The following is a 55,887-nucleotide window of genomic DNA, read 5'->3' on the forward strand; positions in this document are numbered from 1 at the left end:
CAGAGCGCCGTCATCACACGCAGCTCAGGGAGGGGTTCTGCCTAATCTGCGGAACCTTCGGCCCTCTCAGTTGGGATCACGTTCCGCCCCAAGGTAGCATTACGCTCTCCAAAGTTGAGCAGGCTCATCTGACTGAGGTTATGGGAATCAACCCCGACCCTGTCATCGGTGTGAAGTCTTCTAACGGAAGTAAGTTCAGAACTATCTGCAAGCATTGCAACAGCTCACATCTAGGTACTAACGACCAAGAGGTGGCGAGGGTCTACAAAGGCTTATCAGAGAAGATCAAACATTATTTTTTGAGCCTAGACAGTCCCGTGAATCACGTGCATATCCCGTATGACGGGATGAGATTTTGCCGAGCAATGGTTGGACACGTACTATCAGCAACCACCGTAAAGGAATGTCTGCGAGAGCCTGTGCCTGTTCCTTACTATGCTCCGTTACAAAAATTTGTCATGGGAGACGATACCGCCACTGATGACACCCATGATTTCTATACCTGGTTCTATCCACACCGCAGGCACATGAGCATAAAAATGTTTGCTTGCAGAAACCACGGACACGTTGCCACTTTAAGTCTCTTGTCATTTTTTCCGCTGGCGTTTTTGATCACCGAAAAAGGACAGGGAATTTATCCCTCTGGTGCAACCCTAGTGAAATCCACTGATAAAACACTTCACGTGAAACTAGACTCAGGCCACCTGCCTTACGCTGCGTTTCCCAATGCTGGGCTGAAGGGAGATCAGATGATCCTATTAGATGGTAGCCAGTCGATTGTGAGCTACCCCATTTGAAGGGCTACGCTTCTACATCTGAGAGATTTTTTGCCGTCGCACCGCACAGCTCACCGCTACTTAGTTAATAGCGATTCCCTATGCTACAAATAGTCACTTTGATCTATGCGATTAAAATTCAAACCAAACTCGTTACGACTTCGCCTTGCCTTGAAAACGTCTACATCCAACCCATGAAAACGGAGGGCACTTACAAGTTCCCCCACCAGTTCTGTACCTCCCCTCAAACCTACGTATATTGCCGCAATACTTCGGGCTGGATATGGATTTAAAACTATGCGGCGCCCCCATGGATCATTTCCAACCTCGAAAGACCTAACCACGACATCGTCTAGAAAAAGTCTTTCCTCCTCCTCATAGGCCCAATCTATTGCTTTCTCTAAGGCTATGCGCTTTGTAATCTCATTCGAAGTTTCCCCGTTAATAACAGCTCCGTTAAAGCTACTCCGAAGGCGGCGATAACGAACGCTTAATGCAGGAGCAAAATAAGGGTCTCTCCTTTTAAAACCGATACAAAATCCCTTATGCGATGCGGCATAATGGGACCACATCAACAGGTTGGTGTGATTCCTTGAAAGAGATACAAATTTAATTTCGTCAGTACTCGCATCTTCGTCCAAGGCATACTCATGCTCTCCTATCATAAAGCTATGTTCAAATGGATCATTTAACGACAGCAACTGGGTTAACCTCATCGCCATATTTCGAACAACATCTACTCGCTCAGGCGGGAGATACTTATAAAGCATGACTTCTACTCCTCACAAAAAGAACCGGCCCTCCTTAATAGAGCCGACCACATCTTCACACCTCCGAATACAAAATTATAATTTAGCTGCGTACCGCACATTATTTATGAACGTAACATTGAGATATGCCGGCTCAAGCGAAACGTAAGTCCCGTTATTTTGCGCAAACTCTCTCAGATGACGATTACATCCGATATCCCAGCTCACAACCTCTATTTTCCACTTCTTCTTAACGGCGCGCTCTAACTGCTTTATAAAACCCTTTCCATCCATGAACCCGTTCCCATCGCCAGTTAGTAAAACTATCGTTCCCGGCTCATCTGCGTCTGTAATCCTCTCAAGCATCGCTAGGTGTATAGATTGATCTACCGCTATCTCTGAACCAGTCAGAGCCCCTCGCTGCTGTGTTTCAACCTTCGCGCCCAACTTCTCAAATTTGCCCCATAGTTCGTCATTATTTGGAGGAAGAGAACCGCCCACGAACGCGTACTCAACATCTCGTCCTCCTACAACGTGGGAGAAAAGATTTGCAAAGTGGATGCGAAATGCACTTTCATTCCCCGGTTCTCGCTCCGCACAGACGCGACGACCGACCAACCAGATGTTTGAGTTATCCCAGAAAACATTTATCGCCATGTGAGTTTCCTTTTCAGTAATTGGCGCAAGAGCGATAGCCCGGCTACGTGCCACCATTCTGATACTAGCAACATTTTCAGTTTTCAGCTCGCGTAGAGACGCATCAATTGACAGTCCATAGCTGATCCAATCGCGTAGTGAAGCTTTGACTCATCATCTCTCTACGCATGCCCCAATCAGGGTTGACGGGCACGCTGGCTGATCGAAGTGTCCCCCTCCCCCATCGCCCATTGATCTGGTCCAACACTGACATTAGTTTCGTGGCGTCGGCTGGTTGGGAGGTGGCAAATAGGTCGTCGGTGTACTCCCCTTGCTGACAAAGATTCATCAACAGCACCTCAGCCTTGCTGTACTTGAAGCCAGGCCGAAACACTCGGTCGAGAGCGTCCACCGCAGCCTTGGTCAGCAGCCGCACATCATCAGTGGGGTAAGGCATGTCGATCAGCACGCCGTTGGCGTACTTCGCCTCCTCCGGGTTGAACATGCCGGTGCGGATGCTGACGCGGATCACCTTGCCCTGCTACCCGTCGATAGCATCACCTCGGTGCTGCTGCGCAAAATCGTAGCCAGCACTGAATGGAAATCGCCGGGCGTTAAGCGCTCGGCAATCCAGCGACTCACTACAGTGTTCAGTACCGCCGTCAAAGATGGGCTGATCAATCGCAACCCGGTCGAGTCCATCGAGCTTCCCGTGAAAACGAAAAAGCCCATCGACCCCTTCACGGTGGCGGAAGCCAACGCCATCATCGAACACCTCTATAAGACGCTGACCCATTCGATGCGGATCTACGCGGCTTACTTCGAGTTCGCCTTCTATACCGGTATGCGCCCTAGCGAGATAGCAGCCCTTCGCTGGGGCGAGGTAGACAAGGACAAGCGCCTAGCCAATGTGTGTCGGATCGTCGCGGACTATAAGATCGAGGAGCGCACCAAAACCCGCAATGAACGGCAAGTCATGCTCAACAGCCGTGCCCTGCACGCCATTGAGGTAGCCGGGCAAATCGCCGAGCAACGTGCGAAACAGAGCCGTAGGAAGCACGCCAAATCACCCTATGTGTTCCCGCCAACGAAAAATTTTGAGTTCATCCAGCAGTCCAGCGTCACCGACAAGCACTTCCAGGCCGCACTGACCGAATTAGAGATTCGCGCCCGTCGGCAATACAACTGCCGACACACATACGCTACCATGTGCCTCATGGCGGGGATGAATCCCGCATTTATTGCCACTCAGTTGGGTCACAGCGTTCAGATGTTACTTACAACTTATGCCCGATGGATAAACTCCAATACCGACTGGAATGAGCTTAGTAAATTAGAAAACAATATTAATAGCTTTAATGCTAAGCAATAGAATTACCTAATTCAACCCTTAAACGCCTCAACCGCTTCACACCAAGGTCCGCTTGAAACCGCTGGGACAGTAGCCGCTGGCTGCCTTGAGTTTAGTTTTACCTTCTGGATCAAGAAGGCCGAGGCGGTTAAAACATCCCTTCGCACCTCAACATCACAATTATTATAAACATTTTCTAATATAACAGTGTAGGCATCCGACTCATCTGCTCTAAACGTATACGACGTGCTACAGCTTCGGGGACGAAAATTCGCTCCATCAAAGGTGCTACCGACGTATTTAATATAAATAGTCTGATACGGCTTTTTTTCCAATGACACCGTAATATTTCTTTGGGAAGAATTAACCACAATAGATTTAATGCCAAAGCAATCATAACTTTCTTCAAAATAGACAGCTGTAAGCTTATCCTGAGAGGAGCGATTTATTATGTCTAAGGTAATACTATCTTGAGGTTTTTTTTCTGTTTTAACATTAACAGCACAACCACCCAAGCAAACAACAGTACACAACGTAAGCGCAGCAATTTTCTTCAACATGGATTCCGTTCCTAAAGGGATTGGCATGGATGGCTATAGGCTATCAGCCTCCCCCCTCTCTGTCTCTATCGATACGAACAGACCGGATGATCGCGCAGACAGAGAAGCCTCTTCACCCGATGAGATTGGATGAATAGCTCCGGTCGGCAATACAACTACAGGCACACATACGCTACCATGTGCCTCATGGCGGGTATGAACCCTGCGTTTATTGCCACTCAGCTGGGTCTCAGCGTTCAGATACTGCTCTCGACCTATGCCCGATGGATCAACTCCAGCACCGACTGGGGCGAACTCGGGAAATTCGAAAACAGCTTGATTGGTACAAAATTGGTACAGACAGAACAAGTACCCTTCTGAAACCCTTATGGAATCAGCCTCTGTGACACTGGAACAGAATTACACCGCGATCCTCGGGCAACTCGGCGAGGACGTTTCCCGCGAGGGCCTGCTCGACACGCCCAAGCGCGCTGCCAAGGCCATGCAGTACCTTTGCCGCGGTTATGAACAGACCCTGGAAGAAGTCACCAACGGTGCCTTGTTCAGCTCCGACAACAGCGAAATGGTGCTGGTCAAGGACATCGAGTTGTACTCGCTGTGCGAGCACCACCTGTTGCCTTTCATCGGCAAGGCCCATGTGGCCTACATCCCGAGTGGCAAGGTGCTGGGCCTGTCGAAAGTCGCGCGTATCGTCGATATGTATGCGCGTCGCCTGCAGATCCAGGAAAACCTCAGCCGCCAGATCGCCGATGCGGTCCAGCAGGTGACGGGGGCCATGGGCGTGGCGGTGGTGATCGAGGCCAAGCACATGTGCATGATGATGCGCGGTGTGGAAAAACAGAATTCTTCGATGATCACGTCGGTGATGCTCGGTGAATTCCGTGAAAACGCGGCGACTCGCATGGAATTCCTCAGCCTGATCAAGTAACGCGATGCATCAAGAAAACCGGCATTGATCGCCGGTTTTTTTTTCGCCTGGCAAAAATCAGGTAAGCTGCGCGCCCTCTTCTTCCCTGCTTCGAGGCTTGCACCGTGATCGTCAAAGCGCTTCGAGTTGGTCTGGGCCAGCTCATCATCTTCATCGATTTCATCACTCGCCCCGGCAAGAAAAAGCGCTCGGCCGAAGCCCAGGCGCAAGTCGACCAGGCGGCCCGCAGCCTGACGCTTTATCAGTTCCATGCCTGCCCGTTCTGCGTGAAGACCCGCCGCGCCCTGCACCGCCTCAACGTGCCCGTGGCGCTGCGCGATGCGAAAAACAACGAGCAGGATCGCCAGACTCTGCTGGAACAGGGTGGCCGGATCAAGGTGCCTTGCCTGCGCATTGAAGAGAATGGCGAGACCACCTGGATGTATGAATCCAATGTGATCATTGATTATCTGGATAAGCGGTTTTCGGCGGTCTGAGGGTTTGTGCTGGGATTGATGGCCCTTTCGCGAGCAGGCTCGCTCCCACAGGAGGCCGGTGTTGATTACAAGTTTGCAATCACCCAGAGATCCGTGTGGGAGCGAGCCTGCTCGCGAAGAGGCCGGTCGATCCAACCCAAGCCTCAAGCCGCCTCGGCAGCCAAAGCCCCCCGCACCACCCCCGCCAGTCGCCTGAGCCCTTCATCCAGCCGCGCCGGATCGATATGGCTGAAATTCAACCGCAAGTGCCCGGGATGCTTGTCCGGCTCGGGAAAAAACGGTTCTCCTGGCATGAACGCCACGTCCTCCTCCAGGGCTGCGGCAAGCAAGGTCCGGGTATCCAGCGGTTGCTTGAGGGTCAGCCAGAAAAACAGCCCGCCCTGGGGCACGTTCCAGTCGGCGATGTCGGCGAAATGCTTTTGCAGCGCGGCCTGGAACCTGTCGCGGCGATCCCGGTAGAAATCCCTCAATTCACTCAAATGGCTGCGGTACTGCTCGGTGCCGATCCATTGCAACGCCTGCCACTGGCCGATGCGATTGGTGTGCAGGTCCGCTGACTGCTTGAGCCGTAGCAAATGCGGGAACAGGTCCGGGCTGGCAATCAGGTAACCCACACGCAACCCAGGCAGCAGCGTCTTCGACACCGTGCCGGTGTAGATCCAGCTGGCCTTTTTCAAACGGCTGGCAATTGGCGTGGCGCTGCCGCCATCGAAGGTCAGTTCGCGATAGGGCTCGTCCTCCACCAGCGTCACGCCGAACTCGTCCAGCAGTGCCGCGACTGCATCGCGCTTGGCCTCGCTGTAGCGTACCGCCGAAGGGTTCTGGAACGTTGGGATCAGGTAGATGAACGCCGGTCGATGCTGCTGCAGCCGGGCCCGCAATTGCTCAAGGTCCGGGCCATCCGCTTCAAGGGGCACGGTGATGCAATTGGCGCCGAACAACTGGAAAATCTGTAGAGCCGCAAGGTAGGTCGGCGCTTCGAGCAGGATCTCGGTGCCGACGTCAATGTGCAGCTTTGCCGCCAGATCGAGGGTTTGCTGGGAACCGCTCACGACCAATACCTGACCGGCCTCACAAGCCAGGCCCAACGATCGCGCCTGCGCTGCCAGCGCTTCACGCAAGGCCGGCTCACCTTCGCTCATGCCGTATTGGCCCATGGACAGCGGCATGTCCTCCCACTGCACCTTCGGCAGCATGGCTTCGGCCGGCAGGCCGCCGGCAAACGACATCACTTCCGGGCGCTGCGCCGCGGCGAGAATTTCCCGGATCAAAGAACTTTTGAGGCGCGAGACACGTTCGGAAAAAGCCATGGGGTCACCTGTAGCAAGGCGTCGGAAAAATGAGTCAAACTGTTTGACCGAAATTACCGCGCCGCCTCTGGAAACGTCAATATGCTTGACCTTAAAAATCCGACCTCCCAACAAATGGCCATGGAAGCGTTCTTCTTCGGTTATCAGGCGTTCACCGCCAAAGCCGATGAAATGCTTGAGCGCCGGGGCTTGAGCCGCGTGCATCAGCGCATCGTTTTTTTCATTGCCCGTTATCCATCATTGAGTGTGAAGGAGCTGCTGGCGCTGCTTGGCGTGAGCAAACAGGCATTGAACATGCCGCTGCGGCAATTGATGGAAATGCATTTGGTGAACAGCGTTGCCTCCGAGGCCGACAAGCGCAAGCGGCTGCTGGAACTGACCGCCGAGGGCGCGCGCTTTGAACAGGCGTTACGGCGCGAGCAGGTGAAATTGCTTGAACGGGTGTTTGCCGAGGCGGGGGAAGCGGCGGTGGATGGGTGGCTGGCGGTGAATCTGGGGTTGGGGAAATCCAGCGACTAGCGAACTCGTTTAGCCATGCGGCCCCTTCGCGAGCAGGCTCGTTCCTACAGTGATCTCGTTGAACATGGCATTTGTGTTCGACAAGGCTCCTCATGTGGGAGCGAGCCTGCTCGCGAAGGCGTCTTCAAGAACGATATATCCCTATGCACAGATTTTTCGTCAACAAAACAGAAAACATTATTTGCTTTATTTGTATACAAAAGCATAATTCGCTTCGTGCGAGTTCCTGACCAAAAGGTCAACTACTTCGCCAGCCTTACCGCCTCAATGCCTCGCAGCCCTCCTCAGGGAGCACGCGGTGCTGAAATAACAATAAGACTCTTGAGGAGTACTCGCTGTGGAAAGCCGCAAACCCGAAGCCCAGACCCTGGACCTTTCGCCGCCACTACGCAGTGGCTGGCTGGAGCGAATCTTCAAACTCAGCTTGCATGGCACCACGGTGAAGACCGAGCTGATCGCCGGCCTGACGACCTTCATCACCATGGCCTACATCATCTTCGTCAACCCCAACATCATGGCCGACGCGGGCATTGATCACGGCGCTGCGTTCGTCGCTACGTGCATTGCCGCCGCCCTGGGTTGCCTGTTGATGGGCCTGTATGCCAATTGGCCGGTAGGCCTGGCGCCGGGCATGGGCCTGAACGCTTTTTTTACCTACACGGTCGTCGGGACCATGGGCTACAACTGGGAAACCGCGCTGGGCGCGGTGTTCGTTTCCGGGGTGTTGTTCATGTTCCTGACCCTGTCGCGGGTGCGTGAGTGGTTGCTCAACAGCATTCCGGTGAGCCTGCGCTACGCCATGGGCGCGGGGGTCGGACTTTTCCTCGGGCTGATCGGCCTGAAGACCGCCGGTATCATCGTCGACAGCCCGGCGACACTGATCAAGCTGGGTTCCTTGCATGAGCCAGGACCGCTGCTGGCCGCCGTGTGTTTCCTGATGATCGCCGTGCTGAGCTACCACCGTGTGTTCGGCGCGATCCTGATCAGCATCATTGCCGTGACCCTGGCCGGTTGGGGCCTGGGACTGGTGCAATACAACGGCGTGATGTCGACGCCGCCGAGCCTGGCTCCGACCTGGATGGCGATGGACGTCGCTGGCGTGTTCAACGTCAGCATGATCAGTGTGGTACTGGCCTTCCTGTTCGTGCATATGTTCGACACCGCCGGCACCTTGATGGGCGTCGCCCAACGCGCTGGCCTGGTAAAGCCCGACGGCAAGATCGAAAACCTGTCCAAGGCCCTCAAGGCCGACAGCGCCTCCAGCGTATTCGGCGCGATGGTCGGTGTTCCGCCGGTGACCAGCTACGTGGAAAGCGCGGCCGGCGTCGCAGCCGGCGGCCGCACGGGACTTACGGCGGTGACGGTCGGTGTGCTATTTATTGCCGCCATGTTCTTTGCCCCGCTGGCCGGGATGATTCCTGCCTATGCAACGGCCGGCGCCTTGATTTATGTGGCCATGCTGATGATGGGCGGCATGGCCCACATCGAGTGGGACGAAGCGACCGACAGTATTCCAGCCATCGTCACCGCCATCATGATGCCGCTGACCTTCTCGGTCGCCGATGGCATCGCGCTGGGTTTCATCACCTACGTGGTACTCAAGGCCGGCACCGGTAAACACAAGGAAATATCCGTCAGCCTGTGGGTGCTCTGCGCGATCTTTATCGCCAAGTTCATCTTCTTGTAAGCGGGCCCCGTCTGTATCCGCCTCACCCCGTCGGGTGAGGCTTTTGTGCATCAGGAGCAAAGCAATGAATCTGGAAACCTGGTTGTTGTTCAGTGGCGCCGCCTTGGTGGTGATCCTCATCCCCGGCCCGCTGTCGCTGCTGATGATCAGCAACAGCCTCAACTACGGTCTGCGCCGTTCTTATCCGGCGTTCCTCGGTGGGGTGGTCGCCTCGATCTGCCTGTTGAGCGCCTCAGCGCTGGGGCTCGGGGCGCTGTTGCTGGCTTCGGAACAATTGTTCAGCGCCCTGAAAATTGTCGGCGCGCTGTATCTGTTCTACCTCGCCTGGCAGAGCTGGCAGCAATCGCACCAGCCATCCCAGGGCGCCGAAGTGCCCCAGGCTACCGCCACTCCAAGGTTTCGCGCGCTGTTCGGCCGGGCATTCGTGCTGGGCGCGAGCAACCCGAAAGACATCCTCTTCTTCGCGGCGTTCCTGCCGCAATTCCTGAGCGCCGAGCAGCCATTCCTGCCGCAACTGCTGATCATGATCGCCACCTGGACCGTGCTCGACCTGCTGTGCAAGCTGGCCTATGGCCTGGGTGCCCACGGCGCCGCCCGGTATCTGCGTACCGGCAAGGGTCAGAGCTGGTTCAACCGGGTCAGTGCGGGGTTGTTCAGTGGGGCGGGGGCGGCTTCTTTGTTGAGCCGCTGAAAAGCAAAAGCTTCGCGAGCAGGCTCGCTCCCACACTGGATTACTGGTGTTCACGAAACCTTGTGGGAGCGAGCGAAGGCGGCCTCGAAGACAAGCTCTTTTTCAAGGCCAAAAAAAGCCCGCAGTGTGAGCGGGCTAAAAACCAAAGAAGCTCTATGCGCAGTCGCTTCCAGGGCAAGGCAGCTGCTTGGGGGCTCAGCTGCCTCGATAGGTTGAATAGGCGTAAGGCGAAATCAGCAGGGGCACATGGTAATGCTCCTGCTCCTGCGAAATACCGAAGCGCAGCACCACCACATCAAGGAACGCCGGCTCGGCCAATTGCACGCCACGGGCGCGGTAGTAGTCGCCGGCGTGGAATTGAATCTGATAGACCCCGCTGCGGTAGTCATCCCCTTGCAGAAGCGGTGCGTCGCAACGGCCATCGCTGTTGGTCAATGCGCTGGCGACCAGCTGCATTTGCGAACCTTCGACGCGGTACAGCTCGATCCTGATCGAGCTGCCCGGACAACCGTGTGCAGCATCCAAAACGTGTGTAGTCAGACGTCCCATTGATTGTGCGTGCCTTGCCGCAAGGCGACCAGGCACGGCGCCTCCTGAGTCAGTTGAAAGACAGGCCGCACCATTGTGAAGCATTAACGCTGCGGCAATTTTCGAATTAAGACACTTTAAACATAAATTGTACACAATAAAAAATGAATTTTTCTCTTGCACGGCGCCTGACGATGGTTCCGCCCGACTCCCGGTCCGCCCCTGCTTCGACAAAGGCTTGTGAAGGGTAAATTGACCAAGTGGGCAGATTTCTTGCAGTGTAGACAAACCGACGGTCGCGGTGAAAAATGCAAAAAACAGGCTTACAAGTCGAATATAAAGTTGTATACAATCAGTCCATCGTCGTGACGCCAGCCTGTGATCCACCCCCATGGCGCCACCTACATGGTTCGAAGAAGAAGGAAGACTGCAGTGAGCGCTGACTACCCACGCGACCTGATCGGTTACGGCAGTAACCCTCCCCACCCGCAATGGCCGGGCAATGCCCGAATCGCCCTGTCTTTCGTACTCAACTATGAGGAAGGCGGCGAGCGCAACATCCTGCATGGCGATCGTGAGTCCGAAGCGTTCCTCTCGGAAATGGTTTCGGCGCAACCGTTGCTGGGCGAGCGCAACATGAGCATGGAGTCGCTGTACGAGTATGGCAGCCGTGCCGGCGTCTGGCGGATCCTCAAGCTGTTCAAGCAATTCGATATCCCGCTGACTATCTTCGCCGTGGCCATGGCCGCCCAGCGCCATCCGGACGTAATCCGCGCCATGGTCGCCGCCGGCCATGAAATATGCAGCCACGGCTATCGCTGGATCGACTACCAGTACATGGATGAAGCGCAGGAGCGCGAACACATGCTCGAAGCGATCCGCATCCTCACCGAACTTACCGGCGAGCGGCCGTTAGGCTGGTACACCGGCCGCACCGGCCCCAATACCCGGCGATTGGTCATGGAAGAAGGCGGCTTTCTCTATGACAGCGACACCTACGACGACGACCTGCCGTACTGGGAGCCGAACAACCCCACCGGCAAGCCGCACCTGGTAATCCCTTACACACTCGACACCAATGACATGCGCTTCACCCAGGTGCAGGGTTTCAACAAGGGTGACGACTTCTTCCAGTACCTCAAGGATGCCTTCGACGTACTGTATGCCGAAGGCGCCGAAGCACCGAAGATGTTGTCCATCGGCCTGCATTGCCGCCTGATCGGCCGCCCTGCCCGCCTCGCCTCCCTCAAGCGTTTCCTGGAATACGTCAAGGGCCACGAACAGGTGTGGTTCAGCCGCCGGGTCGACATTGCACGCCACTGGCAGCAGACCCACCCGTATCCGGGAGTTTCGAAATGACTGCCTTCCAGACCCTCAAGCCTTCCAGCCTGAGCCGCGAAGCGTTCGTCAAAGCCTTCGCCGACATCTACGAACATTCGCCATGGGTGGCCGAAAAGGCCTTCGACCTGGGCCAGGATCCCTCGATCGACCAGATCGAAACCCTGCACCAGCGCATGAGCGACATCCTGTTGAGTGCCGACCACGCCAGCCAGCTGGCGCTGATCAACGCTCACCCGGACCTGGCCGGCAAAGCCGCCGTCCAGGGCCAACTGACCGAAGCCAGCACCAACGAACAGGCTGGCGCCGGTATTCACCAATGCACGGCCGAAGAGTTCCAGCGCTTCACCGAGCTGAACGAGGCCTACAAGGCCAAGTTCAAGTTTCCCTTCATCATGGCGGTAAAAGGCAGCAACCGGCACCAGATCCTTGCCGCGTTCGAAACGCGCATTCACCACTCGGCGGATGCCGAATTCAAATGCGCATTGGCAGAGATCAACAAGATCGCGTTGTTCCGATTACTGACCCTTTAGCGAGCAGCACCTCAAGACCAGGTCCTGCAAGCATCCCCAGCCAACTTATCAAAGGCAGACAAGAAGAATGAAAGCTTACGCCGTACCGTTCGAGAAATTCGTCAACCTGGCCGACGCCCGCCTGGGCACCAGGATCATTTCGGTGACCGATGACTGGTTCGCCGATGCCAACCGCCTGTTCCAGCCGACCCCGGCCGTGTGGAAGGAGGGTGTGTTCGACGATAACGGCAAATGGATGGACGGCTGGGAGTCGCGCCGCAAGCGTTTCGAAGGCTACGACAGCGCGGTGATCCGCCTGGGCGTGCCGGGCTCGATCAAGGGCGTGGATATCGACACCTCGTTCTTCACCGGTAATTACCCACCGTCGGCCTCCCTGGAAGCCTGTTTCCTGGCTGAAGGCGAGCCGGATGAAAACACCCAGTGGACCGAAGTGCTGTCGGCCGTCGAGCTGAAGGGCGACAGCCACCACTACCACGAAATCAGCAATGACCAGGCGTTCAGCCATCTGCGCTTCAATATCTATCCGGACGGTGGCGTGGCCCGCCTGCGGATCTACGGGGTTCCATACCGCGACTGGTCCGCGGTCGGCGACAACGAACAGATCGACCTGGCCGCCGCCCTCAACGGTGGCCGTGCCCTGGCCTGCTCCGATGAACACTTCGGCCGCATGAGCAACATCCTCAACCCGGGCCGTGGCGTGAACATGGGCGACGGCTGGGAAACCGCCCGTCGGCGCACCCCCGGCAATGACTGGGTGATCGTCGCCCTGGGCCATGCCGGCATTGTTGAGAAAGTCGTCGTCGATACCCTGCACTTCAAGGGCAACTACCCGGACAGCTGCTCGATCCAGGGCGCGTTCGTCAAAGGCGGCACCGACAGCCAGATCGAAACCCAGTCGCTGTTCTGGCGCGAACTGCTGCCGAGCCAGAAGCTGGAAATGCACGCCGAACACACCTTCGCCGAGCAGATCAAGGCGCTGGGGCCGATCACGCACATCCGCCTGAACGTGTTCCCGGACGGTGGCGTGAGCCGCCTGCGGGTATTGGGCAAGGTCGCTAAATAGCAGTGAAGCCAATCGCGAGCAGGCTCGCTCCCACAGGGGTATGCGGTCAAATGTGGGAGCGAGCCTGCTCGCGATAGCAATAGAACAGACAACAACGAATTCAAGGTTAAGAAGACCAGCATGCGCACACTCAAGATCGAGCCATTGACCAAAGAAGCCTTCGCCCCGTTCGGTGACGTGATCGAAACCGACGGCAGCGATCACTTCATGATCAACAACGGTTCGACCATGCGCTTCCACCGCCTGGCGACGGTCGAGACCGCCACGCCGGACGACCACGCGATCATCAGCATCTTCCGCGCCGACGCGCTGCAGATGCCGTTGACCGTGCGCATGCTGGAGCGCCATCCGCTGGGCAGCCAGGCCTTCATTCCGCTGCTCGGCAACCCCTTTCTGATCGTGGTCGCGCCACTTGGCGATGCACCTGTATCAGGCTTGGTCCGCGCCTTCGTCACCAACGGCAGGCAGGGCATCAATTACCATCGCGGCGTCTGGCACCACCCGGTGCTGACGATCGAAAAGCGGGATGACTTCCTGGTGGTTGATCGCAGTGGCACAGGCAACAACTGCGATGAACATTTTTTCCAAGAGGATGAGTATTTGATCCTCGCCCCCCACCAGCGGACGGAGTGAAAACTGCTGCGCTCGGCAATACTGCGTTGAAAACAGACTCGAAATGCTCATTGACTAAAGTCAACTCCGCTTTCTCGCCAGTTTTCGCCTTGTCTTGCCTTCGCTCGCTACGTTTTCACACCGTCCCCAAGAGAAGGTCCGATCACCCGAAGACAAGGGTGACGGGCGAGAGGTAAAGACTGTGGAAGCACATATGCTGGAATGGCTGAACCTGAGCGTGCGCTGGGTTCACATGATCACTGGCGTGGCCTGGATCGGCGCGTCGTTCTACTTCGTCTGGCTGGAAAACAACCTCAATCGCGTCAATCCCCGGAGCGGCCTGGCCGGTGATTTATGGGCCATCCACGGTGGCGGCATCTACCACCTGGAAAAATACAAACTCGCGCCGCCGTCCATGCCGGACAACCTGCACTGGTTCAAATGGGAAGCCTATTTCACCTGGATGTCGGGCATCGCCCTGCTGTGCCTGGTGTTCTATTGGAACCCGACCGTCTACCTGCTGGCTCCCGGCAGCAGCCTGAGCGGCGCCGAGGGTGTTGCCCTGGGCATCGGTTCACTGTTCGTTGGCTGGTTCGTCTATTCGGCACTCTGCGACTCGGCACTCGGCAAGCGCCCCGCCCTGCTCGGCCTGATTCTGTTCGTGCTGTTGATCGCCGCGGCCTACGGCTTCAGCAAGGTGTTCAGCGGTCGCGGCGCCTACCTGCATGTCGGCGCCGTCATCGGTACGATCATGGTCGGCAACGTGTTCCGCATCATCATGCCGGCACAGCGCGCCTTGGTGGCGGCCATCGCCGAGAACCGCACGCCTGACCCGGCGTTGCCGGCCAAGGGCCTGCTGCGTTCGCGCCACAACAACTACTTCACCCTGCCGGTGCTGTTCATCATGATCAGCAACCACTTCCCGAGCACCTACGGCAGCCAATACAACTGGCTGATCCTGGCCGGGATCGCCGTGGCGGCCGTGTTGGTGCGTCATTACTTCAACACTCGCCATGACAGCAACCGGTTCGCCTGGACGCTGCCGGTCGGCGCCCTGGCGATGATCTGCCTGGCTTACGTCACCGGGCCCAAGCCAATGCCAACGGCACCGGAAGTCGCCAAGACTCCTGGCGTGATCGAGTATCAACCGTTGCCGGAAACCGCGGTGGGCGGCGGGGCCAAACCGGCCACGGCGCCAGCCGCTCCGGCAACGGCGCCCGCCCAGGCGTCCAGTGCGCAGAGCCCGTCATTTGAAAAGGTCCACAGCGTGATCCAGGAGCGCTGCTCGGTCTGTCATTCGGCCAAGCCCACCAGTCCGCTGTTCAGCGCAGCGCCGGGCGGGGTGATCTTCGATACGCCGCAGCAGATCCAGCAACAGGCCGCACGCATCCAGGCCCAGGCCGTGACCACCCAGATCATGCCCTTGGGCAACATCACCCAGATGACCCAGCAGGAACGTGACCTGATCGGCGCCTGGATCACCCAGGGCGCACGCACCAACTAGTCCGGCCAGACACACCCCGCTCCACCCGCAATACCGCAGACAGGCAGGCCGGCACACGACCGGTCGCCCGTCAGCGGCCGCCTGCGCCTCAACAATAAGAACAAGAGGAAAGCTTTATGCATGCGCTCCATCGTCACGCCTCCAGATGCGCCGTCGCAGCGCACTTGAGTCGCTCCAGGCAAGTCCGTATCCTGCGCGGCCGTTCAAACCCGGACACCTCAAAATAATCATCAGGTCCTGAGCGACCCACCGACTTTCAGCCACTGCCACAAACAAAAAGCTGACCGAACGGATGTTTTGTCCGTGGAGAAAGGCGCCACACCAGAGCGCTGACGACAACAACGCGGTACCACTTACCTTTGGGAGCAAACCGAATGAAACGTACGTGCACCAGCCTGATACTCGCAGGAACGTTGCTCGCCGGCAGCCAAGCCATGGCCGGCGATCTGTTGCAGTGGCAGAACAACAGCCTGAGTTACCTCTACGGCAAGGATTTCCAGATCAATCCGCGTATCCAGCAGACCGTGACGTTCGAACACGCCGATGCCTGGGCCTACGGCGACAACTTCTTCTTCCTCGACCGGATCTTCTACAACGGCGAGGACGACAGCAATTCCGGCCCGAACACCTACTACGGCGAGTTCAGTCCGCGCCTGTCGTTCGGCAAGATCTTTGATCAAAAGCTCGAACTGGGCCCGGTCAAGGACGTGCTGCTGGCGATGACCTATGAGTTTGGCGAAGGTGACAACGAGTCCTACCTGATCGGCCCGGGTTTCGACCTGGCGATTCCCGGCTTCGATTACTTCCAGCTGAACTTCTACAACCGCCAGACCGAAGGCTCGCGGGCGGGCGACAACGTCTGGCAGATCACCCCGGTCTGGGCCGTCACCGTCCCGGTGGGTTCATCCGACATTCTGTTCGATGGGTTCATCGACTGGGTCGTCGACAACGACAGCAACGCCAAGGGCACGTACCACGCCAACCTGCATATCGTCCCGCAGATCAAATATGACCTGGGCAAGGCGTTGAAGCTCGGCGCCAAGCAGCTGTACGTGGGCGTGGAATACGACTACTGGAAGAACAAGTACGCCATCGAGGACAGCGAAAGCTTCAAGACCAACCAGAGCAATACCAGCCTGCTGGTCAAATATCATTTCTGACCCGGCGGCATGAAATGAAAAAGCCGGACACAAGGTCCGGCTTTTCATTTGCGGGCTTATTCAGCCGCTGGCGCCTCGGGCTTGCGGCGTTTGAGCGGGGCCATGCCGTCCTTGCTGACCAGCGATGGCGCGTCGCTCTTCGGGCGGTTGGCGGTCTTGCGCTTGGTCGGAGCCTTGGCGCCGGTTTTCTTCTTGTCGCCCTTGGCGTCGACCTTTTTCTTCTTCACGCCAACGGCCTTGCCCGACGCCTTGACCTTTTTCGGTCCGCCGTAGGTGCCTTTGACTTCCTTGATGGTGCGGCGCTCGAAGCTCTGCTTGAGGTAGCGCTCGACGCTCGACATCAGGTTCCAGTCGCCGTGGCAGATCAGCGAGATCGCCAGGCCATCGTTGCCGGCGCGACCGGTGCGGCCGATGCGGTGCACGTACTCGTCGCCGCTGCGGGGCATGTCGAAGTTGATGACCATGTCCAGGCCTTCGACGTCCAGGCCACGGGCCGCGACGTCGGTGGCAACCAGGATTTTCACACCGCCCTGCTTGAGGCGGTCGATGGCCAGCTTGCGGTCCTTCTGGTCTTTCTCGCCGTGCAGCACGAACGCCTTGTATTCCTGGGCGACGAGACGACCGTAGATGCGGTCGGCCATGGCCCGGGTGTTGGTGAACACGATGGCTTTTTCGTAGGTCTCGTTGGCCAGCAACCAATTCACAATCTGCTCTTTGTGCTGGTTGTGGTCAGCGGTGATGATCTGCTGGCGAGTCGTGGAGTTCAGCTGGCTGACCGCGTTGAGCTGCAAGTGCTCAGGGTTGTTCAGGACCTTGGCGATCATCTCGCGCAGGCCCGAACCGCCAGTGGTGGCGGAGAACAGCATGGTCTGCTGGCGATTGACACATTCATCCACCAGGCGCTGCACGTCTTCGGCAAAACCCATGTCCAGCATGCGGTCGGCTTCGTCCAGCACCAGCACTTCGACTTCCTTGAGGTCGAGGTTGCCGGCGTTCAGTTGCTCGATCATCCGCCCCGGCGTGCCGATCAGGATATCCGGCACCTTGCGCAGCATGGCGGCCTGGACCTTGAAATCTTCCCCGCCGGTGATCAGGCCGGACTTGATGAAGGTGAACTGCGCGAAGCGTTCCACTTCCTTCAAGGTCTGCTGGGCCAGCTCGCGGGTCGGCAGCAGGATCAGGGTCTTGATGCTGACGCGGACCTTGGCCGGGCCGATCAGGCGATTGAGGATCGGCAGCACGAACGCAGCGGTCTTGCCGCTGCCGGTCTGCGCCGTCACCCGCAGGTCACGCCCTTGGAGCGCGAGCGGAATAGCCGCTGCCTGCACCGGCGTTGGCTCGACAAATTTAAGCTCGGCCACGGCTTTGAGCAGGCGTTCGTGCAGGGCGAATTGGGAAAACACGGGTGCTACCTCGAAGAAATGCAAAAAAACAGCTGCATAGGTTACCGGTTTCGAGCGCGCAGGCCGAGTTTCTTTATACAAACGGCTGTAAATCAGTGTGTTTTCAGGAACGGATTTGTCATCAACGGTCACTTCGTTACGCTTAAATGCTCTAATTCGCCCATCGCGTTCATAGAAGACCGTCTCGTCCATGGATATCAAACAATTCTGGCTCAACCTTCAGGATTTCTGGGGTGCCCTGGATCAGCACCCGCTCCTGCATTCCAGCCTGGCCCTGGCCCTGCTGCTGGCGATCGCGCTGGTGCTCGGACGCGTGGCGCGTTACCTGATCCTGCACGGCGCCAAGCTGATCGGCCGCCAGCCGGCCCTGCACTGGGTCAACGACCTGCGCCAGAACAAAGTCTTTCATCGCCTGGCGCAGACGACGCCGTCGCTCATCATCCAGTTCGGCCTGCACCTGGTGCCCGGGCTGAGCAAGACCAGCATGGTTTTCCTCGGCAACGTCGCGCTGGCCTTCACCATCCTGTTCATGCTGCTCGCCGTCAGTGCCCTGCTCAGTGCGCTGCTGGACGTCTATGCCCGCACCGAACATGCCCGCACCCGCTCGATCAAGGGCTACGTGCAACTGACCAAAATGGTCCTCTACGTGTTCGGCGCGATCATCATCGTCGCCACGCTGATCGACCGTTCGCCGCTGTTGCTGCTGTCAGGCCTGGGTGCGATGTCGGCGGTGATCCTCCTGGTCTACAAGGACACGCTGCTGTCGTTCGTCGCCAGCGTGCAGTTGACCAGCAACGACATGCTGCGGGTCGGCGACTGGATCGAGATGCCCCAGGTGGGCGCCGACGGTGACGTGGTGGACATCACCCTGCACACGGTGAAAGTGCAGAACTTCGACAAGACCATCGTCTCGATCCCCACCTGGCGCCTGATGTCCGAATCGTTCAAGAACTGGCGCGGCATGCAGCAATCCGGCGGACGGCGGATCAAGCGCAGCCTGTTCATCGATGCCAGCGGCGTGCGCTTCCTGCACGACGAGGAAGAACAGCGCTTGACGCAGGTGCGCCTGCTGACCGATTACATCGGCCGCAAGCAGGCCGAGCTCAAGGCCTGGAACGAAGCCCAGGGCAACGTCGCGGCGATGTCGGCCAACCGCCGGCGGATGACCAACCTGGGCACTTTCCGCGCCTATGCCCTGGCCTATCTGAAAAGCCACCCGGAGATCCAACCGAACATGACCTGCATGGTCCGCCAGCTGCAGACCACTGCCCAGGGTATCCCGCTGGAAATCTACTGCTTCACCGGCACCACCGTGTGGGCCGACTACGAGCGCATCCAGGGGGATATCTTCGATTACCTGCTGGCGGTGATGCCAGAGTTCGGGCTGGGCTTGTACCAACAGCCGAGCGGTACGGACCTGCGGGCGGGGTTGCTGCCGGCGGTGTTGGGGGCAAGCCATATTCCGGAGCCGGAAAAGCAGGTGGTCTGAAGCCAACCCGATTCCCCTGTGGGAGCGAGCTTGCTCGCGATAGCGGTGCATCAGAAACATAGATGTTGACTGATAGTGCGCCATCGCGAGCAAGCTCGCTCCCACAGGGTTCAGGGTGAAGGGTCAATGTGAAGGCTGAGTCTGGCGTATCCCCAACCGACTGATCCACACCGCCGCGAGTATCACCGACCCACCCAGCAGCAACCGCCCCAACGCCTCATGCTGGTTCCAGATCAGCAGGTTCACCAGCAACCCCACCGGCACGTGCAGGTTGTTCATTACCGCCAATGTCCCGCCGTTCACCAGGCACGCGCCCTTGTTCCACCAATACAGCCCCAGCGCGGTGGAGACCAGGCCGAGGAATACCAGCACGCCCCATTGCAACGGCGCTTCAGGCCAGAAATCGGCCTTGCCGAACAGCAGGAAGGCCGGCAGCGCGACCATCAGCGCGCCTAGGTAGAAATAGCCGAAACGCCGATAGTGCGGCAGGTCGCTCGGGTGCCGTGCCACCAGGTGCTTGTACAACACTTGCCCGGCCGCGTAGGTGAAGTTCGCCAGTTGCAGCAGCAAAAAGCCCATGAAGAAATCCGGGTTGATCCGGTCATAACGAATCACCGCCGCGCCGGCCACCGCCACCAGCGCCGCAATCAAGGCCCAGGGGTTGAAACGTCGATTGAGTGCATCTTCGATCAAAGTCACGTGCAGCGGGGTGAGGATGGTGAACAACAGCACTTCCGGCACCGTCAGTACGCGGAAACTCAGGTAGAGGCAGACGTAGGTCACGCCGAACTGCAGGGCGCCGATCAACAGCATGCCGCGCATGAACGACGGCTCAACCTGGCGCCAGCGGGTCAGTGGAATGAACACCAGCCCCGCCAACACTACGCGCACCAGCACCGCGAAATAACTGTCGACATGCCCGGCCAGGTATTCGCCGATCAGGCTGAAGGAAAACGCCTGGATCAAGGTCACAAAAAGTAGATAGCCCATACCGCCCCTCGTTTCGAATGGCGGCGAAGATAGCGGTTTTTGGGGTTTGTCGCGAGTTACCCCAACACCGGGAACCTTGTGGGAGCGAGCCTGCTCGCGAAAGCGGAGTATCAGGCAACAGATGTATTGACTGACAGGATGCCTTCGCGAGCAGGCTCGCTCCCTCAGGGGATGTGTAGCGGTCACCAGATCGCAGGCAAAAAAAAGCCCGATCTCGCTTCAGCGTTCAATCGGGCGGCTGCACTCAGGAGCAATAAGTGCCAAGGGAGGTTCGATGCGCAAAACGGTTTGAAGGGAAGCGCCAAGTCACTAGAACACCTGGCGATTACCCGAGGATTAACGCTCAGGCCACTTGGGATAGCTTGGCGTTGGCCTGGTTCAGGCCCTTCTCCTGGAAGTCGCCGCCCAGGTTCATGCCTTCGGCATGGATGAAGGTCACGTCGTGGATACCGATGAAGCCCATGACTTGGCGCAGGTACGGTTCCTGGTGATCGGTGCTGCCACCGGCGTGAATGCCGCCGCGGGCGGTGAGCACGAAAGCGCGCTTGCCGGTCAATAGCCCCTGGGGACCGGTGGGGGTGTACTTGAAGGTCACGCCGGCGCGCAGCACGTGGTCGAGCCAGGCTTTCAAGGTGCTCGGGATGGCGAAGTTGTACATCGGCGCGGCCATCACCAGAACATCGGCGGCGAGCAGCTCATCGGTCAGCTGGTTGGAGCGCTCCAGGGAGGCGTTCTCGAGGTCGTTGCGCTGCTCGGTCGGTTTCATCCAGCCCCCCAGCAGATGGGCGTCCAGGTGCGGAACAGGGTTGACTGCCAGGTCGCGAACGCTGATCTCATCGGCCGGATGCGCGGCTTTCCACTGGCTGATGAAGGTCTGGGTCAGTTGACGGGAAACCGAGTCTTGCTGGCGGGCACTGCTTTCGATGATCAGAACGCGGGACATGGCTTGTAGGCTCCATCTGAGAATGTTGTAAGTCGATGGAGTGAAGGTTAAGCGCGATCATATCGATGAAAAAGCGCAAATAATTGCTGCAAAACATCGATTATTTCGTTTATAAGCGGAGCACGCCTTGTGACGCTGCCCCGCCGCTGGTTATTTCGGCTTGCAGGTCAGCTCGATGCGCAGCTTGATGATGTTGCGGTTGAACTTGGCGGTGGCGTTCTTGAACTTGCCGGCGGCGACTTCGATCTTGCGGGTTCGCGGCGCTTCGGGGCCGTTGCGAAACACCACGCTGCACGCCGCGTCGGTGCTGCCGTAGTTGTTGACCTGGATCGAGCCGATGTCGGCATCGGTGTCGTAGGCGGTGTAGTCGATGCTCAAGCCGTTGAGGTGTTTTTCCACGTCGATCGGGTAGGCAAAGGCACTCAGCGGCAGCAGGGCCAGCAGCGCACAACAGATTTTTTTCATTCGGCAGTCTCCACGAGGGGACCGCCAGCTTAGGACAAGAGGAGCTCAATATGAAAGCGCCCCGCGTGACCCTTGATCAATGGCGAACGTTGCAGGCGGTGGTGGACCATGGTGGTTTCGCCCAGGCCGCCGAAGTACTGCACCGCTCTCAGTCATCGGTGAGCTACACCGTGGCCCGCATGCAGGATCAGCTCGGCGTGCCGTTGCTGCGTATCGACGGACGCAAGGCCGTGCTGACCGAAGCCGGCGGCGTGCTGCTGCGCCGCTCCCGGCAACTGGTGAAACAGGCCAGCCAGCTGGAAGACCTGGCCCACCACATGGAGCAGGGTTGGGAAGCTGAAGTGCGCCTGGTGGTCGACGCGGCCTACCCCACTGCCCGCCTCGTCCGCGCCCTGACCGCATTCATGCCGCAGAGCCGGGGCTGCCGGGTAAGGCTGCGCGAAGAAGTCTTGTCCGGTGTCGAAGAGGTACTGCTCGAAGGCGTCGCCGACCTGGCCATCAGCGGCTTCAGCATTCCCGGTTACCTGGGCGCGGAACTGAGCGATGTCGAATTCGTCGCGGTGGCCCATCCCGAGCACGCCCTGCACCGACTCAACCGCGAGCTGACGTTCCAGGACCTGGAGAGCCAGCTGCAAGTGGTGATCCGCGACTCCGGTCGCCAGCAGCCGCGCGATGTCGGCTGGCTCGGCGCCGAACAGCGCTGGACCGTGGGGAGCCTGGCCACCGCCGCGACATTCGTCGGCAGCGGCCTGGGCTTTGCCTGGCTGCCCCGGCACATGATCGAGCGAGAACTCAGGGAGGGCACGCTCAAACGTCTACCCTTGGATCAGGGCGCCAGCCGCAACCCGAGCTTCTACCTGTATTCGAACAAGGAAAAGCCCCTGGGACCGGCCACGCAGATTCTCATCGAGCTGCTGCGCACCTTCGATACCGCGCCGCTGGATGCGCCGTTCGCTGCCCCTGAACAAGCCTGACAAGGATCTCGCCGATGGCCTTTTTCGAACATGAAGGTTGCAGCCTGCACTATGAGGAATATGGCCACGGCACACCGCTGGTGCTGGTCCACGGGTTGGGCTCCAGCACGCGCGACTGGGAAAAGCAGATTCCCGTGTTGTCGCGCCACTACCGCCTGATCGTGATGGATGTGCGCGGCCACGGCCGCTCCGACAAGCCGCGCGAGCACTACAGCATCGCGGGCTTCAGCGCCGACCTGGGCGCCCTGATCGAGCACCTCGATCTCGGCCCGGTGCACCTGGTGGGCTGGTCCATGGGCGGCATGATCTGTTTCCAGCTGGCCGTGGACGAACCCGCACGGGTCAGGAGCCTGTGCATCGTCAACAGTGCCCCTGAAGTCAAAGTCCGTACGCCCGACGATTGCTGGCAATGGTTCAAGCGCTGGAGCCTGATGCGCCTGCTGAGCCTGGAAACCATCGGCAAGGCCCTCGGCGAGAAGTTGTTCCCCAAGCCCGAACAAACCGAACTGCGCCTGGAGATGGCCCGGCGTTGGGCAGAGAACGACAAACGTGCCTATCTCGCCAGTTTCGACGCCATTGTCGGCTGGGGCGTGCAGGAACGCCTGGCGCAAATTGCCTGTCCAACCCTCATTATCTGCGCCGACCACGACTACACCCCGGTGGCGCTGAAAGAGGCCTATGTAAAACTGCTGCCTGACGCACGACTGGCAGTCATCGCCGATTCACGGCACGCTACGCCCCTGGATCAACCCGAACGCTTCAACCAGACCCTGCTCGAATTCTTGACCGCAACCGACTTCACTACCCAGGATCACTGAACCCATGCTGAAAAAAATCGCCCTCGCCGCCGGCACCGTACTGTTTGCTGCCAACCTGATGGCCGCCACGCCGGCCAAGGCACCACACGTCCTGCTGGACACCACCAACGGCCAGATCGAAATCGAACTGGACCCGGTCAAGGCGCCCATCAGTACCAAGAATTTCCTTGAGTACGTCGACAGCGGCTTCTACAACAACACGATTTTCCATCGCGTCATTCCGGGCTTCATGGCTCAGGGCGGCGGTTTCACCCAGCAGATGCAGCAGAAAGACACCAAGCCACCGATCAAGAACGAAGCCAGCAATGGCCTGCATAACGTTCGCGGCACCTTGTCGATGGCCCGTACATCCAACCCGGATTCGGCCACCAGCCAGTTCTTCATCAACGTGGCCGACAACGCCTTCCTCGACCCGGGCCGCGACGCCGGCTACGCGGTATTCGCCAAGGTGGTCAAGGGCATGGACGTGGTGGACATCATCGTCAACTCCCAGACCACCACCAAATCAGGCATGCAAAACGTGCCGGTCGATCCTGTGATCATCAAGTCGGCCAAGCGCATCGACTGAACCCACAGGGCAAGCCTGAGCGGCGCCGGCTACCCCGCGCCGCCCACCGCAAAAAAGGAGAGCCCCCGCCCGGGCTATGTACCCCATGGTTTACCGCCGTTTTGAAAAACTGATCGACATCTTCCGCGACGCCCCGACCTCGGCCCCGCCGAACCGCGTCCTGCCCTTCTACACGTATTACCTGAAACAGGTCTGGCCCAGCTTCGCCGCACTGCTGGTGGTCGGCCTGATCGGCGCGCTGATCGAAGTGGCGCTGTTCAGCTACCTGAGCCGCATCATCGACCTGACCCAGGCCACGCCCAACACCGACTTCTTCAAGCTGCACGGCCTCGAGCTGGCCTGGATGGCGGTGGTCGCACTGGTGTTCCGGCCGATCTTCGTGGCCCTGCATGACCTGCTGGTGCACCAGACCCTGAGCCCGAGCATGACCAGCCTGATCCGCTGGCAAAACCACAGCTACGTGCTCAAGCAGAGCCTGAATTTCTTCCAGAACGACTTCGCCGGGCGCATTGCCCAGCGCATCATGCAGACCGGCAACTCCCTGCGCGACTCGGCGGTACAGGCCGTGGATGCGTTGTGGCACGTGCTGATCTACGCCATCAGCTCACTGGTGCTGTTCGCCGAAGCCGACTGGCGCCTGATGATCCCGCTGCTGGCCTGGATCGCTGCCTACATCGGCGCGCTCTGCTACTTCGTGCCACGGGTCAAGGAACGCTCCGTGGTGTCCTCCGATGCGCGCTCCAAGCTCATGGGCCGGATCGTCGACGGCTACACCAACATCACCACCCTGAAGCTGTTCGCCCACACCAACTTCGAACAGCAATACGCTCGCGAAGCCATCGAGGAACAGACCGAGAAAGCCCAGTTGGCCGGCCGCGTGGTGACGAGCATGGACGTGGTCATCACCAGCATGAACGGGCTGCTGATCGTCGGCACCACGGCCCTGGCGCTGTGGTTGTGGACCCAGTCGCTCATCAGCGTCGGCGCCATTGCCCTGGCCACCGGCCTGGTGATCCGCATCGTCAACATGTCCGGCTGGATCATGTGGGTGGTCACCGGCATTTTCGAAAACATCGGCATGGTCCAGGACGGCTTGCAGTCTATCTCCCAGCCGGTCAGCGTCACCGACCGCGAGCAGGCCAAGCCGCTCGCGGTAGCCCGTGGCGAGGTGCGTTTCGAGCATGTGGATTTCCACTACGGCAAGAAAAGCGGCGTCATCAGCGACCTGAACCTGACCATCAGGCCCGGCGAAAAAATCGGCTTGATCGGGCCGTCCGGCGCGGGTAAATCCACGCTGGTGAACCTGCTGCTACGCCTCTATGACGTGCAGGGCGGACGCATCCTCATCGACGGCCAGGACATTGCCCATGTCGGGCAGGAAAGCCTGCGCGAACGCATCGGCATGATCACCCAGGACACCTCGCTGCTGCACCGCTCGATCCGCGACAACCTGCTTTACGGCAAGCCCGACGCCACCGACGCGCAACTCTGGGAAGCGGTGCACAAGGCCCGTGCCGATCAGTTCATCCCGTTGCTGTCGGACGCCGAAGGCCGCAGCGGTTTCGATGCGCATGTCGGTGAGCGCGGCGTGAAGCTCTCCGGTGGCCAGCGCCAACGCATCGCCATCGCCCGGGTATTGCTCAAGGATGCGCCGATCCTGATCATGGACGAAGCGACCTCCGCGCTGGATTCGGAAGTCGAAGCGGCGATCCAGGAAAGTCTCGAGACGCTGATGCAAGGCAAGACCGTGATCGCCATCGCCCACCGCCTCTCGACGATCGCCCGGATGGACCGGCTGGTGGTGCTGGAAAACGGCCACATCGCCGAGACCGGCAGTCATGCCGAGCTGTTGGCCCATGGCGGGCTGTATGCGCGGCTCTGGCAGCATCAGACGGGTGGATTTGTCGGGATTGATTAAACCCGGAGTCCGCACAAAACCCGTGGCGAGGGAGCTTGCTCCCGCTGGGGTGCGCAGCGCCCCCCTTGGGGCCCGGTCCAGCTTCATGGTTGGATTCAGATTTTTTGGGGCTGCTGCGCAGCCCAGCGGGAGCAAGCTCCCTCGCCACGGGGTTTCATAACATTCTCAGCACTGCCGATACGGCAATGCTGTCCTGGCCTCTTCGGCATACGCCAGCACGCCCTCATGCTCACGCACGAGGAAATCCGCCACCGCCGCCTTCAGGCCCGGATGGCGCAAGTAATGCCACGAGCGGGTAATCACCGGCTCGAACCCACGAATCAATTTATGCTCGCCCTGGGCTCCGGCGTCAAAGCGCTGCAGGCCGTTGGCGATCGCATAGTCCATGCCCTGGTAGAAACACGTCTCGAAGTGCAGGCGATCGAACTCCGCGAGACAGCCCCAGTAACGGCCGTAAAAACTGTCGCCACCGACCAGGCTGAATGCCATCGCCACCGGCCGCGAACCTTGCTTGGCCAGGACCACGCGAATGGCTTCGGGCATGCGCTCGGCCAGCAGGCTGAAGAATGTCCGGGTCAGATAAGGTGCTTGCCGACGCACCGCATAGGTATTGGCGTAACAGGCGTAGACAAAATCCCATTGCGCCTCGTCCAGTTGATGGCCTTCGAGCCACTCGAACTCGATGCCCTGCCCTGCCACTTGCTCGCGCTCCTTGCGCATCTGCTTGCGCTTGCGGGAACTGAGCGCATCAAGGAAATCCTGGAAATCCCGATAGCCGCGATTCTGCCAGTGATACTGGCAACCGATCCGCTGCAGCCAACCGTCCTGACCGGCCAGCGCCGCATCGGTAAAGGCATCGGTGAAGTTGATGTGAGCGCTGGAAAGCCCTTCGATTTCCAGATAACCCGGCAGGCTGCCGAGCAATTCCAGACCGTCCTCCAATGACGCCGCCAGCAGCCGCGGCCCGCTGACCGGACTGAACGGCACCGCTGTCAACAGCTTGGGGTAATAGTCGATGCCCGCCCGGGCACAGGCGTCGGCCCAACCATGATCGAACACGTACTCGCCGTAGGAATGCCACTTGCGGTAACTGGGCAGGGCCGCCAGCAGCCGTCCGTCTTCCATGTGCAACAGGTGCTCGGGCTGCCAACCGGAATGCGCACCCAGGCTGGCACTGTCTTCAAGTGTGCTTAAAAAAGCGTGGCGCAGGAACGGTTGATTGGCGGGCACCAACGCGTCCCACTCGGGTGACGCGATGGCGGACAGGTTGTCCAGGACGTGAAGCGGCATGCGGTTCCTCGATATCCAGGCGGCGGATTACCCGAGTATCGCCGATCCAGGCCTGTCGGGCATAAAAAAACCCCGCCAGAGGCGGGGTTCAAAGGAGCGTAACGGATGAAAGTGGAGCGGTGTATCAGGTCAAAGCGATTTAGAACACGTACTGGGCACGCACGACCACACCTTTGCCGTCGTCGTCGCCGTTGACGTTGGTCACGTTGTCGGTCTTGGCCTTGACGTAAGCGGCAGAGATCTTCACCGCTTCGTTGGCGTACCAGTTGACGCCCAGGTTGTGCACCTTGGCTTCGGCGTCGCCCACATCACGGGTCGCGGTGGCGGTGGTGATGTTGTCGTCTTCGACGGTCATGCTGTCGTAGCGATAGAACAGTTCCCAGGCGCCGATGGATTTGTTGGCAGGCTTGATCGAATCGAATTTGCCGATTTTGTAACCGCGCGCCTCGCCAGTGAGGGTGTAGGCGCCCTGCACGTAGAAACCATGGCCCTTGAGGTCTTCGAAGGCGCTGTCGTCAGCCTTGGTCTTGCGGGTGATGTATTCACCCTGGATCGACGCAGGCCCCATGGCGAACGCGGCTTCCAGGCCGAAAGCGGTGTCGGTGTCGTAGGAGCCGGCCGGCGAGTTGTTCGCGCCACCCAGTACCGGACGGTTGCCGTTAGGACCGGCATCGTTGCCGCCCAGGGTCTCGACACCACGCATGCCCAGACGGGAGCGATAACGCGCGTCGAACGCGGTGTCCGAAACGTCACGCGAGGCCACGTTCACACCGAAGTGCAGCACGTTGCCGGCGTCGTGCATCGGAGCGAATACGAAACGACCGTTGGCTTGCTTGATGCTGTTGCCGTCGGTGTCGTCGGTATCTTTGCTGAACACGCCAGCCGAGGCATAGAACGAGTCGGCGAAGACGCCGGAGGCTTGCAGGCCCAGGCCGTTCTGGTGGCCGTTGGCCCAGTCGATCAGGTCGTAGGCGGCGTTACGCTCAGGCGCGGTGACCCACTTGGAGCTGGTGGCTTTTTCCAGGCCGAAGTCCGGGTCGAAACGACCAACCTTGATCGACACCGGCTTGAAGCCGTTGTAGGCCAGGGAGGCTTCGTCGAAGTAGCCGTTGTCGGAATCGCCGCTGTTGTGGGAGAAATCGTAGTTGATGGTGTAGGCCCAGTCCGTGTACAGCACACCGGACAGCTCCAGGAAGCCGCGGCGGATGTAAGCGGCATCAGCCTTGTCGCCGTTGTCGGTGTAGATCCCGTCGAACTGGCTGTAGTCAGCCTGCAAACGACCGCCGAGCTTGAAGCTGAACTCTTTGTCAGTGGTAGCGACCTCCAGGCCGCCCTTGGTCTTGACCACGATATCGGCGCCGTCGGTGGTTACGGTGCCGGCGAAAGCCTGGGCGGTTACTGCCATTGCCAGAGCGCTGGCGGCAAAACCTGCGAAGTGCTTACGGATCATCGAAGAATTCCCCTAGTTGGTAGTCTATGCGTTAGAAAACACGCGGAACTGGGCCCGCTGGTGTTGGGAGGGGATCTTGGCGATGGGTTGTGTCAGGCGAGTTGCTATCACATAAAGATTTTATGACAGCGGAACTTTTTACTTCGAAAGGGAATAACAGATTTTCTGCAAAACCTGTGGGAGCGAGCCTGCTCGCGAAAGCGGTAAGTCAGTCAACGTTGCATTGACTGGTCCGCCGCCTTCGCGAGCAGGCTCGCTCCCACAGGAACAGCGCTAGTGCTCTGAACGAGGGATCAGCGCTTGCGCAGGATCACGCTGCCGATCGAGTAGCCAGCGCCAAACGAGCTGAGCACCGCGACCGAGCCGCTGGGCAGGTCGTCCTGGTACAGGTGAAAGGAAATCACCGAACCCGCCGAGCTGGTGTTGGCGTAGCGGTCGAGAATCACCGGAGCTTCTTCCTCGCTGGCTTCGCGCCCCAGCAGCTTGCGCACGATCAGCTGGTTCATGCTCAGGTTGGCCTGATGCAGCCAGAAACGCTTCACTTCGCCGACGTTCAGCTGGTTTTCCTGCAAGTGAGCGCCAATCAATTCGGCGACCATCGGGCAGACGTCGCGGAACACCTTGCGGCCTTCCTGGACGAACAGTTTGTCCCGCGTGCCGATGCCCTCTTCCGCCGCGCGGTTGAGGAAGCCGAAGTTGTTGCGGATGTTGTTGGAGAACTTGGTGAGCAGCTTGGTGCTGACCACGTCGAACTGGTACGGCGATGTCGCCTGGTCCGCCCGCTCGATGATCACCGCCGTGGCTGCGTCGCCGAAGATGAAATGGCTGTCGCGGTCACGGAAATTCAAGTGGCCGGTGCACACTTCCGGGTTGACCATCAGGATCGCCCGGGCCTGGCCCAGCTGTACGCTGTTGGCGGCGGCCTGGATGCCGAAGGTCGCCGAAGAACAGGCCACGTTCATGTCGAAACCGAACCCTTCGATACCCAAAGCTTCCTGGACTTCGATGGCAATGGCCGGATAGGGACGCTGCAGGTTGGAACAGGCAACGATCACGCCGTCGATGTCAGCGGCGCTGCGACCGGCGCGCTCAAGCGCCTGTTTCGCGGCGCCGACGGCCATTTCGCAAAGCACCGACCATTCTTCGTTGGAGCGCTCCGGCAGGCGCGGCGTCATGCGCTTGGGATCGAGAATACCGTCCTTGTCCATCACGAAACGACTCTTGATGCCTGAAGCCTTTTCGATGAAGGCCGCATTGGACTCGGTCAATGCCTCGACTTCGCCGCGCTCGATGGCGTCGGCGTTGTCGGCGTTGAACTGCGCGACATAGGTATTGAAAGACTGCACCAGCTCTTCATTGGAGATGCTGTTGGCCGGGGTGTACAGGCCGGTGCCGCTGATGACGACGTTATGCATGGTCGTGTCTCTGATCTGTTCAGGCAGAAAGTATTGGCACCGACGTACCAACACGCAAAGGGTCTTTCCCATCCCGTGGGAGCAGACCTGGCATCGCTTTATTCCGATCCGCCCGTGGCATTGAAGCCAAAACCACGGGACCGGCATTTATAGGCGCGAAGTTTGCCATAAACGCTGGCGTTTGGCCCATTCTCCCTTTCACCAGGCATGAAACCTGTGGGAGCGAGCTTGCTCGCGATAGCGGTGGTTCAGCTTGCATGTATGTTGACTGATACGCCGCCATCGCGAGCAAGCTCGCTCCCACAGGGTTATGCGGCGTTACTCCATCAGCCCTCCACCAACCCCCACTGCTTGCTCAGGCGTTTGTCGGAAATCGGCACCTTGGTGCCCAGTTGCTGGGCGAACAGCGATACGCGGTATTCCTCCAGCCACCAGCGGTACAGTTCCAGCTGCGGATCGCGCTTGCCTTCCTGGGCATGCTTGCTGGCGCGGGCCTGGTATTGCGCCCAGAGGTTGGACAGCTCGCCGCTCCAGACCCGGTCCTTCTGTACCTGGCTGCCGAGCTTCTCGAAGCGTTGCTCGATAGCCTTGAGGTAGCGCGGCAGTTCCTTGAGCCATTGATGCGGGGTTTCACGCACAAAGCCCGGGTACACCAGGTGGCTGAGCTGCTGCTTGATGTCGTTCAGCGCCACGGCCTGGGCCAGGTCGATCTTGCCCTTGAAGCGTTTTTGCAGGCCGTGCCAGAGTTTCAGGATATCCAGGGTCAGCCTGGCCAGGCGTTCGGCATGCTCGGTCCAGCCGCCACGCTTGCGTTCGGCCAGGGCCGCCAGCGCGGCGCCGTCGCGTGGCAGGCTCGGCTCGCCTTCGAGGACGCAACTGTCGAGGCTTGCCAGCAGGATGTCTTCCACCAGACCGTCGATGCGCCCAAGTTCGCGATACAGCAGGCCCAGTTCGGTCAGGCCCGGCAGCTTGCCGCGAAGGAATTTCGCCGTTTCGGCCAGTTGCTGCATGAGCAAGCGTTGCAAGGCGCGGCGATGCTGGAACTCGGCTTCGGCCGGGGTCGGGAAACGCCCTTCCTTGACGACGCCGCCCTCTTCCACCAGCGCCGGGTACACCGTCATCGACAGCCCGGCGATCTTCTGTTGGGTTTTTTCCGCCACCGGCGCGAAGACTTTCGCCTCCACCGGTTCCTGGCTCTTCGCCGTTTGTGGCACGGCCAGGGCCGCCTGGCTGGCTTCGGCAAAACGCGCGGTCAGCTCAGCAACATCGCGGCCTTCGCCAAGGAACTTGCCTTGGCCGTCGACGATCTCCAGATTCATGCGCAAATGGCTTTCCACCTGCTGCGCCGCCTCCGCCCAGGCTTCGTCGCTGACCCGCGCGCCGGTCATGCGCAGCAGCTCCCGCCCCAGGGATTGCGGCAGCGAGCCGTCGGCGAAAGTGATGCGCTGCAGCGCCGCCTTGACGAAGTCCGGCACCGGCACGAAGTTCTTGCGCAGAGCCTTGGGCAGGTTGCGCACCAGGGCGATGCACTTGGCCTCGATCATCCCCGGCACCAGCCATTCCAGGCGCTCCGGCGGCAACATAGGCAACAGCGGCGCCGGTACCCGCAGCGTCACGCCATCGCGCGGGTGGTTGGGCTCGAAGTGATAGCTCAACGGCAAGGTCAGGTCGCCGACGCGCAAGGTGTCGGGATACAGATTGGCCGTCACCTCGCTGGCCTCGCGAGCGAGCACGTCTTCTTCGCGCATGATCAGCAGCTGCGGGTCTTTCTGGCTGTTGATCCGGTACCAGCTATCGAACGTCGCGGTCTGGTGGATCTCGGCGGGCAGGCGTGCATCGTAGAAGGCGAAGAGGGTTTCCTCGTCTGCCAGGATGTCGCGGCGACGAGCCTTGGCCTCGAGCTCGTCAAGCTGCTCCAGCAATCGGGTGTTGGCGCTCAGGCACTTGGCCCGGGACTGGATTTCGCCACGCACCAGCGCCTCGCGGATGAACAGTTCGCGGGACACCACCGGGTCCACCGGCCCGTAGTGCACCGGCCGGCGACCGACCACGATCAGCCCGAACAAGGTGATCTGCTCGTAAGCCACCACCTGCCCGCGCTTCTTCTCCCAATGGGGTTCGAAGTGGTTTTTCTTGATCAGGTGCCCGGCCAGCGGTTCGATCCAGTCCGGTTCGATCTTCGCCACCATGCGCGCATACAACTTGGTGGTTTCCACCAGCTCGGCGGTCATCAGCCACTGCGGGCGCTTCTTGCCCAGCCCGGACGAGGGATGGACCCAAAAGCGTCGCTGCCGCGCACCGAGGTAATCGCCGTCCTCGGTTTTCTGGCCGATCTGGCTCAACAGGCCCGAGAGCACCGCCTTGTGCAGTTTCGGATAATCGGCCGGTTCCTTATTGAGGCTCAACTGCATGTCGCGGCAGATCAGGCTCAACTGGCGATGGGAATCGCGCCATTCGCGTAGGCGCAAGTAATTCAGGAAGTTCTTGCGGCACCAGTTACGCAGGGGGCTGGCGGTCAGGGCCTGGCGCTGCTCTTCAAAGCCGCGCCACAGATTGACCAGCCCGGCGAAGTCCGAGTCCGCGTCCTTCCATTGCGCGTGGGCCTGGTCGGCGGCCTGCTGGCGCTCGGGCGGGCGTTCGCGCGGATCCTGGATCGACATGGCACTGGCAACGATCAGGACTTCCTGGAGGCTGCCCAGTTTCGCCGCTTCCAGCAACATGCGGCCCATGCGCGGGTCCACCGGCAAGCGCGCCAACTGGCGCCCCAACGGCGTCAGCTGGCTGTTGCGGTCCACCGCCGAGAGTTCTTGCAGGAGGTTGAAACCGTCGCTGATGGCCTTGCCATCCGGCGGCTCGATAAATGGAAAGTCAGTGATCTCGCCGAGACGCAGATGCAGCATCTGCAGGATCACCGCCGCCAGGTTGGTGCGCAGGATCTCCGGATCGGTAAACTCGGGCCGGCCAAGGAAATCCTCTTCGCTGTACAAGCGCACGCAAATCCCCGGCTCGACTCGTCCGCAGCGGCCCTTGCGCTGGTTGGCGCTGGCCTGGGAAATGGCTTCGATGGGCAGGCGCTGGACCTTGGCGCGGTAGCTGTAGCGGCTGATGCGCGCGGTGCCGCTGTCGATCACGTAGCGGATGCCCGGCACGGTCAGCGACGTTTCGGCGACGTTGGTCGCCAGCACCACGCGCCGGCCCGGGTGGGACTGGAAGATACGCTGTTGTTCGGCCGGCGACAGCCGCGCGTACAACGGCAGGATTTCAGTGTGTTTGAGCTGGGCCTTGCGCAGCATTTCCGCCGCGTCGCGAATCTCCCGCTCGCCCGGCAGGAACACCAGCACATCGCCGGGGCTGCGCCGCTCGCTGCGCTCATGGGCGGCAATTTCATCGAGGGTGGCGAGGATCGCCTGGTCGACGGTCAAGTCGTCCTCGACCCGATTGCCCTCCTCGTCCTGCTCCAGCGTCAACGGGCGATACCAGGTCTCCACTGGAAAGGTACGGCCCGAGACTTCGACGATCGGCGCGTCATCGAAGTGCTTGGAGAAGCGTTCCAGGTCGATGGTCGCCGAGGTGATGATCACCTTCAGGTCCGGACGGCGCGGCAACAGGGTCTTGAGGTAGCCGAGCAGGAAATCGATGTTGAGGCTGCGTTCGTGGGCCTCGTCGACGATGATCGTGTCGTAGCGTTCGAGGTAGCGATCGTTCTGGGTCTCGGCCAGCAGGATACCGTCGGTCATCAGTTTGATCAGCGTGTTGGCATCGCTCTGGTCCTCGAAGCGCACCTGGTAACCCACCAATGCCCCCAACGGCGTGCCAAGCTCTTCGGCGACCCGGCTCGCCACGCTGCGGGCGGCGATCCGGCGTGGTTGGGTGTGGCCGATCAAGCCATGCTGGCCGCGACCGATTTCCAGGCAGATTTTCGGTAACTGGGTGGTTTTACCCGAGCCGGTTTCGCCGGCGATGATCAACACCTGATGCTTGAGCAGCGCCTCTTTGATCTCGTCGCGCTTGGCCGCGATCGGCAAGTTGTCATCGTAGCGAATCGACGGCACGCTCGCCTTGCGCGCCAGCACCTGGTCGCACGATGCCTGCATGCGCGTCACCCACTGGGCCAGCTTGGCCTCGTCGGGTTTCTTGCGCAGCTCGAGCAACTGCCGCCGCAACCGGTGACGGTCGGCGAGCATGGCGTGATCGAGGTTCTTCAGCAGTTTGTCGATAGCGGGGGCTTGGTCAGTCATCAGGTACGCAGGGGTCGTCGGTGTGAGCAAGGGGGCGATTGTCGCAGATTTGCGCACCGGACGCCGAGCGCTAGCGCTTTTGTGGCGAGGGAGCTTGCTCCCGCTGGGGTGCGAAGCAGCCCCCAGCTGTATTCGCCACCGCGATGTGACGGACAGAACGCAGGGGCCTGCTGCGCAGTCCAGCGGGAGCAAGCTCCCTCGCCACAAAAGCCAGAGACCACACCACAGACTATAAGCCGCAGGCCACAGGGGCTTTGTTTGCCGGGCGATTATTCGCTGTCCAGGTCCTTGCGCCGATACGGAAACACATCGATCACCTTCCCCGCCCGAATCGCCTCTTGCAGGCCCTTCCAGTAATCGGCGTTGTACAGCTCGCCATGCAACTGGTCGAAGAGCTTGCGCTGCCCGGCGTCGGCGAACAGGAACGGCGGAAACTCTTCGGGGAAGACGTCTAGCGGCCCGATGGAATACCAGGGCTCGGAGGCCATCTCGTCTTCCGGTGTACGCGGCTGCGGGATGTGGCGAAAATTGGCTTCGGTCAGGAAGCAGATTTCATCGTAGTCGTAGAACACCACGCGACCATGGCGGGTCACGCCGAAGTTCTTCAGCAGCATGTCGCCGGGGAAGATATTGGCCGCCGCCAGCTGCTTGATCGCCAGGCCATAATCCTCCAGCGCCTCGCGTACCTGGGCCTCGTTGGCGTTTTCCAGATAGAGGTTCAGCGGCGTCATCCGGCGTTCGGTCCAGCAGTGGCGAATCAGCACCGTGTCGCCTTCCACCGACACCGTGGACGGCGCCACTTCCAGCAATTCTTCCAGGCAGGCCGGTTCGAATTTACTCAAGGGAAAACGGAAGTCGGCGAACTCCTGGGTGTCGGCCATGCGCCCGACCCGGTCGACGCTTTTCACCAGTCGATACTTCTCGATCACTGTGGCCCGGTCGACGTTTTTCGACGGCGAGAAGCGGTCCTTGATGATTTTGAAGACCGTGTTGAAGCCCGGCAGGGTAAACACGCTCATGACCATGCCGCGCACGCCCGGGGCCATGATGAACTGGTCGTCGGTATTCGCCAGGTGGTTGATCAGCGCCCGGTAGAACTCCGATTTGCCGTGCTTGTAGAAACCGATGGACGTGTACAACTCGGCGATGTGCTTGCCCGGCAGGATGCGCTTGAGAAAGCCGATGAATTCCGCGGGCACCGGCACATCCACCATGAAATACGAGCGGGTAAACGAGAAGATGATCGACACCTGCGCCTCGTCGGTAATCAGCGCGTCGATCTGGATGCCACGCCCTTCACGATGCAGCAGCGGGATCACCAGCGGCCATTGGTCGTCACGGGTGTAGATGCGCCCCACCAGGTAGGCGCCCTTGTTGCGGTAGAGCACCGAGGAGAACAACTCCACCGTCAGTTCCGGATCCTTGCAGACCCAATCCGGCAGGTTCTCCCGCAGTTGGCTTTCGAGGCGCTGCAGGTCGCCGGGCAGGTCGGCGTAGTCCTCGCTGAAGCGATAGTCGGCGAAAATCGCCGCCAGCATCCTGTCCAGTTGCCCCTGGGGTTTGTAGGTCCGGGTCTGGGCCGCACGGGCACGGCGCAGGCTCGGCCGGGTGGTGTGGATGAACATGGTGCCGTCGCTGATCAGGTCATGGCTGAACAGGCCGCAGAAGATCGAGTTGTACCAGGTCTCCGACAGCTCATCGTCAAAACGCAGGTCGATCAGGCTGATATAGGCGCTTTTCACCAGCGGCCAGCAACCGACATCCATCAAGGCCTCGGCATCGAAGGTGTTGCGCAGCCTGGCCACGGTTTCGAAGACTTTTTCTTCATACAAGTTGATGCGCGCCGCCGACGCCGCTTGCGCCTCCTGCCACTGCGCCTGCTCGAACCGGGCACGGGCGCCATCGGTGATGTGCCGGAATTGCTCACGGTAATCATCGAAGCCGTCGAGAATCGAACGGGCGATATCGGTGGCGGGCCATGGCTGCGACATAGGGAAAACCTCGGCGGGTCATGCTTGTTATTGGCGACTGAGCTTAGAGGCCAACCGAGCGGCAACGCAACCATTGCCATCGGTGTTTGGCGGGGCGACACTTGCGGCCCGATCAAGGAAGGACGCATCTCGTGAATCTCGTCGACACCCTGCGCTTGCTGTCGCTGGCCGCCATCTGGGGGGCCAGCTTCCTGTTCATGCGCATCATCGCCCCGGTGATTGGCACGATTCCTACGGCTTTTTTCCGCGTTTCCATTGCCTTCGTCGGCCTGCTGGTCATTCTTGCGCTGATGCGTATCGACTGGAATTTTCGCGGCAAGCTGAAAGCGGTGATGGTGCTGGGCCTGATCAACTCGGGCATTCCGGCAACGTTCTATTCCCTTGCCGCCCAGGTGTTGCCGGCCGGTTATTCAGCAATCTTCAACGCCACCACACCGTTGATGGGCGTGCTGATTGGCGGGTTGTTTTTCAGCGAGCAACTCACCGTGGCCAAGGTCAGCGGGGTGTTCCTCGGCCTGTTCGGCGTTGGCATCCTGACCGGTGCCGGCCCGGTGGCATTCGACCACCAGTTACTGATGGGTGCCCTCGCCTGTCTGCTCGCCACCACTTGCTATGGTTTTGCCGGTTTCCTCACCCGTCGTTGGCTCGACCATCAAGGTGGGCTGGACAGCCGCCTATCCGCCCTGGGCAGCATGTTCGGCGCCACGGTTTTCCTGTTGCCGTTGTTCGGTTACAGCGTCATCAGCCAACCGCCGGCCAGTTGGGGCGGCTGGAGCGTCTGGCTATCGTTGCTGGGGCTGGGCCTGGTGTGCACCGCGCTGGCATACATTCTGTATTTCCGCTTGCTCAGCTCTATCGGTCCGGTCAAATCCATGACAACGACCTTTTTGATCCCGCCGTTCGGCGTGCTGTGGGGCGCGTTGTTGCTGGATGAGCCGTTGGGGATGGCGCATTTGTATGGCGGGGTGTTGATTGCGGCGGCGTTGTGGCTGGTGTTGAAGCCTGGCGGGGCGAAACCGGCTGAGGTGTCTGGCCGGTAGCACATCGGTGTGATTGACTCCGCCATCGCGAGCAAGCTCGCTCCCACAACGGGCTGCGCATAACCCTGTGGGAGCGAGCTTGCTCGCGATAGCGGTATGACAGTTACCGAAGCTCTAGCGGACTTTACGGAACACAAACACCAACCCGACGATGATCAGCACCATGCCCAGCAGGCTCAATAACGCCAGCCGGTTGCCGAACACCAGGTAGTCCATGATCGCCGTCACTGCCGGCACCAGGTAGAACAGGCTGGTGACGTTGACGAGGTTGCCCCGGGCGATCAAGCGGTAAAGCAACAAGGTCGCCAACACCGACACCACCAGCCCCATCCACAACACCGGCACGATGAACCCCGCATTGTGCTCGAAGTGAAACGGTTGAAACGGCACGAACACCATGCACAGTACGAGCCCGGCCAGGTACTGCACCGGCAATGTACCAAGGGGATTGTCGGTGATGCGCTTCTGCATGATCGAACCTGCCGTCATGCTCACCAGCGCCAGCAACCCGCACAGCATGCCCGTCAACGACATGCCGGCCAGGCCAATGCCTTGGTACACCACCATGATCAAGCCCACCAGGCCCAGCGCCAGGCCGAACATCCGTTGCCAGGAACGCTCGCGCTCCATGAGCACCACGGTGAGGATCGGTTGTACGCCCATCAACGTGGCCATCACACCGGGCGTAACGTTCAATTGCAGCGCCAGCAGATAGAAAATCTGATAGGCACCCAACAACACCAGGCCGGTCGCCGCCGCGTACAGCATCGGCTTGCCAGCCTTCGGCAGCTTGAACTTCAACAGCGGGATCAACAGCACCAGCGCGCACAGCGCAAGCGCAAAACGGATCAGCAGGAAAGCGAAGGGTGACGCGTGGGCCAGGCCCAGTTTGGAAAAGATCGCTCCGCTGCTCCACAACAAAACGAACAGGCTCGTGGAAGCCGTCGCCAATAAGGCGTTCTTGGAAAAGGAAAACATGAAAACCACCTGTAGTCAGGCAAAAAGCCAACTCAGCCGAAGCTGAAATCCAGTCGTTTTTTTCAGGCAGGCACAGGGGACGGCAACCGTTGCCGATCAGCCCCGAACGCCAACACCCGGCGGTGATACGCAGGCGTATACCGGTGAGCGACTGACAGGTGGAGGGTATTGACCGATCTGCTCAGGCTGCGGATTCCCGCACGGCACGACGCCAGCGTTGAACGCTGGAACCACAACCGCGGTGAATGGGAATGCAGGCATGAGCCGATCTCTTGAGGGATGGGTCCGAAGACCGAGCGCCGACTATAACCAGCGGCCGATGTGTAACGCAATGTTTAAACGAACAACCAGTAGCCCAGCGCCGTCAACACAGCCACCGCCAACACCGGTCGCATCACCCGATAGGCCTTGGGATGCCGGCGCTTGAATTGCTTGACTCGGCAGCTGATACCGTCGCTGAACGTCTTGCTCCAGGCATAGGCGCGGTTGATGCCGCCGACGTGCTCGTCGTCCAGGTTCTGCGGCGCGGTGGCTCGGCCGAGGAAGGCACTGATGGCGCGATTGAAACGAGTCATCAATGGGTTTTTGAGGGGACGCTCGATATCGCAGAACAGGATCACGCGCGTCTGGTCTGTTTCATTGCGGACCCAGTGCACATACGTTTCATCGAACATCACGTCTTCACCGTCACGCCAGGCGTAGACCTGCCCGTCGACGAAGATCCGGCAATCATCGGAGTTGGGAGTGGACAGCCCCAGGTGATAACGCAGCGAACCGGCGAATGGGTCACGATGGGGATTGAGATGGCTGCCCCCCGGCAACAGGGCAAACATCGCGCCCCGCACGTTGGGAATCCGGTTGACCAGCTCGACGGTCCGGGGGCACAACAACTCCGCCGATGGCAGCGGCTTGTCGTACCACTTGAGGTAGAAGCGCTTCCAGCCTTTCTTGAAGAACGAACCGAAACCGGCGTCGTTGTTTTTCTCGGCGGCGCGGATATAACCGTCGTCGAAAAGATGCATGGCTTCGTCGCGGATCACTTGCCAGTTTTCCTTGAGGACGTCCAGCTCAGGAAACTCGCGGCGATCCAGATAGGGTTTGGAGGGCACCTTGGAAAACAAGTACATCAAGGCGTTGTAAGGGGCAAACAACGCCGAGTGGTTGACGAACTGGCGCAACACCGGCAGACGCGCCTTGCCACGCAAATGCACAAAAAGCGTACTGCCCACAAACAGCAGCAACACCGAGGCCTTGGCGACAAACGAAACGCTCATTTCTTTCAACTCCTTGTTTGAATTGCGCAGCGCCATCAGCCCGACGCGGCGGCTGGCCATGTTAGATATCCTCGTGCAGATGAAACATTGTCAGACGTGACTGTTGAGGATTACGCAACAAAGCCCTTGTTAACACGCGTCAGCTGAACCTTGGCTGACGCATCGAACGATCTTCCACCTGCCCTCCAGAGGGCGAGATCTTTTTGTGGCGAGGGAGCCTTCCCCCGCTGGCGTGCGAAGCGCGCCCTGCAATCGGCGGCACGCCTCAATCCCGGGCGCCTGCTTCGCAGTCGAGCGGGAGCAAGCTCCCTCGCCACAAGAGCCTTCCCCCGCTAAATCCAGCGTTCAGTTACTGCTGAGTCTCCTGCTCGGTAAACAGGTCACTGAACAACATGCTCGACAGGTACCGTTCGCCCGAATCAGGCAGGATCACCACGATCGTCTTGCCCAGCATTTCCGGCTTCTCCGCCAGGCGCACCGCCACGGCCATGGCCGCGCCGCAGGAAATGCCGCAAAGGATGCCCTCTTCCTGCATCAGGCGCAGGGCCATGGCCTTGGACTCCTCATCGGTGACGCGCTCGACCTGATCGACAATCGACAGATCGAGGTTCTTCGGTACAAAACCCGCACCGATCCCCTGGATCTTGTGCGGGCTCGGCTTGATCTCCTGCCCCGCCATCGCCTGGGTAATCACCGGCGACGCCTCGGGCTCCACCGCCACCGACAGGATCGGTTTGCCGCAGGTGTTCTTGATATACCGCGAAACCCCGGTGATGGTTCCACCCGTGCCCACGCCCGCGACCAGCACGTCCACCGCGCCATCGGTATCGTTCCAGATCTCCGGACCGGTGGTTTTTTCGTGGATCGCCGGGTTCGCCGGATTATCGAACTGCTGCGGCATGAAATATTTCGACGGGTCGCTGGCGAGGATCTCGGCGGCCTTCTCGATGGCGCCCTTCATACCCTTGGCCGGCTCGGTGAGCACCAGCTCCGCGCCCAGCGCCTTGAGCACCTTGCGCCGCTCGATGCTCATGGACGCCGGCATGGTCAGCATCAGCTTGTAGCCACGGGCGGCGGCGACGAACGCCAGGCCAATGCCGGTATTGCCCGAGGTTGGCTCGACGATGGTCATGCCGGGCTTGAGACGACCTGAGCTTTCAGCGTCCCAGATCATGTTTGCACCGATCCGGCACTTGACCGAATAACCCGGGTTGCGCCCTTCGATCTTCGCCAGGATGGTCACGCCGCGCGGGGCGATGCGGTTGATCTGCACCAGTGGCGTATTGCCGATGGAATGGGCGTTGTCAGCGTATATACGACTCATGACCGGGTCCTTAATGCAGAGGGAATTTAGCGCTTAAAGGTAAGCCTGTTGCCAAAGGGCGTCCAGTTGCAGCGAACGTTCCAGTTGTTACGAGAGTCAATGGCTTTAACAACGGAGACTACTGACATGAAGCGTCGATACAGTTGGCCACTGTGGGCCTTCGTCGCCATCGTTGCACTGCTGGTGGCCGTGCATTTCGCGCTGCCTTATCTGGTGCGCGACTACCTGAACGATAAATTGGCGGACATGGGCGACTACCGCGGCCAGGTCAGCGATGTCGACCTCGCGCTCTGGCGCGGCGCCTACCGGATCAATGGCCTAAAAATCGTCAAGGTCGATGGCAAGATCCCGGTGCCATTCGTCGACGCGCCGCTGGTCGACCTGTCCGTGAGCTGGCACTCGCTCTGGTATGACCATGCGGTGGTCGCCGCCGTGGAGTTCACCCATCCCGAGGTCAACTTCGTTGACGGCGGGCCCAACCGGCAGAATTCCCAGACCGGCCGGGGTACCAATTGGCGTGAACAATTGAGCAAACTGATGCCCATCACCCTGAACGAGGTGCGGATCAGCGACGGCAAGGCCACGTTTCGCAACTTCAACTCCAAACCACCGGTCAATCTGCGAGCTACCAACGTCAACGCCAGCTTTTATAACCTGACCAATGTGGTCGACACCGAAGGCAAGCGCGACGCCCGTTTCGAAGGCAAGGCCCTGGTGGCCGAGCATGCGCCACTGGAAGTCCAGGCAACCTTCGATCCATTGAGCGACTTCGAGGATTTCGATTTCCGCCTGCGCGCCACCAACATCGAGCTCAAGCGCCTGAACGACTTTGCCGCGGCCTATGGCAAGTTCGACTTCAACGCCGGCCACGGCGACCTTGTAGTCGAGGCCGAAGCCGACAACGCCCGGCTCAGCGGTTACATCAAGCCACTGCTTCGCGATGTGGACGTGTTCGACTGGCAACAGGACGTCGAAAACAAGAACAAGAACATCTTCCGTTCGGTCTGGGAAGCCTTGGTCGGCACGGGCGAAACCGCCCTGAAAAACCAGAGCAAGAACCAGTTCGCCACTCGCGTGGAGCTCAGCGGCAACGTGCACCAGCAGAACATCAGCGCCTTCGAAGCCTTCCTGCAGATTCTGCGCAACGGTTTCGTCCAGGCCTTCAATGCGCGTTATGAACAGCCGCCGCCCTCCAAAGACTAGGTCTTGGGAGTGACAACGTAGCGACCTTTTCGCTCCGCCACCGCCCGGCCCGTACCGCGCTGCAGAGAGTCCCAGCCCAGGCATGCAAGAGCCAGCGATCGCGGTACCGCCTCACGGCCGCTGCTGTAGCGAGTGATACTGCGAGGACTGACCCCCAGCGCTTCGGCCGCCTTGTTCAACGACAACCCGGTTCGGGCGCGCCAATCGATGAAAATACGGGTGTTTTCATCCGCGGCGTTCTGGGCCAATGCGTTGAAATACAAGGTGTCGGCGCCGATCTGGATATCCAGGTCCGGCCACTCCACACTCCAGCCGTCGTCGCCCAGGGCTGCGCCACCAAACGCACCGTCTTCAAGCAATGGCTGCAAGCCCGGATAACTTTGCACATCGGCGCTCAAGTCCAGCCTCAGTTGCTGACCGTCGATGAATGTCAGTTCGAGACTGAACGGCAATAAAGGCTGCACGGCCATTAGCCGCGGCCGTTTCATGGGTAGCATCGTTGCCAATCCTCCAGCAGTTGCGCCTGATGGGCCCGGACCCAGTCCAGCGCTTCCTTGATAATCAATGGCGGAGCGCGGCCCATCATGACTTCAACGGTTTCCAGGCTCAGGACGACATCCACTCCGCCACCGGTGAGGTGGACATGGGGAGGTGGATGATCCCTTTCCCGCAATTGGATGCGATAGGTATCTCTGAATCGATATTTAGTGGACATGCCATCGAATGTATCGCCGATTTGGCGATAGGCAATACTGGCAAGACGCCGAGACTGAGTCAACATGTGACGCCCCATTCAGAGACTGAATACAGCGTCTGCGTTCACAGTCGGCGGGGCCGCGCGTTATAGTCGGGCACGACATTTATTTCGCGCGCCCCGCCTCGCCGGGCCGGCGACACCGTTCGAGGATTTGCAGATGAAGTTCGAAGGCACCCGCGCCTACGTGGCCACCGATGACCTGAAACTGGCGGTGAACGCCGCCATCACCCTGGAACGGCCGTTGCTGGTCAAGGGCGAACCGGGCACCGGCAAGACCATGCTGGCCGAACAACTGGCGGAGTCCTTCGGCGCGCGCCTGATCACATGGCACATCAAGTCCACGACCAAGGCCCACCAGGGCCTGTACGAATACGATGCGGTCAGCCGCCTGCGGGATTCACAGCTGGGCGTGGACAAGGTCCACGACGTGCGCAACTACTTGAAGAAGGGCAAGCTCTGGGAAGCGTTCGAGTCCGAAGAGCGGGTCATCCTGCTGATCGACGAAATCGACAAGGCCGACATCGAGTTCCCCAACGACTTGCTGCAGGAACTCGACAAGATGGAGTTCTACGTCTACGAGACGGACGAAACCATCAAGGCCAAGCAGCGCCCGATCATCATCATTACCTCCAACAACGAAAAGGAACTGCCGGACGCCTTCCTGCGCCGCTGCTTCTTCCATTACATCGCCTTCCCCGACCGCGCCACCCTGCAGAAAATCGTCGACGTGCACTACCCGGACATCAAGAAAGACCTGGTCAGCGAAGCGCTGGACGTGTTCTTCGACGTGCGCAAGGTACCGGGCCTGAAGAAAAAACCTTCCACCTCCGAGCTGGTGGACTGGCTCAAGCTGCTGATGGCCGACAACATCGGCGAAGCGGTGCTGCGCGAGCGTGATCCGACCAAGGCTATCCCGCCGCTGGCCGGCGCCCTGGTCAAGAACGAACAGGACGTGCAATTGCTCGAGCGCCTGGCGTTCATGAGCCGTCGCGGCACTCGCTGATCCTCTTCGTCCAACAAGAGCGAGGGCGATTGCCATGCTGCTTAACCTGTTCAATGAGATGCGCGCCGCCAAGGTGCCGGTGTCGGTGCGCGAACTGCTGGACCTGATCAACGCGCTGAAACAGCGGGTGATCTTCGCCGACATGGACGAGTTCTATTACCTGTCCCGGGCCATCCTGGTGAAGGACGAACGGCACTTCGACAAGTTCGACCGAGCGTTCGGCGCTTACTTCAATGGCCTGGAAAAACTTGATGATCATCTGCAGGCGTTGATTCCCGAGGACTGGTTGCGCAAGGAGTTCGAGCGCTCCCTGACCGATGAGGAACGGGCGCAGATCCAGTCCCTGGGCGGTCTGGACAAGCTGATCGAAGAGTTCAAGAAGCGTCTGGAAGAACAGAAGGAACGCCACGCCGGCGGCAACAAGTGGATCGGCACCGGCGGCACCAGCCCGTTCGGTTCCGGCGGCTTCAACCCCGAAGGTATCCGGGTCGGCGACGCTGGCAAGCGCCAGGGCAAGGCCGTGAAAGTCTGGGACCAGCGCGAGTACAAGAACCTCGACGACCAGGTGGAACTGGGCACCCGCAACATCAAGATCGCCCTGCGCCGCCTGCGCAAGTTTGCCCGCCAGGGCGCGGCCGAAGAGCTGGACATCGACGGCACCATCGATCACACCGCCCGGGACGCTGGCCTCTTGAACATCCAGATGCGCCCGGAGCGACGCAACACCGTCAAGCTCCTGCTGCTGTTCGACATCGGCGGCTCGATGGACGCCCATGTGAAGATCTGCGAGGAGCTGTTCTCGGCCTGCAAGACCGAGTTCAAGCATCTGGAGTATTTCTACTTCCACAACTTCGTCTACGAATCGGTGTGGAAGAACAACCTGCGTCGCACCTCGGAGCGCACGTCGACCCAGGACCTGCTGCACAAATACGGCGCCGACTACAAAGTGATCTTTATCGGCGACGCGGCCATGGCCCCTTACGAGATCACCCAGGCCGGCGGCAGCGTCGAGCACTGGAACGAAGAAGCCGGTTATGTGTGGATGCAACGCTTCATGGAGAAGTACAAGAAGCTCATCTGGATCAATCCGTACCCGAAAGACACCTGGGGTTACACCGCCTCGACCAATATCGTCCGTGAGTTGGTGGAGGACCGGATGTATCCGCTGACGTTGCGAGGGTTGGAGGAAGGGATGCGGTTTCTTTCCAAATAAGATTTTTGGTGCCTTTCAGGGCCTCTTCGCGAGCAGGCTCGCTCCCACACTGAATCTTCGTCACATATGGGGTCCACCCTGTGGGAGCGAGCCTGCTCCGGGCGGCGATCCGACGAAGCTTTTAGCGGTTAACAACCCCCGCATACACTCAACCTGCTGCCGATGCGCAACGGCCTGCACCACCGGCCGCAACCGCAGCTGCGTCCCTGGCAGGCATTGCGCCAGCCGGGCCAGGGACAGCGGCGTCAAGGCGCCCAGGCGCGGATAACCGCCGATGGTCTGCCGATCATTGAGCAGCACGATCGGTTGGCCGTCCGGCGGCACCTGCACGGCGCCGAGCGGAATGCCTTCGGAAATCATCGCCGGGCCCTGGTATTCCAGCGCCGGACCGAGCAAGCGCATGCCCATGCGATCGGCGCGACTGTCCAGCGTCCATGGTGTATTGAAGGCGTCGAACAGGCTGCGTCCGCTGAACGCGCCATTTTGCGCACCGAGAATCAGGTCCAGCGGCTGCAGCTGCTGAAAATCCGGAATCCGCCTGTGGGGCATCGGCCGAGGCGTTGCCGAGCCTGAATAACTCAGCTGCTCACCGCGACTCAGCGCCCGCCCCCGCCCATCCAGGCCACCGAGTTCCTCGCGTACCACCGTCGCCCGGCTGCCCAGCACCGCGGGCGCATTAAAGCCGCCGGGAGCCGCCAGGTAGGCGCGGGCACCGAGCACCGGCTGAGTGAGCGCCAACGTCTGGCCTTGGCGCAGGCTGAAGAAGCGCCACGACGCCACGCCCTGGCCGTCTATCCGCGCGCCCAGGTCCGCACCGGCCAGCGCCAGCACGCAATCCTCCTCGGCCACCACGGTAAAACCGCCGAGGGTGATTTCCACCACTGCGGCATCCGGGGCGTTGCCCAGCATCCAGTTGGCCCAGCTCATCGACAGCCAGTCCGCCGCGCCGCCCTGGGTCACGCCCAGGTGCCTGACGCCAAAGCGGCCAGTATCCTGCAACAGGCACAGCGCTGTGCTGGCCTCGATCAACAAACGGCTCATGCCTGTGCCTCCAACGGTGTGTCGTCGCCGCCCAGGCCTATGAACTCAGCGTGATCGACAGCGGTAAAACGCACCGTGTCGCCGGGTTGCATCAGGCTGTAGCCGTCGCGCTCGCGGTCGAACAATTTGGTCGAGGTGCGGCCGATCAGGTTCCAGCCGCCAGGCGATACCACCGGATACGCGGCGGTCTGGCGCTCGGCGATTCCGACGCTGCCCGCCGCGACCCGTTTGCGTGGGGTGTCGAGTCGCGGTGCGGCCAGTTCCTCGTCCACCAGCCCCATGAAAGCGAATCCCGGCGCGAAGCCCAGGGCGAACACCTGATATTCCCGCTCACTGTGACGCTGGATGACTTGCGTCACCGTCAACCCGCTGCGGCTCGCCAGCAGGTCCAGCTCCGGCCCGACACTTGGGTCGTACCACACCGGCAGCACATGGCATTGCCCGGCGGACCGGGCATCCGGCGAGAGGTTGTTCAGCGCTTCGCCGATCAACTCGCGGGCCTGGTTCGGAGTCAGGGCGAGCAAATCGTAATGCACCATCAGGGTGGTGTAGGACGGCACCAGATCAATCAGATCATCGGCGAAAACCGCGCGCAGGCGCGCGCTGGCAGCGAGCATCCACGGCATGTTGGCCTCGGCGATTTCGTCGAACAGGCGCACCATCAGGCAGTCCACCGCCACCACTTCCACGCGTGGTTTCATGGCGCGCTCTGCCGGTCGAGGGCCTCGCGGATACGCTGCACGGCCGCCACGGAGCTGGCGTTGTCGCCGTGCACGCACAACGTATCGGCGTGCAGATTCAAGGCGCTGCCGTCGCTGGCCGTCAGCGCGTCGCTGCGGGCAATGGTCAGCGCCTGCCCGATGATCACCTCGGAATCGTGATGCACCGCCCCCGGCAACTGCCGCGAGACCAGGCGACCGGCGCTGTCATAGGCCCGGTCGGCGAAGGCTTCGAACCACAGGGTCACACCGTATTCGTCGCCCAGGGCCTGGGCGGCGCTGTTGTCCCGGGTCGCCAGCAGCATCAGCGGCAACTGCCGGTCATACGCGGCGATGGCCTCGATAACAGCACGCAGTTGCGCCGGGTTGGCCATCATGTCGTTGTACATCGCACCGTGAGGTTTGACGTAGCTGACCTGTCCACCCTGGGCCCGGCAGATACCGTCCAGGGCGCCGATCTGGTAGTGCAGCAGGTCTTGCAGCTCCTGGGCGCCATAGGCCATGGAGCGGCGGCCGAAGCCCGCCAGGTCCTGATAGGCCGGGTGCGCGCCGATCCGTACGCCGTGGCTCAGGGCGAGGCTGACGGTCTTGCGCATGATGCTCGGGTCGCCGGCATGAAAGCCGCAGGCGATGTTGGCGCAATCGATAAAGGGCATCACCTCGGCGTCCAGACCCATGGTCCAGTTGCCGAAGCTTTCGCCAATGTCGCAGTTCAGTAGCAGGCGGTTCACGGTGAACGCTCCTGTGGATTCTTTGTTATGGACCATGGGGATCGCGCCCCCACAGGTTATCAATCAGTCGGCTTCCAACTGCTTGCCCTGAGTCTCCGGCAGGCTCAGGGCCGCCAGGATCACCACGCCATAGGACACCGCCGCGAAGGCTCCGATGCCGACGCTCAGCGGCACCTTCTGGCTCAGGATACCGATCAACAGCGGAAACAGCGCCGCCACCGCGCGGCCAATGTTGTAGCAGAAGCCCTGCCCCGATCCGCGGATGCGCGTGGGGAACAGTTCGGTGAGGAACGACCCCATGCCGCTGAACATGCCCGAAGCGAAGAAGCCCAAGGGGAAGCCCAGCCACAGCATCACGTTGTTGCTCACCGGCACCTGGGTATACAGCAGCACGATAGTGAAGGAACCGACGGCAAACAGGACGAAATTCTTCTTGCGCCCGAGGATGTCGGATAGATAGGCGCTGATGACGTAACCCACATACGAGCCGACGATCACCATCGCCAGGTAGCCGCCGGTACTCAGGACGCTCAAGCCGCGCTCGTTTTTCAGGAAGGTCGGCAGCCAGGAGGTGATGGCGTAGTAGCCACCCAGCGCGCCAGTGGTCAGCAGCGAGGCTCGAATCGTCGTGAACAGAATGCCAGGGGCAAAAATCTCGTAGAACTTCGCCGGGTTCTCGGGCGTCAGCCGGGCCTTGGCCTGGTTATAGACTTCCGGATCCTTGACCAGCCGGCGAACGAAGATCACGAACACCGCCGGCACGATGCCGAGGATGAACAATGCGCGCCAGGCGTCTTCCGGCGGCAGCACCGAGAACAGCAGCGCATACAGAATCGCCGTCATGCCCCAGCCCAGGGCCCAGCCCGATTGCACCATGCCGACCGCCTTGCCACGGTCCTTGGCGCGAATCACTTCGCCCATCAACACGGCGCCGGCGGTCCACTCGCCGCCGAAGCCGAAGCCCATCAGCGTGCGGGCGATCAACAGTTGTTCGTAGTTCTGGGCGAAACCGCAGAGGAAGGTGAAGAAGGCGAACCACAATACCGTCAATTGCAACGTGCGCACCCGACCGATGCGGTCCGAGAGAATGCCCGCCACCCAGCCGCCGATGGCCGAAGCGATCAAGGTGCTGGTGTGAATCAGCCCCGCTTCACCCGTGCTGATGCCCCACATCGCGATGAGCGTCGGCACCACGAAGCTGAGCATCTGGGTGTCCATGCCGTCCAGGGCGTAACCGATCTTGCAGCTCCAGAAGGTGCGCCGTTCCTGCTGGTTGATGTTGCGATACCAATCGAACGGTCCGGAGCGGGCCTGGGGTTGGGGGACGCCGAGCGTGTCGGGTGCACTCATGGTGGTTCTCCACGGGTTTTATTGTTGTGAGTCTCGACGACGCTGACGTGGAGACCGTTGCCCCGATTCTTGAGCCCACGGTCGATCGCGTCCAACGAATAAAACCTTGGCCGGGTCATAAGAAAAAGTTGATTGGGTAGGTTGGGCACGCGCCGTTGTGGCGAGGGGATTTATCCCCGCTGGGCTGCAAAGCAGCCCCATCAGTAACCCTGTCTGATACTGCATGCGGCCTTGTTGGGGCCGCTTCGCGACCCAGCGGGGATAAATCCCCTCGCCACAGGAGCCCAGCGCGGCGCTACAGTCCGCGCAGGTCACGCTCTTCGATCGGCCGGCTCTGGCGCAGGCGCTTGCCACCCAGCACCACCCAGTCGATCAGGCGGAACAGGCATTCCAGGCCGAACGACAGCAACATCGCGCCGCTGATGCCCCAGATCATCGCCTCGGGGGTCAGCAGGATCTGGTAGCTGTAGCCGTTCCAGGTTTCCTTGCGGATGTCCGGATCGGCGGCCAGGGCCACCTGCAGCAGGCGGATGTACCACGGGCCCTGCATTGCCTGGAACTGCTTGTCCAAAGCCTGCTGGCGCACGAGCAAGGTGTTCAGGCTGTCGGCATCGCTGCGAAAGATCGGGTCTTCGCTGGCGCGGTAATGCGCCACCAGGGCCTGCATGTCACCCTTGAAGAACTGGTTGGCGGTGCCCTGGAACCCCTGCAGGCCAGTCTGCGCCTCGATCAGGTGGGCCTCGACCCGCTTGGCGTAATCATTGACGAAGCCCGGCACCTGGACCCCAACCAGCAGGCCCACCGCGAACAACACCAACCGTAGATAACTGAGCAACATAACGTGACGTCCTTATTCGGTCCGGCCGTGGCTGACGCATTCGCCGCGTCGCCACAGGCTCCATTGGCCCGGTTCGTAGCGGGTCCAGGTTTCGTTTTCGGTCAAGGGTTCGGTGGCAATCACCGTGACCACGTCGTTGGGCGTGGTTTCGGCCTGGAAATCGACAATCACGTCCACATCCTTCAGCCGCGCCGGGCCGAACGGTGCGCGCCGGGTGATCTGCGCCAGTTTGGTCGAGCAATAGCAGAACAGCCAGTCGCCGTCGCTGAGCAGGCAATTGAATACGCCCTTGCTGCGGTATTCGCTGCACGCCTCGATCAAGGCCGGCAGCAACTGCTCGACCTCCACCGGCTCAGGATAAGCCTGGCGCACGCGGTTGAGCAGGTCGCAGAATGCCGCCTCGCTGTCGGTATCGCCCACCGGGCGGTAGAAACTCACGCCCGGCTGGAAATCGGCGAGCTGGCCGTTGTGGGCGAAACACCAGTTGCGCCCCCACAACTCCCGCACGAACGGGTGGGTGTTAGACAGGCAGACCTTGCCGACGTTGGCCTGGCGGATGTGACCGATGACCACTTCGCTCTTGATCGGATAGCGTTGCACCAGGTTCGCCACTTCCGACTCGCTGCTGGCGGCCGGGTCCTGGAACAGGCGCAGGCCACGGCCTTCATAAAAAGCGATGCCCCAGCCGTCGCGGTGCGGCCCGGTCCTGCCGCCGCGCTGCATCAGCCCGGTGAAGCTGAAGACGATATCGGTCGGCACATTGGCGCTCATGCCCAATAACTCACACATGCTCGAACCCTCGTTTGATTGGGCAGCCCGGTTACAGGCGCGGTTCGATACGCGAACGCTGGGGATTGCTCGGCACGGGTGGGCGACCATAACGGTCATCACCGGCCACGCCGAACGCAGGCTCGTCGTCAGGCTCGGCAGCGGCGGCCGCTTTGGCTGCGGCGGCCCGCTCCTGGCGAGCCTTGGCCGCGCGTTCGACAGGAATACGGATCAGCACCAGGACCAGATAGAGGCCGAAGGCGATCATGGCGTACATGAGCAGGTCGGACGCTGCGCGCCAGACGTTGTTGCCAACCTTGAAGAGCAAGTCCAGGGCGGCAATGGCCAGCGCCGGGGCGACCTTTTCCTTCACCGGGTCGACGATGGTCGGGCTGAACAGCAACACCGCCATCAGCAGCCGCAGCGGCTCGCGCAACCAGCGCCACATGAAGCGGGTCATGCGCATCCACACCAGGAGGCAGCCGAGGGCGGCGAAGGCGTAGAGACCCCAGGCAATCAGATAATCGTTCTCGGTCATGGTGTCCATGGCAAGGCAGGCAAAGAGGCGCTTATAGTAACGGCTTTTCGCTCGTCAGGCTGCCCCGGCATCTGCCGGATGCCCGGCGGGGTGAGTTTTTCGGTCCGGCTACCGAACTGACCCCGTCGGCCACTTGTCCCTGTTCGTACCATGCTTGAGAGTTTTTCCATGCCCCTATCCGCCCACGTTCCCGACGCCCCGATTGCCCGCAAGGCCCCCGGTGTTGACCCCTACGCCTGGCTGCAGGAGCGCGACACCGACGCCGTGCTCGAATACCTGAAGGCTGAAAACAGCTACCAGCAAGCCCGGCTCGCCGATCAGGCCGAACTGCGCGAAACGCTGTTCCAGGAAATCAAGGGACGAATCCTCGAAACCGACCTCTCCCTGCCTTCGCCCTGGGGCCCTTACCTGTATTACACCCGCACCACGGCGGGCGATGAATACGCTCGCCATTACCGTTGCCCGCGTCCGGCCGATGACAGCCTGACGGTCGATGAAAGTCGTGAGCAGCTGTTGCTGGACCCGAACGCGCTGGCCGACGGCGGTTTCTTCTCCCTCGGCGCGTTCAGCATCAGCCCCGACCATCAGCGTCTGGCCTACAGCCTGGACACCAGCGGCGATGAGATCTACACGCTGTTCGTCAAGGAGCTATCCAACGACAAGGTCAGCGAGCTGTCCTTCGAAAACTGCGACGGCAGCATGACCTGGGCCAACGACAGCCTGACGCTGTTCTTCGGCGAACTTGACGATACCCATCGCCCGCACAAGCTGCTGCGCTATCGCCTGGACGGCACCGCCGCCGAAGAAGTGTTCCATGAGCCGGACGGGCGCTTTTTCCTGCATTGCTACCGTTCAAGCTCCGAGCGGCAGTTGATCCTGTCCCTGGGCAGCAAGACCACCAGCGAAGTCTGGGTGCTGGACGCGGCGCAACCACAACAACCGTTTACCTGCGTCGCGCCACGGGTAGAGAACCACGAATACGATGTCGACCATGGCCTGCTCGAAGGACAATGGACCTGGTTCATCCGCAGCAACCGCGACGGCATCAATTTCGCCCTGTACCAGGCGCCCGATATGGGCGAAGCGCCGGCCGAAGCCGACTGGCAGAACCTGATCCCCCACAGTGACACGGTGATGATCGACGGCCTGAGCCTGAACGGCAGCGCCATGACATTGAGCCTGCGCGAGGGCGGCCTGCCGATCATCGAAGTCCACCCACAAGGTTTACCGGCCTATCGGGTGCAATTGCCGGACGCGGCCTACAGCCTGCACGTGCAGAACAGCCTGGAGTTTGTCAGCGAGCGCATTCGCCTGCGCTACGAAGCGCTGAATCGTCCGGCGCAGATCCGCCAGCTGGACCTGGCCAGCGGTGTTCAAGTCGTACTCAAGCAAACCCCGGTACTGGGTCCGTTTGATGCCGATGCGTATGTCAGCCAACGGCTTTGGGCGACGGCACCGGACGGTACGCAAGTGCCCATCAGCGTGGTGGTCAAGCGTGAGGCCTTGGGCAAGCCCGTGCCGCTGTACTTGTACGGCTACGGCGCCTATGGCGAAAGCCTCGACCCGTGGTTCTCCCATTCGCGCTTGAGCCTGCTGGATCGTGGTGTAGCGTTTGCCATCGCCCATGTGCGTGGCGGCGGCGAACTGGGCGAGGCCTGGTATCGCGCCGGCAAGCAGGAGCACAAGCACAACACTTTCAGTGATTTCATCGCTTGCGCCGAGCACCTGATCGCCCAGGGCTTCACCTCGGCCGATCAGTTGGCGATCAGCGGCGGCAGCGCCGGTGGCCTGCTGATCGGCGCAGTCCTCAACCAACGCCCGGAGCTGTTCAAGGTGGCGATCGCCGAAGTGCCGTTCGTCGACGTGCTCAACACCATGCTCGACCCCGAACTGCCACTGACCGTGACCGAATACGACGAATGGGGCAACCCCGAGGAGCCGGACGTCTATGATCGGATCCGGGCCTACGCGCCGTACGAAAACGTCCGCGCCCAGGCGTATCCGGCAATGCTGGTGATCGCCGGCTACAACGACAGCCGCGTGCAGTACTGGGAAGCGGCCAAGTGGGTGGCGAAACTGCGCGCGACCAAGACCGACGAAAACCCGCTGCTGCTCAAGACCGAACTGGGCGCTGGCCATGGCGGCATGAGCGGCCGCTACCAGGGATTGCGTGACGTAGCGCTCGAATATGCATTTGTCTTGAAGGTTTTGCGCGTGGCTTGAGGAACTCTGCGGGATGGCTGGGTCTTAGCTCCATACCTGGCTCGACTGGATCAAATGTGGGAGCGAGCCTGCTCGCGATGACGGTGGACCGGCCTGCCCCAACGTTGGCTGACAGACCGAATTCGCGAGCAGGCTCGCTCCCACAGGGAATCGCCTTACATTCAAGACAATCCAAAACCGCAGAACACGATAAGAAAAGACCGTGACGACATGTCAGAACCGACCTTACTGAACAACCAAATTCGCGACTGGCTGATGGACTGTGGTCTCTTCGACCAACTGCTGCCCGTCGACTTCGCCGCGGCATCGGGCTATTTCAGCATCAGTACCGTCGCCCAGGGCGAAGCGATTTTTCGCGAGGGCGATGCCGGCAGTTTCATGTGCATCCTTCACACCGGCCAGGTGGCCGTGCAGAAAACCGGCCCCGACGGCCAGCCCGTGACCATCGCCACGCTGCGCAGCGGCCGCGCCTTCGGCGAAATGGCCGTGCTCGACGGCGAACGACGCTCGGCCAGTTGCATCGCGGCCACCGATTGCCAGTTGTTGAACCTGGGCAAGGACTCCCTGGAAAAAATGCTCAACGACGCACCGAAGATCGCCGCCAAGATCATCCGCGCCCTTGCCGTCTCCCTGTCCAAGCGCCTGCGCATGGCCGACGGGCAGTTGCTGTCGCAGCAGGTGTAGCGCTTTCTATCTCTAAATACAGAACCTGTGGGTATTGTGTGGTGTTGGCGATCTAACCCCCCGGCGACTTGGCCTTCGGCGGCTTCGGCTCCATGCCCGGGATCGGCTGGTCCTTCGGCGGCCTGGGCATTTCGATCGGCGGCAACAGCGGCGGGCCGCCACCCGGTGGGGCAGCCTTGGGCACGCCGTTGGGCGTGACCGGCGGATATGGCATGGGCGTGGCGGTGCCCGGCGCCCCGGGAATGCTCGGCGGGTTCACGGGAATCGTCGGCTGCTGCGCCTGGGCGCAACTTATCGAGAGCGCCGCCACGGCAATGGCCGTTAGAATGGTGCACTTCATCAATGGCTCCGTGGCTATTGTCTGCTTTCAGGCTAGTCCCAACCGGGCCGGTCTGCCCCATTCCCATGAGATTTCCATGAAACGTTTCGTTCTGCTCGACACCACGCCCATTCCCGACAACGGCGGTGCCTTGTGCCTTTTCGAGTATGGCGAAGACTTCGTCATCAAGATCCAGGGCGGTGACGGCGGACAGTTGATGAATACCCGCATGCACGGTTCCGAAGATGCCCTGGCCGAGATTCCCTGTCGCAAGGTCGCCGGCCGTCCCGGCTCGCGGGTGCTGATCGGTGGTCTCGGCATGGGCTTCACCCTCGCCTCCGCCCTCAAACAACTGGGCAAGAGCGCCGAAGTGGTAGTGGCTGAACTGGTCCCGGGGGTGGTCGAGTGGAACCGCGGCCCCCTCGGCGAAAAGGCCGGGCGACCGCTGTCGGACCCGCGCACCGTGATCCGCATGGAAGACGTCGCCAAGGTCCTGCAAGCCGAGCCGCAGGGGTTCGACGCGATCATGCTGGATGTCGACAACGGCCCGGAAGGCCTTACCCAGAAAGCCAACAGTTGGCTGTATTCGGCCGGTGGCCTCGCCGCGTGCGCCAAGGCGCTGCGCCCCAAGGGCGTGCTGGCGGTATGGTCGGCCAGCGCTGACCGGCAGTTTTCCGACAAGCTGAAAAAGGCCGGCTTCAAGGCCGAAGAGGTGCAAGTGTTCGCCCATGGCAACAAAGGCACCCGCCACACCATCTGGATTGCCGAGAAGCTCAAGGGCTGAGCTAAACTCTGTCCAACCGTCATCAGTCTTTTTACAAAGGTGAACCCATGAGTTCGTCCACCCCACCGTCCAACACCGCCAAGCTCGACCGCATCCTCGCCGACGCCCAGCGCGACCGGGAAATGGGCTACCGCGACAAAGCCCTGAAAATGTACCCCCACGTCTGCGGTCGCTGCGCCCGTGAGTTTTCCGGCAAGCGCCTGAGCGAACTGACCGTCCATCACCGTGACCACAACCACGACAACAACCCGCAGGACGGTTCCAACTGGGAACTGCTGTGCCTGTACTGCCACGACAACGAGCACTCGCGCTACACCGACCAGCAATACTTCGGCGACGGCTCCCTGAGCACGCCGAAGATCGCCAAGGCGACGCATAACCCCTTCGCCGCGCTGGCCGGGTTGATGAAAAAAGACGAGTGAGCCCGCAAGGCCGCCTTCGCGAGCAGGCTCGCTCCCACATTGGATTTTTGCTGTTCACAAAATGCTGTGGGAGCGAGCCTGCTCGCGAAAGCGGTCAACCAGCCACCACTGATCTCGAACCTGACCACCCTCCCCCATTCCCCGTATAATCGCGCCTTTTCCCAAAGGCACCCCGTCCGTGGCCAACAAACGCTACAGCTGCATCGGTCTGTTCAACCCCAAGTCGCCGGAAAACGTCGGTTCGGTCATGCGTGCCGCCGGCTGTTACGGCGTCGCGTCGGTGTTCTACACCGGCAAGCGCTACG

54 protein-coding genes and 2 pseudogenes (2 of these 56 cut by a window edge) are annotated in these 55,887 nt (G+C 60.5%); 28 read left to right on the forward strand and 28 right to left on the reverse strand.

Annotation, left to right across the window (positions count from 1 at the left end; all coding sequences use genetic code 11):
• A protein-coding gene (locus tag J3P84_RS19795; RefSeq protein ID WP_434625327.1) for a metal-binding protein crosses the window boundary here: on the forward strand, positions 1-797 show its 3' portion. The gene continues 25 nt to the left of window position 1, outside the view; only the last 797 of its 822 coding nucleotides appear in the window; its start codon lies off the left edge, out of view; it ends in the stop codon at positions 795-797.
• An 83-nt stretch (positions 798-880) separates the two neighbouring features.
• Here the strand turns inward: J3P84_RS19795 and J3P84_RS19800 are convergent, their stop codons facing one another.
• From J3P84_RS19800 to J3P84_RS19810, 3 genes and pseudogenes are all read right to left on the reverse strand, one after another.
• Positions 881-1,546 carry a DUF2971 domain-containing protein gene (locus tag J3P84_RS19800; RefSeq protein WP_434625329.1) on the reverse strand — a complete coding sequence of 222 codons (666 nt, stop codon included), beginning with the start codon at positions 1,544-1,546 and terminating at the stop codon, positions 881-883.
• A 75-nt stretch (positions 1,547-1,621) separates the two neighbouring features.
• A complete protein-coding gene (locus J3P84_RS19805) occupies positions 1,622-2,182 on the reverse strand; it encodes an NYN domain-containing protein (RefSeq protein ID WP_047230252.1) in 561 nt (186 codons plus the stop codon).
• A gap of 103 nt (positions 2,183-2,285) precedes the next feature.
• Positions 2,286-2,696 (reverse strand): annotated as a pseudogene (locus tag J3P84_RS19810) (DUF4113 domain-containing protein); the annotation flags it as partial.
• Between the two features lie 264 nt (positions 2,697-2,960).
• On the opposite strand from J3P84_RS19810, the gene J3P84_RS19815 reads away from it, so the two are divergent.
• Positions 2,961-3,533 (forward strand): site-specific integrase, encoded by a 573-nt coding sequence (locus J3P84_RS19815; RefSeq protein WP_434631439.1) that lies wholly within the window; start codon positions 2,961-2,963, stop codon positions 3,531-3,533.
• Between the two features lie 11 nt (positions 3,534-3,544).
• On the opposite strand, the gene J3P84_RS19820 is transcribed toward J3P84_RS19815, so the two are convergent.
• Positions 3,545-4,072, reverse strand: coding sequence for a hypothetical protein (locus tag J3P84_RS19820; protein ID WP_434625331.1), 528 nt, complete (start codon positions 4,070-4,072; stop codon positions 3,545-3,547).
• Between the two features lie 144 nt (positions 4,073-4,216).
• On the opposite strand from J3P84_RS19820, the pseudogene J3P84_RS19825 reads away from it, so the two are divergent.
• The 3 genes and pseudogenes from J3P84_RS19825 to J3P84_RS19835 all read left to right on the forward strand — a co-directional run.
• Positions 4,217-4,432 (forward strand): annotated as a pseudogene (locus tag J3P84_RS19825) (site-specific integrase); the annotation flags it as partial.
• 22 nt (positions 4,433-4,454) lie between these two features.
• The gene (gene folE, locus J3P84_RS19830) at positions 4,455-5,000 is read left to right on the forward strand and encodes a GTP cyclohydrolase I FolE (RefSeq protein WP_434625333.1); all 546 of its coding nucleotides are present in this window, start codon (positions 4,455-4,457) and stop codon (positions 4,998-5,000) included.
• Positions 5,001-5,104: 104 nt separating this feature from the next.
• A complete protein-coding gene (locus J3P84_RS19835; protein ID WP_434625335.1) occupies positions 5,105-5,476 on the forward strand; it encodes a glutathione S-transferase N-terminal domain-containing protein in 372 nt (123 codons plus the stop codon).
• Positions 5,477-5,619: 143 nt separating this feature from the next.
• On the opposite strand, the gene J3P84_RS19840 is transcribed toward J3P84_RS19835, so the two are convergent.
• Positions 5,620-6,786, reverse strand: coding sequence for a PLP-dependent aminotransferase family protein (locus tag J3P84_RS19840; protein ID WP_434625337.1), 1,167 nt, complete (start codon positions 6,784-6,786; stop codon positions 5,620-5,622).
• Between the two features lie 81 nt (positions 6,787-6,867).
• Here J3P84_RS19840 and J3P84_RS19845 point away from each other — a divergent pair, with 81 nt between their 5' ends.
• The 3 genes from J3P84_RS19845 (at position 6,868) to J3P84_RS19855 (ending at position 9,683) form a co-directional block, all read left to right on the forward strand.
• Complete coding sequence (locus J3P84_RS19845; protein WP_434625339.1) at positions 6,868-7,305, forward strand: MarR family winged helix-turn-helix transcriptional regulator; 438 nt, start codon at positions 6,868-6,870, stop codon at positions 7,303-7,305.
• A 337-nt stretch (positions 7,306-7,642) separates the two neighbouring features.
• Positions 7,643-8,992 carry an NCS2 family permease gene (locus J3P84_RS19850; RefSeq protein ID WP_305496146.1) on the forward strand — a complete coding sequence of 450 codons (1,350 nt, stop codon included), beginning with the start codon at positions 7,643-7,645 and terminating at the stop codon, positions 8,990-8,992.
• Positions 8,993-9,056: 64 nt separating this feature from the next.
• Positions 9,057-9,683, forward strand: coding sequence for a LysE family translocator (locus J3P84_RS19855; RefSeq protein ID WP_434625341.1), 627 nt, complete (start codon positions 9,057-9,059; stop codon positions 9,681-9,683).
• A gap of 195 nt (positions 9,684-9,878) precedes the next feature.
• Here J3P84_RS19855 and uraH read toward each other — a convergent pair whose 3' ends face one another.
• Positions 9,879-10,232 (reverse strand): hydroxyisourate hydrolase, encoded by a 354-nt coding sequence (gene uraH / locus J3P84_RS19860; RefSeq protein WP_434625343.1) that lies wholly within the window; start codon positions 10,230-10,232, stop codon positions 9,879-9,881.
• Between the two features lie 411 nt (positions 10,233-10,643).
• Here uraH and puuE point away from each other — a divergent pair, with 411 nt between their 5' ends.
• The 6 genes from puuE to J3P84_RS19890 all read left to right on the forward strand — a co-directional run bounded on the left by puuE (position 10,644) and on the right by J3P84_RS19890 (position 16,421).
• Complete coding sequence (puuE, locus tag J3P84_RS19865; RefSeq protein ID WP_434625345.1) at positions 10,644-11,570, forward strand: allantoinase PuuE; 927 nt, start codon at positions 10,644-10,646, stop codon at positions 11,568-11,570.
• Positions 11,567-12,082 (forward strand): 2-oxo-4-hydroxy-4-carboxy-5-ureidoimidazoline decarboxylase, encoded by a 516-nt coding sequence (uraD, locus tag J3P84_RS19870; protein WP_434625347.1) that lies wholly within the window; start codon positions 11,567-11,569, stop codon positions 12,080-12,082. Before puuE ends, uraD begins: the two co-directional genes overlap by 4 nt.
• A gap of 67 nt (positions 12,083-12,149) precedes the next feature.
• Positions 12,150-13,145 (forward strand): allantoicase, encoded by a 996-nt coding sequence (gene alc / locus J3P84_RS19875; RefSeq protein WP_434625349.1) that lies wholly within the window; start codon positions 12,150-12,152, stop codon positions 13,143-13,145.
• Positions 13,146-13,265: 120 nt separating this feature from the next.
• Positions 13,266-13,778 (forward strand): ureidoglycolate lyase, encoded by a 513-nt coding sequence (locus J3P84_RS19880; protein ID WP_434625351.1) that lies wholly within the window; start codon positions 13,266-13,268, stop codon positions 13,776-13,778.
• 181 nt (positions 13,779-13,959) lie between these two features.
• Positions 13,960-15,261, forward strand: a complete 1,302-nt coding sequence (locus J3P84_RS19885; RefSeq protein ID WP_434625353.1) for a urate hydroxylase PuuD — start codon at positions 13,960-13,962, stop codon at positions 15,259-15,261.
• Between the two features lie 374 nt (positions 15,262-15,635).
• On the forward strand, positions 15,636-16,421 hold the full coding sequence (locus J3P84_RS19890) for an outer membrane protein OmpK (protein ID WP_434625355.1): 786 nt from the start codon (positions 15,636-15,638) through the stop codon (positions 16,419-16,421).
• Positions 16,422-16,477: 56 nt separating this feature from the next.
• Here the strand turns inward: J3P84_RS19890 and J3P84_RS19895 are convergent, their stop codons facing one another.
• Positions 16,478-17,824, reverse strand: coding sequence for a DEAD/DEAH box helicase (locus J3P84_RS19895; protein WP_434625357.1), 1,347 nt, complete (start codon positions 17,822-17,824; stop codon positions 16,478-16,480).
• A gap of 190 nt (positions 17,825-18,014) precedes the next feature.
• Between J3P84_RS19895 and J3P84_RS19900 the strand changes: the two genes are divergently transcribed.
• Entirely contained in the window at positions 18,015-19,313 is a 1,299-nt protein-coding gene (locus J3P84_RS19900) for a mechanosensitive ion channel family protein (protein ID WP_434625359.1), read from the forward strand.
• A 123-nt stretch (positions 19,314-19,436) separates the two neighbouring features.
• On the opposite strand, the gene J3P84_RS19905 is transcribed toward J3P84_RS19900, so the two are convergent.
• From J3P84_RS19905 to J3P84_RS19915, 3 genes are all read right to left on the reverse strand, one after another.
• Complete coding sequence (locus J3P84_RS19905; protein WP_434625361.1) at positions 19,437-20,303, reverse strand: carboxylate/amino acid/amine transporter; 867 nt, start codon at positions 20,301-20,303, stop codon at positions 19,437-19,439.
• A gap of 343 nt (positions 20,304-20,646) precedes the next feature.
• Entirely contained in the window at positions 20,647-21,246 is a 600-nt protein-coding gene (locus J3P84_RS19910) for an FMN-dependent NADH-azoreductase (protein WP_434625363.1), read from the reverse strand.
• Between the two features lie 150 nt (positions 21,247-21,396).
• Positions 21,397-21,711 (reverse strand): 3-phosphoglycerate kinase, encoded by a 315-nt coding sequence (locus tag J3P84_RS19915; protein ID WP_305496159.1) that lies wholly within the window; start codon positions 21,709-21,711, stop codon positions 21,397-21,399.
• Between the two features lie 50 nt (positions 21,712-21,761).
• Here J3P84_RS19915 and J3P84_RS19920 point away from each other — a divergent pair, with 50 nt between their 5' ends.
• The 4 genes from J3P84_RS19920 to J3P84_RS19935 all read left to right on the forward strand — a co-directional run bounded on the left by J3P84_RS19920 (position 21,762) and on the right by J3P84_RS19935 (position 25,989).
• Positions 21,762-22,685 (forward strand): LysR family transcriptional regulator, encoded by a 924-nt coding sequence (locus J3P84_RS19920; RefSeq protein WP_305496160.1) that lies wholly within the window; start codon positions 21,762-21,764, stop codon positions 22,683-22,685.
• Between the two features lie 14 nt (positions 22,686-22,699).
• Positions 22,700-23,503, forward strand: a complete 804-nt coding sequence (locus J3P84_RS19925) for an alpha/beta fold hydrolase (protein ID WP_434625366.1) — start codon at positions 22,700-22,702, stop codon at positions 23,501-23,503.
• A 4-nt stretch (positions 23,504-23,507) separates the two neighbouring features.
• Complete coding sequence (locus J3P84_RS19930) at positions 23,508-24,071, forward strand: peptidylprolyl isomerase (protein ID WP_434625368.1); 564 nt, start codon at positions 23,508-23,510, stop codon at positions 24,069-24,071.
• An 85-nt stretch (positions 24,072-24,156) separates the two neighbouring features.
• The gene (locus J3P84_RS19935; protein ID WP_434569451.1) at positions 24,157-25,989 is read left to right on the forward strand and encodes an ABC transporter ATP-binding protein; all 1,833 of its coding nucleotides are present in this window, start codon (positions 24,157-24,159) and stop codon (positions 25,987-25,989) included.
• A gap of 165 nt (positions 25,990-26,154) precedes the next feature.
• Here J3P84_RS19935 and J3P84_RS19940 read toward each other — a convergent pair whose 3' ends face one another.
• From J3P84_RS19940 to aceK, 5 genes are all read right to left on the reverse strand, one after another.
• Complete coding sequence (locus J3P84_RS19940) at positions 26,155-27,279, reverse strand: GNAT family N-acetyltransferase (RefSeq protein ID WP_434625370.1); 1,125 nt, start codon at positions 27,277-27,279, stop codon at positions 26,155-26,157.
• 139 nt (positions 27,280-27,418) lie between these two features.
• Positions 27,419-28,729, reverse strand: a complete 1,311-nt coding sequence (locus J3P84_RS19945) for an OprO/OprP family phosphate-selective porin (RefSeq protein WP_305496166.1) — start codon at positions 28,727-28,729, stop codon at positions 27,419-27,421.
• A 293-nt stretch (positions 28,730-29,022) separates the two neighbouring features.
• The gene (locus J3P84_RS19950; RefSeq protein WP_434603076.1) at positions 29,023-30,144 is read right to left on the reverse strand and encodes a beta-ketoacyl-ACP synthase III; all 1,122 of its coding nucleotides are present in this window, start codon (positions 30,142-30,144) and stop codon (positions 29,023-29,025) included.
• A gap of 326 nt (positions 30,145-30,470) precedes the next feature.
• A complete protein-coding gene (hrpA, locus tag J3P84_RS19955; RefSeq protein ID WP_434625373.1) occupies positions 30,471-34,382 on the reverse strand; it encodes an ATP-dependent RNA helicase HrpA in 3,912 nt (1,303 codons plus the stop codon).
• 269 nt (positions 34,383-34,651) lie between these two features.
• Positions 34,652-36,373, reverse strand: coding sequence for a bifunctional isocitrate dehydrogenase kinase/phosphatase (gene aceK / locus J3P84_RS19960; protein WP_434625375.1), 1,722 nt, complete (start codon positions 36,371-36,373; stop codon positions 34,652-34,654).
• A gap of 131 nt (positions 36,374-36,504) precedes the next feature.
• Between aceK and J3P84_RS19965 the strand changes: the two genes are divergently transcribed.
• Positions 36,505-37,413, forward strand: coding sequence for a DMT family transporter (locus tag J3P84_RS19965; RefSeq protein WP_434625377.1), 909 nt, complete (start codon positions 36,505-36,507; stop codon positions 37,411-37,413).
• A 114-nt stretch (positions 37,414-37,527) separates the two neighbouring features.
• Here J3P84_RS19965 and J3P84_RS19970 read toward each other — a convergent pair whose 3' ends face one another.
• The 3 genes from J3P84_RS19970 to cysK form a co-directional block, all read right to left on the reverse strand.
• Positions 37,528-38,391 (reverse strand): DMT family transporter, encoded by an 864-nt coding sequence (locus J3P84_RS19970; RefSeq protein ID WP_434625379.1) that lies wholly within the window; start codon positions 38,389-38,391, stop codon positions 37,528-37,530.
• A 335-nt stretch (positions 38,392-38,726) separates the two neighbouring features.
• Complete coding sequence (locus J3P84_RS19975; RefSeq protein WP_434631442.1) at positions 38,727-39,665, reverse strand: aspartyl/asparaginyl beta-hydroxylase domain-containing protein; 939 nt, start codon at positions 39,663-39,665, stop codon at positions 38,727-38,729.
• Between the two features lie 349 nt (positions 39,666-40,014).
• Entirely contained in the window at positions 40,015-40,989 is a 975-nt protein-coding gene (gene cysK / locus J3P84_RS19980) for a cysteine synthase A (RefSeq protein ID WP_434569459.1), read from the reverse strand.
• A 126-nt stretch (positions 40,990-41,115) separates the two neighbouring features.
• On the opposite strand from cysK, the gene J3P84_RS19985 reads away from it, so the two are divergent.
• Entirely contained in the window at positions 41,116-42,192 is a 1,077-nt protein-coding gene (locus J3P84_RS19985; RefSeq protein WP_434603071.1) for a DUF748 domain-containing protein, read from the forward strand.
• Here J3P84_RS19985 and J3P84_RS19990 read toward each other — a convergent pair.
• On the reverse strand, positions 42,189-42,689 hold the full coding sequence (locus tag J3P84_RS19990) for a DUF2442 domain-containing protein (RefSeq protein ID WP_434625382.1): 501 nt from the start codon (positions 42,687-42,689) through the stop codon (positions 42,189-42,191). The genes J3P84_RS19985 and J3P84_RS19990 overlap by 4 nt on opposite strands.
• A complete protein-coding gene (locus tag J3P84_RS19995) occupies positions 42,677-42,907 on the reverse strand; it encodes a DUF4160 domain-containing protein (RefSeq protein ID WP_434631445.1) in 231 nt (76 codons plus the stop codon). Before J3P84_RS19995 ends, J3P84_RS19990 begins: the two co-directional genes overlap by 13 nt.
• 199 nt (positions 42,908-43,106) lie before the next feature.
• Here J3P84_RS19995 and J3P84_RS20000 point away from each other — a divergent pair, with 199 nt between their 5' ends.
• Positions 43,107-43,952: an AAA family ATPase gene (locus J3P84_RS20000; RefSeq protein WP_304550908.1), complete on the forward strand. Its 846-nt coding sequence runs from the start codon at positions 43,107-43,109 to the stop codon at positions 43,950-43,952.
• A 34-nt stretch (positions 43,953-43,986) separates the two neighbouring features.
• A complete protein-coding gene (locus tag J3P84_RS20005) occupies positions 43,987-45,165 on the forward strand; it encodes a vWA domain-containing protein (protein WP_305496176.1) in 1,179 nt (392 codons plus the stop codon).
• Between the two features lie 60 nt (positions 45,166-45,225).
• Here J3P84_RS20005 and J3P84_RS20010 read toward each other — a convergent pair whose 3' ends face one another.
• The 7 genes from J3P84_RS20010 to J3P84_RS20040 form a co-directional block, all read right to left on the reverse strand.
• A complete protein-coding gene (locus J3P84_RS20010; protein WP_434625384.1) occupies positions 45,226-46,206 on the reverse strand; it encodes a biotin-dependent carboxyltransferase family protein in 981 nt (326 codons plus the stop codon).
• Complete coding sequence (pxpB, locus tag J3P84_RS20015; RefSeq protein WP_434625386.1) at positions 46,203-46,907, reverse strand: 5-oxoprolinase subunit PxpB; 705 nt, start codon at positions 46,905-46,907, stop codon at positions 46,203-46,205. The genes J3P84_RS20010 and pxpB overlap by 4 nt, the downstream gene beginning before the upstream one ends.
• Positions 46,904-47,656 carry a 5-oxoprolinase subunit PxpA gene (locus J3P84_RS20020; RefSeq protein ID WP_434625388.1) on the reverse strand — a complete coding sequence of 251 codons (753 nt, stop codon included), beginning with the start codon at positions 47,654-47,656 and terminating at the stop codon, positions 46,904-46,906. The genes pxpB and J3P84_RS20020 overlap by 4 nt, the downstream gene beginning before the upstream one ends.
• A 63-nt stretch (positions 47,657-47,719) precedes the next feature.
• Positions 47,720-49,006: an MFS transporter gene (locus J3P84_RS20025; RefSeq protein WP_434625390.1), complete on the reverse strand. Its 1,287-nt coding sequence runs from the start codon at positions 49,004-49,006 to the stop codon at positions 47,720-47,722.
• A gap of 295 nt (positions 49,007-49,301) precedes the next feature.
• Positions 49,302-49,844 (reverse strand): DUF2937 family protein, encoded by a 543-nt coding sequence (locus J3P84_RS20030; protein WP_305496181.1) that lies wholly within the window; start codon positions 49,842-49,844, stop codon positions 49,302-49,304.
• A gap of 12 nt (positions 49,845-49,856) precedes the next feature.
• Complete coding sequence (locus J3P84_RS20035) at positions 49,857-50,633, reverse strand: class II glutamine amidotransferase (RefSeq protein WP_434625392.1); 777 nt, start codon at positions 50,631-50,633, stop codon at positions 49,857-49,859.
• Positions 50,634-50,664: 31 nt separating this feature from the next.
• Positions 50,665-51,159: an MFS transporter gene (locus J3P84_RS20040; RefSeq protein WP_305496183.1), complete on the reverse strand. Its 495-nt coding sequence runs from the start codon at positions 51,157-51,159 to the stop codon at positions 50,665-50,667.
• Positions 51,160-51,318: 159 nt separating this feature from the next.
• Between J3P84_RS20040 and J3P84_RS20045 the strand changes: the two genes are divergently transcribed.
• Together J3P84_RS20045 and J3P84_RS20050 are read left to right on the forward strand one after the other, a co-directional pair.
• On the forward strand, positions 51,319-53,373 hold the full coding sequence (locus tag J3P84_RS20045) for a S9 family peptidase (protein WP_434625394.1): 2,055 nt from the start codon (positions 51,319-51,321) through the stop codon (positions 53,371-53,373).
• A gap of 210 nt (positions 53,374-53,583) precedes the next feature.
• Entirely contained in the window at positions 53,584-54,057 is a 474-nt protein-coding gene (locus J3P84_RS20050; protein ID WP_434625396.1) for a cyclic nucleotide-binding domain-containing protein, read from the forward strand.
• A gap of 52 nt (positions 54,058-54,109) precedes the next feature.
• Here J3P84_RS20050 and J3P84_RS20055 read toward each other — a convergent pair whose 3' ends face one another.
• Positions 54,110-54,397 (reverse strand): hypothetical protein, encoded by a 288-nt coding sequence (locus J3P84_RS20055; protein WP_434625398.1) that lies wholly within the window; start codon positions 54,395-54,397, stop codon positions 54,110-54,112.
• A 76-nt stretch (positions 54,398-54,473) separates the two neighbouring features.
• Between J3P84_RS20055 and J3P84_RS20060 the strand changes: the two genes are divergently transcribed.
• The 3 genes from J3P84_RS20060 to J3P84_RS20070 all read left to right on the forward strand — a co-directional run.
• The gene (locus tag J3P84_RS20060; RefSeq protein WP_434625400.1) at positions 54,474-55,160 is read left to right on the forward strand and encodes a spermidine synthase; all 687 of its coding nucleotides are present in this window, start codon (positions 54,474-54,476) and stop codon (positions 55,158-55,160) included.
• 47 nt (positions 55,161-55,207) lie between these two features.
• Positions 55,208-55,582, forward strand: coding sequence for a YajD family HNH nuclease (locus J3P84_RS20065; RefSeq protein ID WP_003184246.1), 375 nt, complete (start codon positions 55,208-55,210; stop codon positions 55,580-55,582).
• Positions 55,583-55,760: 178 nt separating this feature from the next.
• Positions 55,761-55,887, forward strand: the 5' portion of a protein-coding gene (locus tag J3P84_RS20070; RefSeq protein WP_264432809.1) for an RNA methyltransferase. Its footprint extends 344 nt past the window's final position; 127 of the gene's 471 nt are visible here — the first part of the coding sequence; it begins with the start codon at positions 55,761-55,763; its stop codon lies off the right edge, out of view.

The organism is Pseudomonas sp. Z1-29 (assembly GCF_051131995.1).
In the GTDB taxonomy this organism is placed as follows: Bacteria; Pseudomonadota; Gammaproteobacteria; order Pseudomonadales; family Pseudomonadaceae; genus Aquipseudomonas.

What these genes read in the sequence shown, in the direction of transcription:
- J3P84_RS19800 (WP_434625329.1), bottom strand. Translation starts at nt 1,546, where the DNA reads ATGCTTTATAAGTATCTCCCGCCTGAGCGAGTAGATGTTGTTCGAAAT.
- J3P84_RS19805 (WP_047230252.1), bottom strand. Translation starts at nt 2,182, where the DNA reads ATGGCGATAAATGTTTTCTGGGATAACTCAAACATCTGGTTGGTCGGT.
- J3P84_RS19815 (WP_434631439.1), top strand. Translation starts at nt 2,961, where the DNA reads ATGCGGATCTACGCGGCTTACTTCGAGTTCGCCTTCTATACCGGTATG.
- J3P84_RS19820 (WP_434625331.1), bottom strand. Translation starts at nt 4,072, where the DNA reads ATGTTGAAGAAAATTGCTGCGCTTACGTTGTGTACTGTTGTTTGCTTG.
- J3P84_RS19840 (WP_434625337.1), bottom strand. Translation starts at nt 6,786, where the DNA reads ATGGCTTTTTCCGAACGTGTCTCGCGCCTCAAAAGTTCTTTGATCCGG.
- J3P84_RS19845 (WP_434625339.1), top strand. Translation starts at nt 6,868, where the DNA reads ATGCTTGACCTTAAAAATCCGACCTCCCAACAAATGGCCATGGAAGCG.
- J3P84_RS19855 (WP_434625341.1), top strand. Translation starts at nt 9,057, where the DNA reads ATGAATCTGGAAACCTGGTTGTTGTTCAGTGGCGCCGCCTTGGTGGTG.
- uraH (WP_434625343.1), bottom strand. Translation starts at nt 10,232, where the DNA reads ATGGGACGTCTGACTACACACGTTTTGGATGCTGCACACGGTTGTCCG.
- uraD (WP_434625347.1), top strand. Translation starts at nt 11,567, where the DNA reads ATGACTGCCTTCCAGACCCTCAAGCCTTCCAGCCTGAGCCGCGAAGCG.
- alc (WP_434625349.1), top strand. Translation starts at nt 12,150, where the DNA reads ATGAAAGCTTACGCCGTACCGTTCGAGAAATTCGTCAACCTGGCCGAC.
- J3P84_RS19880 (WP_434625351.1), top strand. Translation starts at nt 13,266, where the DNA reads ATGCGCACACTCAAGATCGAGCCATTGACCAAAGAAGCCTTCGCCCCG.
- J3P84_RS19890 (WP_434625355.1), top strand. Translation starts at nt 15,636, where the DNA reads ATGAAACGTACGTGCACCAGCCTGATACTCGCAGGAACGTTGCTCGCC.
- J3P84_RS19900 (WP_434625359.1), top strand. Translation starts at nt 18,015, where the DNA reads ATGGATATCAAACAATTCTGGCTCAACCTTCAGGATTTCTGGGGTGCC.
- J3P84_RS19905 (WP_434625361.1), bottom strand. Translation starts at nt 20,303, where the DNA reads ATGGGCTATCTACTTTTTGTGACCTTGATCCAGGCGTTTTCCTTCAGC.
- J3P84_RS19910 (WP_434625363.1), bottom strand. Translation starts at nt 21,246, where the DNA reads ATGTCCCGCGTTCTGATCATCGAAAGCAGTGCCCGCCAGCAAGACTCG.
- J3P84_RS19915 (WP_305496159.1), bottom strand. Translation starts at nt 21,711, where the DNA reads ATGAAAAAAATCTGTTGTGCGCTGCTGGCCCTGCTGCCGCTGAGTGCC.
- J3P84_RS19920 (WP_305496160.1), top strand. Translation starts at nt 21,762, where the DNA reads ATGAAAGCGCCCCGCGTGACCCTTGATCAATGGCGAACGTTGCAGGCG.
- J3P84_RS19925 (WP_434625366.1), top strand. Translation starts at nt 22,700, where the DNA reads ATGGCCTTTTTCGAACATGAAGGTTGCAGCCTGCACTATGAGGAATAT.
- J3P84_RS19930 (WP_434625368.1), top strand. Translation starts at nt 23,508, where the DNA reads ATGCTGAAAAAAATCGCCCTCGCCGCCGGCACCGTACTGTTTGCTGCC.
- J3P84_RS19935 (WP_434569451.1), top strand. Translation starts at nt 24,157, where the DNA reads ATGGTTTACCGCCGTTTTGAAAAACTGATCGACATCTTCCGCGACGCC.
- J3P84_RS19940 (WP_434625370.1), bottom strand. Translation starts at nt 27,279, where the DNA reads ATGCCGCTTCACGTCCTGGACAACCTGTCCGCCATCGCGTCACCCGAG.
- J3P84_RS19945 (WP_305496166.1), bottom strand. Translation starts at nt 28,729, where the DNA reads ATGATCCGTAAGCACTTCGCAGGTTTTGCCGCCAGCGCTCTGGCAATG.
- J3P84_RS19950 (WP_434603076.1), bottom strand. Translation starts at nt 30,144, where the DNA reads ATGCATAACGTCGTCATCAGCGGCACCGGCCTGTACACCCCGGCCAAC.
- hrpA (WP_434625373.1), bottom strand. Translation starts at nt 34,382, where the DNA reads ATGACTGACCAAGCCCCCGCTATCGACAAACTGCTGAAGAACCTCGAT.
- aceK (WP_434625375.1), bottom strand. Translation starts at nt 36,373, where the DNA reads ATGTCGCAGCCATGGCCCGCCACCGATATCGCCCGTTCGATTCTCGAC.
- J3P84_RS19970 (WP_434625379.1), bottom strand. Translation starts at nt 38,391, where the DNA reads ATGTTTTCCTTTTCCAAGAACGCCTTATTGGCGACGGCTTCCACGAGC.
- J3P84_RS19975 (WP_434631442.1), bottom strand. Translation starts at nt 39,665, where the DNA reads ATGAGCGTTTCGTTTGTCGCCAAGGCCTCGGTGTTGCTGCTGTTTGTG.
- cysK (WP_434569459.1), bottom strand. Translation starts at nt 40,989, where the DNA reads ATGAGTCGTATATACGCTGACAACGCCCATTCCATCGGCAATACGCCA.
- J3P84_RS19985 (WP_434603071.1), top strand. Translation starts at nt 41,116, where the DNA reads ATGAAGCGTCGATACAGTTGGCCACTGTGGGCCTTCGTCGCCATCGTT.
- J3P84_RS19990 (WP_434625382.1), bottom strand. Translation starts at nt 42,689, where the DNA reads ATGCTACCCATGAAACGGCCGCGGCTAATGGCCGTGCAGCCTTTATTG.
- J3P84_RS19995 (WP_434631445.1), bottom strand. Translation starts at nt 42,907, where the DNA reads ATGTCCACTAAATATCGATTCAGAGATACCTATCGCATCCAATTGCGG.
- J3P84_RS20000 (WP_304550908.1), top strand. Translation starts at nt 43,107, where the DNA reads ATGAAGTTCGAAGGCACCCGCGCCTACGTGGCCACCGATGACCTGAAA.
- J3P84_RS20005 (WP_305496176.1), top strand. Translation starts at nt 43,987, where the DNA reads ATGCTGCTTAACCTGTTCAATGAGATGCGCGCCGCCAAGGTGCCGGTG.
- J3P84_RS20010 (WP_434625384.1), bottom strand. Translation starts at nt 46,206, where the DNA reads ATGAGCCGTTTGTTGATCGAGGCCAGCACAGCGCTGTGCCTGTTGCAG.
- pxpB (WP_434625386.1), bottom strand. Translation starts at nt 46,907, where the DNA reads ATGAAACCACGCGTGGAAGTGGTGGCGGTGGACTGCCTGATGGTGCGC.
- J3P84_RS20025 (WP_434625390.1), bottom strand. Translation starts at nt 49,006, where the DNA reads ATGAGTGCACCCGACACGCTCGGCGTCCCCCAACCCCAGGCCCGCTCC.
- J3P84_RS20030 (WP_305496181.1), bottom strand. Translation starts at nt 49,844, where the DNA reads ATGTTGCTCAGTTATCTACGGTTGGTGTTGTTCGCGGTGGGCCTGCTG.
- J3P84_RS20035 (WP_434625392.1), bottom strand. Translation starts at nt 50,633, where the DNA reads ATGTGTGAGTTATTGGGCATGAGCGCCAATGTGCCGACCGATATCGTC.
- J3P84_RS20040 (WP_305496183.1), bottom strand. Translation starts at nt 51,159, where the DNA reads ATGGACACCATGACCGAGAACGATTATCTGATTGCCTGGGGTCTCTAC.
- J3P84_RS20045 (WP_434625394.1), top strand. Translation starts at nt 51,319, where the DNA reads ATGCCCCTATCCGCCCACGTTCCCGACGCCCCGATTGCCCGCAAGGCC.
- J3P84_RS20050 (WP_434625396.1), top strand. Translation starts at nt 53,584, where the DNA reads ATGTCAGAACCGACCTTACTGAACAACCAAATTCGCGACTGGCTGATG.
- J3P84_RS20055 (WP_434625398.1), bottom strand. Translation starts at nt 54,397, where the DNA reads ATGAAGTGCACCATTCTAACGGCCATTGCCGTGGCGGCGCTCTCGATA.
- J3P84_RS20060 (WP_434625400.1), top strand. Translation starts at nt 54,474, where the DNA reads ATGAAACGTTTCGTTCTGCTCGACACCACGCCCATTCCCGACAACGGC.
- J3P84_RS20065 (WP_003184246.1), top strand. Translation starts at nt 55,208, where the DNA reads ATGAGTTCGTCCACCCCACCGTCCAACACCGCCAAGCTCGACCGCATC.